Source organism: Rickettsia endosymbiont of Lasioglossum villosulum, assembly GCF_964026455.1.
Taxonomy (GTDB): Bacteria; Pseudomonadota; Alphaproteobacteria; order Rickettsiales; family Rickettsiaceae; genus Rickettsia.
Window position 1 is genome coordinate 1268772 of the sequence record NZ_OZ032152.1, and the last position, 57671, is coordinate 1326442.

A 57671-nucleotide genomic window follows, 5' to 3' on the forward strand; every position below is an offset into this window, starting at 1 on the left:
ACACCTATAATAAGAAGCTTGCTGATGAAATTTATGAACATATCAAAAATTATACTCCTGAATTTAAGAAGTTGCTAAGTATTATTGATTCAGTGACTTTATAATACCTTGTAAAGTTTGGACTTCAGGGGTGGAAAGGTTATTGATACGCATAAATATATTGGTAATATTTTGCTGCATGGAGTGTTTCTTGTCAGGGGCTTTAAAGAATCCGGCTTTGTCTAATTTTCCGAATAAATTTGTTAGGAAATGATCTATTTCTTCTTTAGTAGCAAGTTTTTGAATATTATAAATATCTTCTCTTGATGCAGAATTACGAAATAATTCATAACATACAATAATAACTGCTTGTGCGATGTTTAGCGAGCTAAATTCTGTAGTATTAATAGTGATAATCTTATTGGCAAGCGATATTTCTTCATTACTAAGCCCATTATTTTCCCGCCCAAACATTATCCCGACTTTTGCAGAATTCGGATAATCGGTAGTCAAATTTTGTGAAAATACATAATCTTTATTCATCGCTCGCTTGATGCAAGTAGTCGCATATAAATATTCGAGGTCTTTAATACATTCCTCTAAGCTATTATAAATTTTTGCATCATCTATAATATTTACTGCTCCAACTGCATTATTGCGGGCTTGTTCGTTTGGCCAACCATCTCTTGGGGTTATTATTCTAAGCTCATCTAAGCCAAAATTCTTCATGGCTCTTGCGGTAGCACCGATATTCTCACCCATTTGCGGTGCGACTAATATTATTATAGGCTTCATTTCAGTAATTTTTCGTAACTAAACAGGTATAAGCGATTGCTACAGCATCAGCTTCATCTGAGTTAGTAATTTGGGAAGTGCCAGGCAGAAGTAACTTAATCATATGCAAAATCTGATCCTTTTCGGCATGACCATATCCTGTGACAGTTTTTTTTATCGTGTTAGGTTTGAATTCTCGCATATCTAAACCATATCTACCAATCAGCGACATTATAGCACCTCTAGCATAGCCAAGCTTTAACGAAGTTACGCTATTAGTATTAACAAACGTTTCTTCAATCGCTGCCATATTCGGCTTATATTCTAATATCACTTTTTCTAATATACTATTGATATAGCTAAGCCTATGATGTATTTCATCTTTACTAGTTGTTTTTATCGTACCGCTAGCTAAGTATTTCAGTTTTGCCGACTCTTTTGCAACCACCGCCCATCCCAAACTCCCAAGTGCTGGATCAATCCCAAGTACTATCATTGTTGTTTTTAGTTTATTATTATTTTTCTCAAAATGTCATTGCGAGCGACTAAAGGCTTTGTTGCATGGCTCGATTTTTCCTCTGTCATCCCGTGATTTATTCACGGGATCCAGTTAAAAATATCAATAACATTGATATTTTTAGTTGTTTTTCTGGATCTAGTTCCCAAGTCACGGTATGACACCGAGGGCGTTTTTCGAGCCATGTAACAACGTCGCGACTAAAAAGAGCGTGGCACTCTTATGAGAAAAACAAGATTCCAGAGATTGCCGCGTCGATGCATTGCCTCTCCTCGCAATGACGTTTGAATTCCTCATATTTTCATATGTTGATAATAATCAGAATTATCTTCCCATAACTCACGCACTTTGACGAATAAAAACAAATGCACGGGGAAGCCAAAAAACTGTTCCATCTGTTTGCAAGATTTCATTCCGAGTTCTTTGATTTTTGAGCCATTTTTACCGAGTATTATAGTTTTGTAGCTTTCTCTTGAAACTACTATAACCTGATTAATCTTTACGGATTTATCTTCAAGCTCTTCCCATTTTTCGGTTTGCACAGTTAGCTTATAAGGCAGTTCTTGCTGCAACCCTAAAAATAACTGTTCTCTCGTAATTTCTGCGGCGATAAAACGCATCGGCAAATCGGTTATGTCATCCTCTTCATAAAGCCAAGGAGCGATTTTTGCTTTACTTGTTATATATTCAATTAGCTTATTAACATTCTCACCCGATATAGCAGAAATAGGAAAAAGTAAGCTGTCAGGATATTGCTCTGTTAAGAAAGTTTTAATGTCGTTTAGATATTTTGACTCAATATCTATTTTGTTTAATAAAATTACTGGGACAATATTAAGTGAGCAAAGCTTATTTAAAATATCATGCGTTATGCTATCTAATGGCTTTAAGCTATCAATAATTAACATGACAATATCGGCACTATGCAGGCTAGACCAAGCACATCTAACCATTGCCTTTTCTAAAGTCCCTTTCGGCTCAAATATCCCTGGCGTATCATATAAGATCACTTGCGTATCTTTTAGGGTAATAATGCCGGTAATAATTGACCTAGTTGTTTGAACTTTGGGGGTAACTATCGAAAGCTTTTCGCCAATTATTCTATTTAGCAAAGTGGACTTGCCACTATTTGGTCTGCCGATAATACAAACTGAGACTGTTTTTTGTTTAATCATTTTTAAGCCTATGCAATAAACTTCTTGCGGCGTTTTTTTCAGCTTCTTTTATAGAGTGTCCCTTACCTGTTTGCTCGTAGCCGTTTATTTTTACTGATACTGTAAAGGTTGATAAGTGAGCTACGCCCTCTCTTTTAATAAGTCGATATATCGGGATATGATGATCTTTGCTTTGTGCCCATTCTTGTAAGGCGGTTTTAGGGTCATAATCTGTTAAATCTTTGACTTTTATAAATTCAGCCCATAATTTCCCTATAATATTATGAATTGTAGTAATATCACTATCGAGATATATAGCTGCGATTAAAGCTTCCGTAACATTTTCAATATTATTAGGATTATCACGCCCGCCGGCTATTTCTTCGCCATGAGTCATAATAATATAATTTTTTAAACCAAGCTTAGCTCCTACTACACAAATTGTTTCCTTACAAACTAAATATGATCTAATTTTAGCTAAGTTTCCTTCGTTATATTCTTTAAAATTATTAAATAAAATTTCTGTGATAATTAAATTTAATACTGCATCACCTAGAAATTCCAACCGCTCATAATCTTTATTAGCCTTATATTCATGATGCTGTCTTAAAGAGGGATGACTTAAGGCTTCTGTTAAAAGTGCCTTATTCTTAAAACTATAATCTAGTAATTTTTCTAACTCCTTAAATGACTCCATCAATCCTCTATGCTGTATAGATTTCTAAATATCCTATTAAACCTAATAGACTCTACCCAAGGTTTTAACTTTAATATCAGATTAACAACCCCTATATCACTATCCCACCATGTTATTTTTGTTGAAAACCAAATAAATTGTGCTTTGGCAATAAAATTCTCAAACGGCACAAAACCTAAATCAATCCTACTATCATTTGACTGATCTCTATTATCACCTATAAAGAAATATTCCCCTTCCGGTACATAAAAAGCATCTGTATTACCATATTTATCGTTAGACATAATTCCTAAAACAGGAGCAAGCTTATAAGAAAAATATGTTTTGCCATTTGGCAATGTTTCTTTAAATTTTAAATATTTTCTTCCCTCTTCACTAACATAAGTTCCTGACTCTATACGCTCTATTTTTTCATCGTTAATGTATATTACATCATCAATTAATTGCACTTTATCCCCGGGAAGCCCTATCAAACGCTTTATATATCTAGTATTCATTTCGTGAGGAGGACGAAAAATTATGATATCGCCATGCTCTGGCGTGCGAGCAAATATTCGCCCCTTAAATAAATGAATAAAGTCAAAAAAAGATAAAGAATAATTACTATATCCATAACTATATTTTGTACCAAAAATCCGATCATTTTCAAGTATAGTAGCTTTCATTGACCCAGTTGGAACCACAAAAGATTCTATTATTAATATTCTAATCATTAGTGCAACAACTACTACTAAAATAAAAGATTTCCATTCTTGAGCAGTTGTTTTATTATTGTTTGATTCAGTATTTGTTTGCATAAAGTTTTTTTTAGTTATATTTATTTGCTGTGTTATTAATGCTCGTATGTCATCCTTAGGGCATCAACTTAAGTACCGGTGTCATCCCGTGGCTTGACCACGGGATCCAGCATAAAGCGAGATAAAATCGAGCTTTTAGCTTTAAAAACTTGTTGTATTTAGGCTTCTTTTTCTGGATCCCGTGGTCAAGCCACGGGATGACACCGAACGCGTTTTTCGACCCATGCAACAATAATACTCTTTAAGTTAACACCTATGCCCCTACACATGACATAAAGGCTATTGCATTCTTTCTTCAATCTCGCTTCTGAAATGACGTATAAGCCCCTGAATTGGCCAAGCGGCAGCATCACCTAAAGCACAAATAGTATGCCCCTCTATTTCCTTTGTAACTTCAAGAAGCTGATCTATCTCGGATTTTTTGGCATCACCTTTAACGAGCCGCATCATAACACGCCACATCCAGCTTGTACCCTCACGACACGGCGTACACTGACCGCAAGACTCGTGCATATAGAACTTACTAAGACGTGCTATTGCATAAATAATATCAGTTGATTTATCCATAACAATAATCCCGCCAGTACCTAAACTAGAACCTGCTGCCTTTAAGCTATCAAAATCCATATCGGCAGTTTCGCATAGAGACTTAGGAAGCAGAGGAACAGAAGAGCCACCTGGTATTATGGCTTTAAGGTTATCCCAACCACCACGAACACCGCCCGCATATTTCTCAATGATTTCTTTTAAAGGAATCCCCATTGCCTCTTCAACATTACAAGGCTTATTAACATGACCTGATATACAAAAAATCTTAGTACCGGTATTATTTGGCTTACCGATCGATGCAAACCAACTAGCCCCTCGCCTTAAAATAGTTGGTACTACCGCAATAGATTCAACATTATTTATAGTGGTTGGACAGCCATATAATCCGAAGCCTGCCGGAAAAGGCGGCTTTAGCCTCGGCATACCTTTTTTACCTTCTAAGCTTTCAAACAGGGCTGTTTCTTCGCCGCAAATATAAGCTCCAGCTCCACGATGCAAATAAATATCACAATTAAAGCCTGAACCGCAAGCATTTTTTCCTATCAAACCATCTTTATATGCTTCATCTAACGCACGCTGAATATTGGAAGCTTCGTTGTAAAACTCCCCTCTAATATAAATATAACAGCTATTTGCTCCTATGGCAAAACTGGCGAGCAAACACCCCTCTATTAACTTATGTGGTTCATATCTTAATATATCTCGATCTTTGCAAGTGCCGGGTTCAGATTCATCAGCATTAACTACTAGATAAGATGGCTTTTTTGATTCTTTAGGCATAAACGACCATTTAGTGCCGGTAGAAAATCCTGCACCTCCTCGTCCTCTAAGTCCCGATTTCTTAACTTCTTCAATAATCCATTCTTTGCCTTTATTAAGCAAAGCTTTAGTATTATCCCAATCACCACGCTTCTTGCTAGATTTCAAATCATGGCTTTGCTCACCATGTAAATTAGTAAAAATTCTATCTTCTTTTTTCAGCATAAATTACTCTTGTTGTGTCATTGCGAGGAGCGGAGCGACGCGGCAATCTTAGGAATCATGTACTATCTCATGAGATTGCCACGCTCCTTACAGTCGCTCGCAATGACGCTTTTTTACTTTTTCTCAAATTTTCTATTGGCAAATATCGTAAGTATCGGAGCGGAAATAAAAATAGACGAATAAGTCCCTGCTATTATTCCAAAAAATACAAGTACGCTAAAACTACGAATCGCTTCACCACCAAAAAGAACAAGTGCCAAATTAGCAAGTAGAGTAGTCACTACTGTTAAAATTGTTCTAGATAGAGTTTCATTAATACTTAAATTTATGATTTCTGTGATGCCTTTTTTATGATATTTACGTAAATTTTCCCTGATCCTATCATATATCACTACCGAATCATTAACAGAATATCCTATGATAGTTAACACTGCCGCAATGGTGCTTAAGTTAAAATCAAGTTTTGTTATACTCATAAATCCAAGTGCTAATATAACATCATGCACTAAAGCAATAAGTATACCAAGCCCAAAATACCATTCAAAACGCACCCAAATATAAACCATAATCGCCGCAAACGAAAATAGCATTGCCATAGTACCTGCCTCAATTAGCTGCCTACCGACCTGCGGACCAACAAAATCCACCTTACGATATTCAAAATTATAAGGAAAATTATTTTGTAAAGCTGTCTTTATTAGCTCAATATTTTTCATTAAATTATCTTCGCTACTACTACCAAATCTAATCGATAAGTCACGCTCACTACCAAAGTTTTGCAGCACTACTTCACCAATTCCAAGCTCACCTAAAACTTGACGCATTTTTGGTAAATCTGGCGTTTGGTCAAGCCTTACTTCTATAACTATACCTCCGGCAAAATCAATACCGAAATTAAATTTGTACATACCAATCCAAATAAAGCTAATGAGTGATAAAATAATTGAGAAAGTGTAACTGACTTTTTTAAAATTCATAAAATCAAAATCGATTTTATTAGGCAAAAGCCTCAAAGGATAAATTTGCATTATTAATATTTTATTGAATAAGAATGATATTTGTATTATATAGTAAATTTAAAAAGGTTAAATAATTTTTTATGTCTGAAGTAGTAGTAAAAGAACAATTAGAGCAATATTTAAGCAAAATAGAGCGGTTAGAGCAAGAAAAAGCTGATCTATCTGAAGAAATTAAGGATATTTTTCAAGATGCTTCTTCACACGGATTTGATGTTAAAGCGATGAAAACTGTTTTAAAGCTAAAAAAACTTGATAAAGATAAGCTAGCTGAACAGGACGCTATGCTTGAGTTATATAGAGATACTTTAGGGATTTAAAATTCTACTACTTATTTTAAATCCCTAGCTTTATTTTTGTTAATTCATCCTTATAATATCTATAATTTAAATTATAAAATTATTGACATAAGTTAACTATTAATATATTTTTGTCGCTACAAAAGTTAATTTAAATTAAGATTTTTAAGATGACAGATATAAGTATTGAATTAGAAGCAGTTAATTTTAGAGATAGCGTTATCCAAATTATTGCAGAATCTATACAGCAAAAATTTTTATTTGACTACCAAACACAAAAAGAAGTTTTTAAATATATTAAATTTAATATTAATTCAAAAAGCTATATATTACCCAAAACTATTTCTAATTCTAAAATATATAGATGAATTTATAGACATTAAGGCAAATTTCAGAGAATATATTAAATGGAAATTATCCAATAAAGTGGAATCAGTAAATTTAGAAAAAACTACCGCTGAACTTTTAAATCAAATATATTTTCTTAATATTAAATTTATTGATGAAACTATTTCAGAAATTACTGATAAAATAGACCGAATTAAAAATTGTAAGTCTGAAAATGAGGAGGAAGAAATTGCTCTTAAATGGTTTAATAGCTCAGAAGTAGAAAAAAATAAAATCGTTGAAAATTATCAAAAAAAGCTTGAGCAAAAATTAAGTGACACTATAAAAAGTCAAAAAGAGATTATTGATAGTCAAAAAAGCGAAACAAATCCTGGGGTAATTAGTTATCAAATCGAGCATATTTTAGATTTTGATCAAGACTTTAACAGCAAGTTTATATCAAATTCTATCAAACCTTTAATGAAACAGGATCTGGAAATTTAGATATTTCTATACTTCATTTGAGCGATGCACTTGAACAAAATACTACTATTACAAACCTTTATCTTAATTCGCATAATACAAATCAACCAAACAATAATATCATTTTTTCAGAAAGAGCAAGTACATTAGAGCTAAGTTTAGGCAAAATAGACTTTAATAATCCATATAATCTAATAAACTTTTCTAAAACATCTATAGAGATAATAGGTGAATTAGAAAATAATCTTGATTTAGAATAATAAATAAGACTAGATTTTTATTGTTTAAAGAAAAAAGGCTTAACAATTCTTTTGTTAAGCTTTTTTGTATTAATAGACTTACTATATTAAAGAGCATAGTAATGACAAAAATATTTAAAAAGTGCTAATTTTAGGATTTTTTAATTGGGTTGCTTCGTCAAATTACTTTGTAGCTCTCCTCGTAATGACATTGTTTTTTCAAAAGAACAAAATGATCTGTTACTACCCTGCTCAAGGAAATCGATAATTTGCATTACTATAGAATTGTTTTTATATTTCTCTTGAGCTTGCTTGATTCGATCAGCGAAATTACCCTCACCTAAAAAGATTTCCTGAACTATTTTTAAAGCATTTAAAGACTCTGCTTTATCAAACTCTTTCCTATTCATGCCGATTAAGTTTAGCCCCTCAAGTACTGCACGTTTGCCGCTTGCAAGACCAAAAGGGATTACATCAGCTCCAACTGGTGATAAACCGCCAATCATTGCGTATTTCCCGATTCTTGCATATTGATGAACAGCAGATAAGCCGCCAATTATGACATAGTCTTCCACTTCTATATGCCCAGCTAGGCTTACATAATTAGCAAACACTACATTATTACCGATTTTGCAATCATGACCGATATGAACGCCAACCATAAATAAATTGTTATTTCCTATGCTTGTAATCATTCCGCCGCCTTGGCTTCCTGCCTGCACTGTAACATATTCTCTAATAATATTGTTAGAACCGATTATCGTATTTGACAGCTCATTATTATATTTTAAGATTTGCGGAGGTTGACCAATAGACGCAAACGGATAAATTACTGTACTTTCCCCGATTTCAGTAATCCCCTCAATAACTACGTGAGACTTTAGTTCTACATTATCATGCAGTATTACTTCTGGACCAATAATACAATATGGACCAACTTTTACGTTCTTACCAAGTTTTGCACCTTCAGCAATTATACTAGTTGGATGGATTACCGGTTGTGTATTAGAACTTGACACTATTTATACTCCAAATATATAAGGGGTAGACGAGAATCAACTTGGAAAAGAGCAAGAAGCCTCGGAATTTTTGACCGCAGCGTACACGCGAGTAACGTGAGGATCAAAAATGAGAAGCGACGTAGCCAATTTTTCAAGTTGATCGAGTATACCCTTAAGATTTATCTTTGATCATTGCGGTAAATTTACTCTCCGCTGCCATTTCACCATCAACTTTAACCGTACTTGAAAACTTCCATACATTAGCTCTTTGCTGATCAATAGTAGCATGAATATGCATTGTATCCCCTGGCTGGACAACTTTGCGAAATTTTGAGTTCTCGATAGCCATTAAAAATACTTCTTTATTTTTAGTAGAGCCGAGAGATTTAGCAACTAATATAGCTGCAAGCTGTGCCATAGCTTCAACCATTAAAACTCCAGGCATGACAGGTCTTGCCGGAAAATGTCCTGTAAATTGCGGCTCATTAACAGTAACATTTTTAATGCCAGTTATTGATTTATTAGGATCAATTTCAACTACTTTGTCCACTAATAAAAACGGATAACGATGAGGTATCAAATCCATAATTTCGGTAATATCGATAGTCATTTATTTAGATCTCTTATTTATTAATTGTTTCATAATAATAGATTGCCTATGCCAATCCATAACAGGTACAGCTGGACTACCGCCAACAATTTTACCCGCTTCTATATTTTGTGCTACACCGCCTTGTGCTGCTACCTGAGCTCCATCACCTATATTTAAATGTCCGGCGACTCCCACTTGCCCTCCAAGAGCACAATATTTACCGATTACACTACTTCCAGCTATGCCTGCTTGTGCTACAATAATAGAGCCTTTACCTATTTTGACGCTATGCCCGATCTGCACTAAATTATCTATACGGCATAAATCTTCTATAATAGTATCTTGCAGCGATCCCCTATCGATAGTAGTGTTAGCACCGATTTCAACATTATTACCGATTTTAACAATTCCAGTATGAAATATTTTATGATGCATACCTTTTTCAGTAGAAAAGCCGAACCCGTCTTGTCCGATTTTTGCTCCTGAAAGTATTACAACATCATCCCCTATAACAGAATAATTTATTGATACATTAGATTCGATTCTAGCATTTCTGCCAATAACCACTCCTGTCCCTATAAAGCTGCCTGCTTCTATTATGCTATTATCGCCTATAACAACATTATCCTCAATAACTGCATTATGACCTATATAACAATTTTTACCTATAGTTGCTGATTCTGCAACATAAGCTGATTTCATTATTTTAGCAGTATACGATTTTACCGGAGCATAGAAAAAATCTATTAGCTTGCCGTAAGCAAAATATGAATTTTCAGCACGCAATAAAACAGTATTGGGATTTACTTCTCCAGTAAAGTCTTTTGGCACGATACAAGCTGCAGCTTTAGTATTTTTTAAAAATTGAGAATATTTAATATTGCTCAAAAAGCTAATATCATTAGAAGAGGCTTCTTGTAAAATTTTAATATCATGAATAGCTACATCTTCATGAATTTTAGGAGCTTCTATAAAATCTTGTAGGAAATCTGCAATTGCCGTTAGCTTTCTTGGTCCCAGATTTCTATAAAAATTACTATTTACCATGCAGAATTTTAACGGATTTAATTTATCCCGTAAAGTATATAAGCGATAGCTTTATTATGCAACAACATTTGCAAGAAGTTTTGTATTGTCATCCCGTGGCGGCATTGTTGCGTGGATACCAAATCGTCATTGCGAGCGGACTAAAAGGAGCGTGGCAATCCAGAAAAAATAATAAAAAATGCTATAAGTTAGCATTTTTTTACTTCCTTGCTTCGTCAATTACTTCGTAATTTCCTCGCAATGACGAGAAAATGATCCACGCAACAATGCCTCCCGTGGCTTGGGAACTAGATCCAGAAAAAAGCAAGAGTAATCGAGCTTTTAATTTGAGAAATTTAATATGTTCATGCTTTTTATTGACTGGATCCCATGAACAAGCCACGGGATAACATCGAGGGTGCTTTTGATCTACGCAGGCAATGACTTAAGCAGGAATGACATATAGGGCATTTTCCAAGCCATGCAACAAAGCAGAAATTGACCAAAACTATTTAGCAACGCTCTGACTTTCGCTATTTTCGATAGTAACCAAATGAGATAAATCTGAAGCTAATGCATTTGCATCCTCAGAATCTACAAAAGTTTCCCTTAACTTACGCATATTTTCTTTATACTTACTCCAGTTACTTCGCATATCATTAAAAGCATCTTGTATTGCTTGCTTAGAAATATTTTCTGATTGCAGAATATAACCTAATTGCAATTCCTTAGCTCTACGAGCATTAAGATTTTGTTCATCAGCTTGAGGAATCATTATTATTGGAACAGTAGCATTTATTGATTCATATAAACTATTAGCACCTACATGTGTGAAAAATATAGCTGCCTCTGATAAAATTTTTGTTTGATCAACAAATTTATGAATCTCTATATTTCTAGATTTTTTTGAAGATAATTCTTTATACATTTCTTCATTATTACCTACAGAAATTATAACTTTATAAGATGTATTTTTAAAAAATTCTATTAATTGATTAAATAAATCAAAATTAGTATTTACTGTACCTAAAGAGATATAAATTAAAGAGTTATCTTTTAACACTGCTTCACTTATAGGCTTATCAATAAATCTTTTACCGAAAAAAATTATATTTTCTTGATTACTAAATTCAGGTTGTAATTCAGAAGAAGTATAAGCTATAATCTCATCAGCATTACTACAGCTAAGATTACTTATCATATAATTAAATGGGAAATTTTTATTATCACTAGGGATAACATTAGGTGACTTTGTCCATTCTTCAGGCTTAGCTAGTAACATGGGGTTAGAACACACAGCAGGAATATGATATTTTTCTGCTATAACTTTCCCCCATACCGCAAATTGATCATATATCACTATATTAATTTCATTTTTATTAAAAAATTCTATGATGGCAGGTTCTACCTCTGTAAGAATATTATCAAGTTGTGTATATAATATATTCAATTCAATAGTTTTAGAACTTACATCTTTTACAAAATTTGAAGCCGCAGTTCCTTGATATGGTATAAAAACTGCTCCTGAATTCTCTATTTGTTTTTGATAAGCTGGAACATTGAAGTAAGTAACTTTATGTCCTGACTTAATTAAGGCTTGCACAATTTCAAGGGTAGGATTTACATAGCCAAATAGAGGAGTCGTTATAAAAGCATAATGTAGGCTTTTTTGTCCCAATGCTGTAAAATTATGTATGCTAATAAATATGATAATAAAAAATCTTAATATAAAGCTTTTTATATTCATTTTTATAATTTAGTTAAAGTTAATAAAAACATGAGTGAATTATAACGATGGGTTTTAAAAAAACAATAGATATTTAATTTAAAATAAATAATAATTTTTGAAGATTAATCAATAATCAGATTGACTTATTTGAAGTTTTGCTTAGAATCTTTTTGGAACAGCTAGGGCTGTTTCAGGGCTTGACATCCCTTAACTAACAAGTGGCTTCATCTACCATTAATTGATGTAACCCTCAATCATAGGATCGGGGGGATGGTAACGCATGTTCAGAGCTTAGAATTAAATATTATTTTAAGCTTAAAGGTTATCATGGCTGTTCTTGTTAGCGGTTTGTCAATCCCCTGATCACCATTGAGATATTTAGTTTCTTGGTGATCAACTTGAATAATTTAAGTTTAAAGGAGATTAAACCGCCATGAATAATAGTGTAGAAAAAAGAATAACCCTTATCGAGCCATATTTAGATTTTATTATTAAAAGCGAAGAATTATTGCGAGAAATCTATCCAGATGGGATAGATAGGGATTTAATGATAGAATTTATTCTAGCTAAAAAACCTTATAAATCCTATGCTTATTATACTTTAATTCGTAGTTTATTTAAATCGCCATGCAATAAAATTATACTTATAATTGATAAACAATTGCTAAAATCTTTCTTAGGTTTATTCCGCTCTATTATCCTCGGTACTTTATCATATCTCAAGTTAATTAAAATTTTTATCTATGATGAAAATGATTTTGCTTTAGATATAAAAGCCTTAAAAAGTAATGAAAATTATTTCTGGTCATATAAAATCAATTACTTTAAAAAATTGATTAATTGGGAGTGATTGAAGAGTATAACTTAAATGGTGGAAGCAAATAAATATGATTTGCTAACCGCCATAAATAAAAAGTGTAAGACTTATAAAGATTTTATTTTCAGAAAATATTTTTTAATAACTTATACACTTCAGAGTCATTACGTTTGCCAACTAATATGACGTAAATCGTACTTTCATTAAAGCTGTAAATTATTCTATATTCTCCGATATCGCATCTATGAAAATGAGAATAACTTACTAATAATTTACTATCATTCGGTATTGGATTTTCCATTAAAGACAGAATTTTATTTTTTATTTGACGCTGATGCTTTTCAGGGTAACGCTCTAACGTTTTTATTACTCTTTTTTCTAAAACTATTTCTCTCATGGATTAGCTTCTAAGAAATTTTTCTGATTCTTTTGCTGATAGCCACTCCGGTTGTTCTGTAATATTTTTTGCTGCCTTTCCCCAATAATCATCTTCAAGTTTAGTAAAATATTCATAATCTACTAAAACAACAGTAGGTCTACCTTGTTTGTTAATGACTATTGGCTCTCTTAATGCTTGATCAATAATTTTTCCAGGATTCTTATTTAATTCAGTTGCAGATATATTCATATAGTTTTACGTATTATACTTAATATACCTATAATACTATATATATTAACTAATAACAAATAAATTATTTTGATCTTTAGATTTATTTAATTTTTCTTGCAATGACATTTTGCAAATTATCATACAAAGTTTACAAATCAGATTGACTTATTTAAAGTTTTGTATTGTTATCCCGTGGTGGCATTGTTGCGTGGATAAAAAAACGCCCTCGGTGTCATACCGTGGCTTGTCCACGGTATCCAGAAAATAATAAAAAATACTAATTTTATTAGTATTTTTAACTGGATCCCGTGAATAAATCACGGGATGACAGGGGTAAATGATCCACACAACAAAAAACTCCATAATATAAATTAGTCAGAATTTAATAACTCTGAGTCATTCTGTGCAGCACCCAAAGTTTCAACATTAACACTTGGATCATTATCTGGTTTTAATGGCTTTAAGATTAGAAGAATGTTTTTAGAATTTTAGAGGTTGTATTATTGATTTTATAATCATATTTGGAATCGATAGGTGGGTGTAATTCCATGAATAATCTTTAGATTATGTTAATATTAATTAGTTATAAATAACATTAATAAGTTAGTAAACAATTTTTTCATTAACAAAATAAATAATAATTTAATTGAATAATTCTTTTCCTTACTTTATTATGTTAAGTAAGAATTTATATTTAAAGTAAGGTAATTATGAAAAATTATTATTCTACACTTACCAGTAAGGGGCAGTTAACTATACCCAATTTTATAAGAGAACAGCTAAATTTAACCTCAGGTATTAAACTTGAGTTTATTATCCAAGATAATTACATAGCTCTTGTCCCAATTAATAATTCAGTACACAAGTTAAAAGGTATTCTGCCTAAGCCTAAAAAAGCTATAAATTGTGATGAAATGAATGAAATTATTAGAGGTCGATATGATAGGAGTTGATACTAATATTTTAGTTAGATATTTAACGCAAGATGATGAAAAGCAGGCAAATATAGTGAATAGATTCATAGCCCAATATGAGCATCAAACAGGATCAATATTTATTAATAATATAGTAATCTGTGAACTTATTTGGGTTTTAGAAAGAGGCTATAAATACTCTAAAAAAGAAATTATTTCAGTAGTAAGAATTATATTATCTACTGCGGAATTTACATTTGAGCAAGCTGAAATATTATGGCTCTCTCTCAATGATTATGAAAAATATAACACTGACTTTTCAGATATTTTATTGGGTAAAATTAATAAAATATCTGGATGTGATTCTACTATAAGCTTTGATAGTAAAGCTTTAAATTTAAAAGAGTTTGATGACCCTATTAATATCTTAGAAAAAGATAAATAGCAATATGTTTACCCATGCTGCCTATGCTTAGGTGGAGCATATTTATTTTGAACCTTTATTGCATTGCTTTTATTTTTAGTTATAAACGATTCTAAATCATCTTTAGTAAATTTGAACTTAGCAATATTTTCATCATAAGTTTTAGTTTTATTAAATCTTGTATCTTTACTTTTATCTATAGAAAACACCTCTATAAAACTTTCTTTTACTTCATTAGAAGTACTCGGATCATTCAATACATGGAATAAAGCTTTTACTGAATTTGTATTGTCTTTTAATGTACCATTACGGCTAGTTGCAGCTGCTATTACATATTCTGTAAGAAGTGGTTGTAAATTTTCTTTAGTTAAAGCATTAACATTACAAAATGATAATAGTATTTTTGCTTTATCATCATGGTTTTCAACGACTCCTTGTTGCCATTTGGAATCATTATTTTCCTTTGACGGAATAAACATTTCTAATAATTTGGTTCCAAAGGTTTTATTTAAATTCTTGTTGTCATAAACTTCATAAACATTTAATAGAAATTTCTGATGTTCAAGCGTTTTATCTTTTTCTTTAGCAAGCCCATGATTATTAGTATATTCTATAGTTTGGCAATATCCTTTAATATGTAGATAGTTAGCATATTTTTGGGCATCTTTAAAATCAAGAGTATCAATTCCTTGGGTATCTAAAACAACAGTATTTAAAGCATTTTCACGTAGCTGCTCATTTGTTTCTTTTAGAGTGTCGGTATATTTAAATTTTCCACCTATTTTTGCAATCATTTTAAATAATACGTCAGCTAAAAATTTTACAATTTCACCTGGACTTTTAAATTCTCTAGCACTATATATCGCAATATTTGCATCCGCTTCCATGCCAACACCAAAAGCCATAGAAAGAGTTCTACCTTGCTTTTTAGCTAATATAATCTCATCTGTATCATTCGTTATTTCTTTTACATCAAATTCTGGCTCATTATCTTTAAAATATTTTGTCGGTACGTTATCCAAATAACCACCATCAACATATTTTTTGCCATTAATTTCTACTGGTTCAAAAACAAGTGGGATAGAAGCAGAAGCACGGCATGCTAAAGCAACTTCAACATCAGGCGTATCAAGGCTGCTAAAAATAGTTAGCACACCTGCATCTTTCTCAACAGCCGTAACCACTAAATCTTTATAGTTAACAGGATCATATTTTCGAAGTAATGCTAAATCTCTAAAATATATTTTACCACCGCTTTTATGTCTTTCTCTTAACTCATCTAAATCTTTATCATCTTTGACATTTAGAATATCTGGTCTTTGTAAAAAATCACCTACATTATCTTTTATAGTTTTATCAAGCAAATTATATAAAGGTTTACCATCTTTATTTAACTGTAGAACACCAGCAGAAAACCCTTTTTGTCCTAGTAAATCCTGTAAATTAGTAGTTTTAGATATTTCTTCAAATCGCTCAGCTGGTGTACCAAATGCCACTATTGCTGCAGTTATAGCACCGGCTGATGAGCCTGCAACAGCTTTTACATTATCTAAAAGATCAGCTTTTTTTAGTGCAGCATAAGCACCTGAATATATAGCCCCTTTAGCCCCACCACCACTAAAAGCTACATATTCTATAAGAGCTTCTTTAGAATCTTCTATATTTCTAATTGGAGTTTCTTGAACTTCTTTTAGATCATCTATATATTTGACTTGCTCTTCTTGAACTTCCTTTAAATCAACAATAGGTTTAATAAAATTTCGATTTTTTTTAAAGTTTTCTATTTCTGCCATAATTTATATTCATTTAGTTAAATTATTTTCTACAAATTCCCAATTGATCATATGCTTAATAAAAATGTCAACGTAATCAGGACGTTTGTTACGATAATCAATATAATAAGCATGCTCCCAAACATCACATGCAAGAAGCGGTTGCATACCATTTGCTATAGGCGTACCAGCATTTGCAGTTTTTACAATCTGTAATCTGTTATTATGATATACAAGCCAAGCCCAGCCACTACCGAACTGCCCCGTTGCTTCTGCTTTAAACTGTTCACAAAACTCTTCAAAACTACCAAAATCGTCATTAATTTGCTTTAATATTTTACCACTTGGCTTTCCTCCACCATTCGGCTTTATTGAATGCCAAAAAAATGTATGATTCCAAACCTGTGCAGCATTATTAAAAATTGCAATATTTTGATTTTGCGATGACCAGTCTATAATTTCTTCTAAATTCTTTTTTTGTAGTTCTTCTTTATCTTTTAGCAAATTATTTAAATTCTGCACGTAAGCATTATGGTGTTTACCATGATGGTACTCAAAAGTTTCAGCAGTAAAATGTGGTTTAAAACTTTCTTTGTCATAAGGTAAATTAGGTAGCACAAAAGGATAGGAAGTTTGATTAGATTTATCACAATAAGTCATGTTATTTTTCTCCTGTTTTATTATTAGTCTCTAGAAAAAATATATAGAGAATAGCTTTTTGTACGAACAACCAAAAAAACTTATATCATATATAAGCATACTGTATTTGGCAGAATATTAAAACTAATAAAATTACTTTCAAGTGTTTTTAGCATTAAATTATTTTAACTTTTTCTTGACTTACATATTAATATCCTTTAGTAAAGGACCGTATTTTATGGTTTTTAACTTAAATTGGAGAATAAATTATGTATATACCTAAAGTTTTTAAATGTGTTATGCCTGTAGGTTTAACCGAAATTACCAGTAATTTAGGTAATAATATGAAATATGCAATTTCTCAAATAGCCAGCAAAACATTTCTGTCTGTTTATACAACAAATGATGATGGAGAATTCAGAGAAGGTTATTCCGCTAATATTTTATCATGTGATTTACCGCAGATTTATAAGGATAGTAAGCAAGAAGGAGCAAGTTTAACAACAGTATTTAAGAATTGTGGTAATAGAAATGCAATACATGAAATAGCGGGTCTTATTAATGAAGATGGTCAAAATCATGTTATTTTAAATCAAGCTGCAACTGTTTCTCAAAATGATACAGCTACTGTTTTAGACGAACTTTATGAGGTAATGGATACTAGATTATCTTCAAATGGTACTATTTCTTATTTAGGTTTAGAAGATTGTAGCCCTGAAACAGCTAATAATGCACTTCAACAATTTAAAGATTATTTAATAAGCTTGATACCTACCACCACCACAACTACAACAACAACGACTACAGAGTCACCTATTGATAAGGGTTGGGATATTAAAAATCATCTTAATATTACTTCAAATGATGCATATGAAGCGGGAAAAAAGTTTCTACATATGTTAGGTGTTTCCGTTCCAGACACTACAACTCCTCCTACAACTGCAGGAACTCCTAACGATGATACAAATGATGGTGGCTATACAGCTGCTTATATTATTACTACCTTAGCAGGAGGAATAGTATTAGGGGGATTACTAGGATATGGGATTAAGCGTGGAATAGATTGGTATAAAGGGAAAAATAAGATAAATCATGATGAAGAAAATCTATTATTAGAAACAAGCAATAATACTTACCAAATAAAAAAATTCATACCAACACTGATACAAAGCCTTAAGGAATTATCAAAAAGTGAAGAGAGATATGAAGAAATAGAAGACAATACGAATTCAGAATTAAACTACGATCTACTTGTTAAGTTATTAGAGAAATTTAATAATACTTTAAAAAATACTCCAGACATATTGCAAATATTAAACGAATTAAAGGGAATTATAAATCAACAACACGAATTAAGTTCAAATATTAGTCAACAAATTTTACATACGTTACAAGATACATTACAACATGATTCAAAGTCTCCAATTATTACTTCTTCTGATTCCCCTATGCATACATCAGGAGATCATGGATTAAATAATTTTTCTAACTCCGATCATGATACTCATACTTCAGATGAAATGGTATCATTAGGAAACGTAGCAGACAGCCACTAATAGCTATTTGTGGAATGAAAAATACCCTAAGGTAGTCCTGCCGTAGCTTGGGAATTAAATCCAAAAAAACAACTAAAAATATCAATATTTATTGATATTTTTAACTGGATCTAGTTCCCAAGCAACTAGATGACACCGTGGGCGTTTTTCGATCCACGCGGGCAATACCGCCACGGCATGACACCGAACATGCTTTCTGACCCATGTGGACAACGCTAATCTTTTTAGTTCGCCAAGAGAAATGCCTTTTCAAGAGGTAATAATTTGAGACCTGGTAACATTGGCATAATTAATTTTATTCCGGCTTTTTCGTTGCTGTTACCATGCACTAAGATAAAAGAACCATCTTGAACTTTTTCACCTTTTGCAAGCCAAGCATCGCTTCCGAGCGGAATAAATCCAAAATCTTTTAGCTTTTCTATTAATGTTTGATCTGAAACTAAACCGGGAAAACGAAAGAAAGGTGACGGAGCAATATTATGGCCAACTAATACTTTCCCTGCTTCAAGAACCTCTATTTCAAAATTTTCTTTATTAGAGAGAAGAAAATTATTCTCAAGAGGTTTATCCTTGAAATACGGGTGGCTAAATGAATGATTAACCCAAGTAATTTGTAAATGACCTTTTTCTTGCTGCTGCACTAACCATAAAAATTCTTTCTCATGTTTGTTAATCCATAAACCTGAAACGCATATAGCAATTGGAATAGGTTTATTTAACTTAACAGATAGCTCAACAAGTTTGTTAAAAAATTCTTCCTCAAAGCTTTTAGAAGAAGGACACATATCAATTGTAAGAAATTGTCCTTTCACCTCATACATTGAATGAGTAGCACCATAATTTTGCTGCACATAAGGTGGCTTTGTATATTTATTTAAAGCTTTGATATAAGGAGTATTACCTAATTTTTTTAGCAGATTTTGTTTTTCTGCTTCATTTCTAGGTAACTCCACTTGGTCTTGCGGAATTAGAGCAGTTTTAAAGGAATTTGGATCGACTAAAACAAAATATTTTTTAGAATTAGTTAAGTACGAACGTATAGCAATTTTTGTTTCTTTATCGCTAGTGATTACAGGCAAAAAGACCGATTTATAGTCAACTATCCTTTCATTTGCATAGCTCGAATTAAAAAACAATATTATAAAAATAAAACTTAAAACTTTTCTCATTACTCTCTATTTATAACGCTTGTATAAAACTCCACAATCTTATCTTTTACTGCTATTGGATCATTCATTAAATTAACAGCTCCCCTAAATTCTGCCGAGTTAGGCAGCCCGCTACTATACCAACCCATATGTTTACGAGCGATAGGTACACCTGCAGATTCGCCATAATAATCAACGATAGTCTGATAATGCTCAAGCACTATATCTAGCTGACTCTCTATAGATGGTGCCGGTTTTTCCTCGCCTGTTTTAAGGTAGTGGTCAATTTGTGAAATAAGCCAAGGTTTGCCATATGCCCCTCTACCGACCATAACCCCGTCCGCACCGGATTTCTCTAATGCTTCTTTAGCTTTGGCAAAATTAGTGATATCGCCGTTAGCTATAACCGGAATTTTTACTGCCTCTTTAACGTTTTTGATAAACTCCCAATCGGCTTTACCTGAATAAAATTGGCATCTGGTTCTACCGTGAACTGTCACCATTTGAATTCCTGATCTTTCTGCAATTTTAGCTAGAGTTGGAGCGTTTTTTGTCTGATCGTCCCAGCCCATACGCATTTTGACAGTTACAGGAATTTTTACTGCTTTAACCGCTGCTTCAAAAATTTTAGCTGCAAGCCCCTCATCCCTCATCAAAGCCGAACCTGAATAGCCGTTTACAACTTTTTTCGCCGGACAGCCAAAATTCAGATCAATAATCTTTGCTCCCATATCCTCGTTCATCTTAGCAGCTTCAGCTATAACGTTCGGCTCACAACCGGCAAGCTGCACGCAGGCACTTGTTGCATCGTCTTGCATAATAGAACATTTTTGCAGTGATTGCCTAGATTCTACAATCATTGCTCTGCTTGCAATCATTTCCGACACCACAAGCCCTGCTCCGAATCTTTTCACTAATCTTCTAAATTCTAAATCCGTTACACCAGACATCGGAGCAAGGATTACGTTTGAAGAAAGTTCAATATTACCAATTTTTATCATAGAAAATGCTATATAAATAATTACGCATTATACTATAATTTCTTATTTTTGTCTAATACTAGTAAATTAAGAATAGACAAAAGCCAATTAATCTATTATAAGGATTAGATTACTTTTCTAGATAAAACGAGTACATACTCAAATGATTTGGAGAATTGGAATGTAAAACAAGGGGCGAACACGCGGAGCCTATACTTAATAGGTGAGCATGTGAGTTCCTAGAGCTTTGCAGAGCCAATTTTTCAAATAAAACGAGTATATTTGGCCATGTAGCTCAGTTGGTAGAGCAAAGGACTGAAAATCCTTGTGTCGTTGGTTCGATTCCGACCATGGCCACCACTTCTTAATCACTCCCCATTAATTAGCTTTTTAAAGTAATTGATTTTATAAGACCAGAAATAATTTTCATTACTTTTTAAGACTTTTATATCTAGAGCAAAATCATTCTAATCATAGATGAAAATTAGCTTTACAAAACTACTGCCAAGTTGTAAATATAGACAATTTATATAAACTTAAGGATGAAAATAAAGTAGAATTTATAGCTAATAGGCGAATAACATGTAATAACTTTTTTGGTTTATAAGGTAGTAATTAATGCATATATTATTTATTGACGAGTCAGGTGATCACAATCTTACAAAGATTGACCCTTCGTATCCTATTTTTGTACTTGGAGGTGTAATTATAGAAAAAAATTATGCTGATAATGAATTAATATATGAAATGAATAAATTTAAGCAAAAAGTTTTTGGTACTACAGATATTATATTGCATACTGCAGAAATATGCCGTAATAAAAACAAATTTTTATGTCTCAAAGATAAAGATTTTAGAGAGTTTTTTTATCAAGAATTGAATAACTTAATGAATAGGCTGCAATATAAAGTAGTTGCTTGTGTAATTCATAAAAATAAGCATTTAGATAGTTATGGCTTTGCTGCACTTGATCCATATATTTTGAGCTTGAATATATTATTAGAACGTTTTGGTTATGAATTATCAAAAGGGAATCAAGGCGTAGTAGTTGCTGAAAGTCGTAATATTGTTTTAGATAATCAATTAAAAATAGCTTGGGAAAATTTAAAAATACAGGGTACAAGACATTTTAAAGCAAAATATTTAAAAAAACGTATTTGTGACTTCAAGTTAGAGAATAAAAAAAATAATATTGCAGGATTACAATTGGCAGATTTAGTAGTATCGCCTATAGGGCGTTATATAATCGGTAAAAAGGTTCAGGAAGATTTTCAAATTATTAAACAAAAATTCAGAAAAAATGATAAGGGAATTTATGATGGGTATGGATTAGTAGTTTTACCTAAATAACCAGCGTTGATAGCGGTCGTTACCCGCTACGCAGTTAACGACCTTGAGCTAATAGTAACATAAATTAATGCTATGTGCAATAATCATTTTATTTTCCTACATTGATCAGCTTTTTTAAATAATTGATTTTATAAGACCAGAAATAATTTTCATTACTTTTTAAGGCTTTTATATCTAGAGCAAAATCATTCTCATCATAGATGAAAATTTTAATTAATTTGAGGTAGGATAAAGTACCAAAAATAATAGAGCGAAATAAACCCAAATAGGATTTTGGTAATTGTTTATCAACAAAACTTCAAATAAGTCAATCTGATTTTGTAAGTCTTATTTAATGGATTGGTGTAGAGAAATACCAAAATGATAAGTACAGCTATGTATAAATAATAGATCAATGAGTAGATAGCAGTTTATAAAAATCAGCCGCTAAGAAAAGCGATCCGGTTATTATGATATTTGCTTTATTATCGCCATTTATTTTTTTTATGTCCATAATTGCTTCTTCAAGACTTTCACTAGCAGCAAAATCAATACCGGTTTTGCTTGCCTCTAAGGCTATTATCTCAGCATTATAGCTTAATGTTTCAGATAAAACTTTAATACCATAACCTTTAGTTATCAAACCTTTGAAGTAAGCACAAAACTCTTCTATATTGCGGTTTTTAGTCATACCGAGTATTAAATATATCGGTGATTTTAAATTATCACGAATCCACGCTGTTAAGGCTTGGGCTCCACTATTATTATGAGCTCCATCCACCCAAATTTGTACGTTATCACCTATTAATCTGGAATATTTTTGCGGATCAATTTTCTCGATTCTAGCAGACCAAATAGTATTTTGTAGACCCTTAGCAATAGCCTCATTATTAATATTAAATTGTTTATTAATAAGACTTATTAGTGCAATAACACTGGCTGCATTGATCAACTGATGATCACCAACTAAAGAGGGAGTAGGAAATTCATGTGTAAAATTTCGTGATGAGTAAATAAATCCGTTATCCGTTTTTTGTATACCGAAATCATATTCATAACAAAAGGTGGGGGCTGCTAAATTTTCTGCTTTTGCAAATAATATTTCATGAACTTCGGGAACTTGTACGCTTATAACACAAGGCGTGCCCTGCTTCATAATGCCAGCTTTTTCAAAAGCTATTAGCTGCAAGGTTGACCCTAGCACATGCATATGATCATATGAAATGGGGGTAATTAACGTAATTAACGGCTGATCTATTACATTTGTTGCATCAAATCTACCGCCGAGTCCTGTTTCTAAAATTAATATATCAGCTTTATTATTCGCAAATGCTAGAAAAGCGGCAGCTGTCGTTCCTTCAAAAAAACTAGGTTCAATATTAAATTTCTCACTTACTACCCTTACATGTTCACAAACTTGCCATAATTCATTATCTGAGATTTTCTCACCTGCTACTACAATTCGCTCGTTAAACTCTAATAAATGCGGGGAAGTATAGCAATGTACTTTATAGCCGGCGGTCGCAAAAATGCTTTTTAGCATAGCACTGCTTGAGCCTTTACCATTCGTACCTGCTATATGTATTACAGGAGGGAGCTTTAAATGAGGATTACCTAAAGCTTTTAAAAGGCTATTTATATTTTCAAGGTCATATTTAATTTGGTTTTTCCAGTTTGGTTTTGGTACTGGAAAATGCGGCATGAACATTTTTTTGATTTTTTTATGAATAATAGAGTTATATAAGACTTTAAAAGCTCAAGATAGAAAAAGATTTAAAAAATCTTATTATTGCATGGATTGGTTTTTCCGTCATTGCGAGGAAATTACCAAGTAATTGTACGTACGCAATCTAGTTAAAAAATGCTATAAATTAGCATTTTTTGTTATTTTTTCTGGATTGCCATGTCGCTACGCTCCTCGCAATGACGATTTGGTATCCATGCAGCAACGCCAGACAAGCCACGGGATGACAGGGAGAGAATGATCCACGCAAGCAAGCCTTAAGCGGGAATGACATATAATAGCTAATTTTTCAAGTTCAACTAGTATATTTGACTTTTGGTTTTACCACGTTAATAAGCCCAATTAATAAAGCTGATTTAATTATACCAGGTATTATAAAGGGTAATACACCGCCGTAAAATGCACCGCTTGCTCCTATCATTTTAGCAAGCCACATCCAGCCTAAACTCATAATGATAATATTACCGATCAAACATAAGGTAATTTGATTTAATAGCTTATTATTAATAAAAATTTTATCTTTTAAGCTTGCCATAACGTATACAGCAATTATAAAGCCTGCTAGATATCCAGCGGTAGGACCGAATAATATTCGTAAGCCACTGGAAAATTCTCCAAATATAGGCATTCCTACTACTCCAAGAGTTATATAAGATAATATCGTTAAAGGGGCAGTGGTCTTATTATATGTAAGCCCGATAAACATAACTGCAACGGTTTGCAATGAAATAAATATCGGCTTCATAGGTATTATTATTTGCGAACAAATCGCAAGCAATGCTATCCCTAACGCTATTTCTATTGTTTGCCTTTTTAATAATGGAAAAGAGATCGAACTAAGTTGCATAAGCTATCTCATATTTTATTTTTAAGTAAGTAACTAAATATAATGATATAGGCTCGTTGTCAACAAATGAAAATAATTATTTTAGTTTTCTTCCACAGAATCTAAATCAAGCTTTTTATACATTTCTTGATAAGAAGAATATTCATTTATGTTTAAGCCATTAACTGATTCTTCTAATATTTTGATGGATTCTGCATTCAGTTCCTTTTCTTGTTTTTTCTTATTATCCATAATACTGTATATTTATAGCTGGTATGAGCTTTTAGAAATCTAAATCTGTATAATAGCTTGGTGGAGTAAAGCCTGGGATTCTATCTTGCAATAATAATCTAAAAGCGGGTCTTGATTTAATTAGCGAATACCAATGTTTAATAACAATCCATTTATCCCAATAAATTTCACTAAAATAATCAAGTACGGATAAATGACAAGCTGCTGCAATATCGGCAATAGTTAGGGAGTCTGAAACTATATAACTTCTTTTCTTAAGTAAGCTAGTCATATATTCTAGGTGATAATTTAGGTTATTTTTTGCAGCACGTAAAAATTCAGTTCTCGGGCTACTCATTTTAGCGATTGATCTTATAACTTTTTCATCGATAATAACTTTTGTAACTTCACGATAAAATTTATCATTAAACCAAAAGAATAATCGCCTGATTTCACAACAAACATCTACATCCTCATCTAAAAAATTAAAATTTGGATATTTGCTATGAAGATATTCTACCAAAGGATAAATACCAACTACAGATAAGCCATATTGTTCCTCTAAAACAGGCAATGTTCCGGCAGGGTTTATTTTCAGAAATTCTTTATTAAACTGCCAATAATCTTCTTTAATTGTAGTAAATTGTATATCTAATTCTTTTAAAAAGACACGAGCTTGTCTTGAGATGGGACAAATAGGATAATGATATAATTTTTTCATTAGGGGTTTAACATATATATTTATGTTCTTAGTGTCATCCCGTGGCTTGACCACGGGATCCAGCATAAAGCGAGATAAATTGAGCTTTTAATATAGCGAAAAAATTATTTCATAATTTTTAACTGGATCCCGTGGACAAGCCACAGGATGACAGAATAAGGTCTATAAGCCGGATTCTGTACGAACTATAAATAGCTCGTTGTAGTTATTTATCTAGGATAAACGTTATCGTTTACCTCAAGCAATCTACCCGCATTACAAACCGGTTAGAGATACCCGGGAGCTTATAAAAGCTCTGTAACGCCTATTTGATTTTGCTCTTGGTGGGGTTTACCATGCGTAACTTGTTACCAACTTACCGGTGTGCTCTTACCACACCTTTTCACCCTTACCGTAATATAGAATATATTACGGCGGTTTATTTTCTGCGGCACTTTCCCTAAAGTAATATTACTCCGCCGGGCGTTACCCGGCACCATACCTCTATAGAGTCCGGACTTTCCTCGTAATTTTTTAAAAATCACGCAACTACACGACCTATTTAGATTATGCTAAATTTTCACAAATTAGTCAATATTTACTATTAACAATAATTTAACGTTGCCACTATTATTAGCATAATGTATAAATAGGGTTTAAGTTCCAAATACCATCAATAATTATTAGCAAATTTTATATATATATGAAAAAATTAATTTACTATTTTGGTAGTAACGGTAGCGATGGAAACGCTAGTATGAAAGATATACTTGGTAATAAAGGAGCTGGGCTTGCTGAAATGTCTAACTTAAAATTACCTATACCTGACGGCTTTACTATCACTACTGAACTTTGTAACTATTTTTATACTCATGATAATAGCTTTCCTAAAAATTTTAGAAATGAACTAAGAACAGCTGTAGAAAAACTTGAAGCCACCACCGGCAAAGTTTTTGGAAGCACCAAAAATCCTTTATTATTATCGGTAAGATCAGGCTCTATTGTTTCAATGCCTGGTATGATGGACACCATACTTAACCTTGGAATGAACGATGAAGTTTGTGCAGCTCTTGGAGAAGTATGCAAGGACAAAAGATTTGCCTTTGATAGCTATAAAAGATTTCTAGAAATGTATGGAGCAACTGTTTTATCCATACCAAGTGATTTATTTGAACAAATTTATGAAAGACATAAGATTCAAGCCGATATTTATAGAGATAGCGATGTTACGCCAGAATTATTAGAAAAAATCATTGAAGACTTTAAAAAATTACATGTAAAATATGCAGAAAAGTTAATAATCGATCCTTACGAACAGTTAGAATCGGCAATTAAAGCGGTACTTAATTCTTGGATGAGTAACAGAGCAGTTATATATAGAAAAATCAACAATATTTCCGAAAGCTTTGGCACTGCTATCAATATACAATCTATGGTTTTTGGTAATTTAAGCAAAACTTCAGCAACAGGAGTTATTTTTACTAGATCACCCTCTACAGGTGAAAAAAAGCTTTTTGGTGAATTTTTGATAAATGCTCAAGGGGAAGATATAGTATCAGGCACTAGAACACCTTTGCCTATTATTTCTGATGACTCAAATTCCATGAAAGCAACAATGCCGAAAGTTTTTGATGAATTATCAAAAATTTCTGAAACTTTAGAGAAGCATTATCTAGATATGCAAGATATAGAGTTTACTATAGAAAACAGCAAGCTTTATATATTACAAACTCGTACAGCTAAAAGAACTGCCATTGCTGCTATAAAAATTGCTGTACAAATGGTGGAAGAAAAGCTGATCTCTAAAGAACAAGCTTTAATGCGAATCGATCCTGAGTCGTTAAACCAATTATTGCATACTCGTATAGATTATAGCAAAGGTCTTACATCTATTGCAGATGGATTACCTGCCTCCCCAGGTGCCGCAACTGGTATTATCGTATTTTCACCTTATGATGCTGAAAAACTATCACATCACCATAAAGTGATTTTAGTAAGGCACGATACTAGTCCTGAAGACATTAACGGCATGCATGTTTCCTCAGGTATTTTAACAATACGAGGTGGTATGACTTCACATGCTGCGGTTGTAGCAAGAGGTATGGGCAAGCCATGCGTTTGTGGAACTAATAATTTAGTAATAGATGAGAAAAAACAAACATTAACAGCTGGCGATCTGGTACTTAAACAAGGCGACATTATCACAATTGACGGCGGTACAGGTAAAGTTTTTTTAGGAGCAGTGCCATTAATTCAACCTACTTTTAGTGAAGAATCAAAACTAATTTTAGAATGGGCAGATGAGACAAGTGAACTAAAAATTCGCACCAATGCCGAAACAGTAAGTGATGCTTTAGTATCAGTAAAATTTGGTGCTAAAGGCATTGGTTTATGTCGTAGTGAACATATGTTCTTTGATAAAAACAAAATTCCTCTAGTACGGGAAATGATTATTGCCCCTGATATAGATAGAAGAAAGCTTGCTGTGCAGAAATTACTACCTCTTCAAACACAGGATTTTAAAGCTTTATTTAGAGTGATGGGCGATAAACCGGTAAATATTAGATTACTTGATCCACCATTGCATGAGTTTTTACCTACAACTGAGGAAGATAAGAAAAATCTAGCAAGTAGTTTAAATTTGCCATTATCGATGATTAATCAACGTCTGCACGCTATGCATGAGGTAAACCCTATGCTTGGTCATCGTGGTTGTAGACTTGGTATCTGCTCACCAGAAATTTATCAGATGCAAGTGGAAGCAATCTTTACAGCTATTTTTGAGCTCCATAAAGAAGAAAATATTGAGTGTAAATTAGAATTAATGATTCCTTTAATTAGTAATGTTAATGAAATCAAGAAGCTTAAAGGTGATATTTATGAAATGATTCATGAGCTAGAAGAGCGTTATGAGCATAAATTTTCTTTTAGTTTAGGTACTATGATTGAGTTACCAAGAGCAGCACTTAACAGTAAAAAGATAGCTGAAGAAGTTGATTATTTTAGCTTCGGTACTAATGATTTAACCCAAACTACATATGGAATTTCCAGAGATGATATAGCCTCTTTCTTACCTTATTACTTAGAAGAAAGAATCTTCGAGTCCGATCCATTTACTACGCTAGATGAAGAAGGAGTAGGAGAATTAATTGAGATTGCTATAAAACAAGGAAAAAGCAGCAACCCTAGCTTAAAGCTGGGTGCTTGTGGCGAGCATGCTGGACACCCTGCTTCTATAGAATTTTTTCACAGAATGAATTTAGATTATGTTTCCTGCTCCCCTTATCGTATTCCAATCGCACGAATCGCCGCCGCACAAGCTAAAATTAAACATGGATAGTCTTTTTGTCATTGCGAGGAGATGCGAAGCAGAGGGCGGAGGCAATCTCACCAAATATCCTGAGATTGCACACGTACAAAACTTACAGTTTCTCCTCACAATGACGAAAAACTGGATTACTATATCTAATGTATTTCCATCCAATTATTACCAGCTCTAATTTCGGTAATAATTGGTACATCCATATTGGTAGAATTCTCCATAATTTGTTTGATAATCGGCATTATCGTTTCTACTTCATCTATTGGTGCTTCAAATAATAGCTCATCGTGAATTTGCAACACTAATCTAGTTTTAAGTTTACGCTTCTCTATTTCTCTATCAAGTAGGGTCATCGCTATTTTGATTATATCGGCATTAGTCCCTTGAATTGGGGCATTAATAGCGGCACGCTCGGCAAATTGCTTGAGTCTTTTATCATTAATTAGCGGCACAAAACATTTACGTCCGAAGAAATCAGTAACATATCCATTTGCTTGAGCAAAGCTTTTAGTCGCTTCCATATATTCCTGCACGCCTTTATATTCAGCAAAATATTTTTTGATATATTCAGCAGCTTCACTATTACTAACATTTAGCTGCTTTGCAAGCCCAAACGCACTTATCCCGTAAATAATACCAAAATTTATAGCTTTTGCTTTACGTCTATGTTCGCTAGTTAACTCCTCTTTTTGTAAATTGAAGATCTGACAAGCAGTTTGAGTATGTATATCATCTTTATTAATAAATGCTTGTTTTAAAGCCTTTATATCTGCGATATGGCTTAATATTCTAAGTTCTATTTGCGAGTAATCCGCTGATATTAATTTATAGCCTTGCTCTGCAATAAAAGCTTGCCTGATTTTATTCCCCTCCCCCGACCTAATAGGTACATTTTGCAAATTAGGCTCTTGTGAGCTAAGCCGTCCTGTAGTAGTGGAAGTTTGCAAAAAAGTGGTATGAATCCGGCGGGTTATATTATCTATTTGCTTTGGCAGACTATCAGTATAAGTATTTTTTAGCTTGGTAAGCTGACGCCATCTTAGCAATAAATCAGCGATAGGATAACCTTGCTCGCTAAGCTTTTCGAGTATATCAGCCCCTGTTGAATAGGAATTTGCTTTAGCAGAAGTTTTACCGAATGGTAATTGCATCTTTTCAAATAAAATTTCACCTAATTGTTTTGGTGAACCAATATTAAACTTCGTACCACTTAAAGCAAAAATTTCTTCCTCAAGCTTTAATATTTCTGTTCCAAATTCACTAGATAATTGATTCAAATAATTTGCATCCACCTTTATGCCGGCTTTTTCCATTTTATCTATCACAAAACAAACAGGTAAATCGATTTCTTTATAAATTCTAAAAGCCTTGTTATCTTTTTTAAGCTCTAAAATAGTTTGCTGATAAAGATCGGTAAAATTAGCTACTATTTTTGCTGCCTCTTCTATTTCTAACGCTTCAAATAAATTCTTTTGCGGCAGACCTGCGGATAGTGCATAATTCATTAGCTCTAAATCTTCAATTGCTTTAATTTGCTCTGCCCTACTAGCATAAAATTTCAGCAGAGATTTTAGTGAATAAGTGATTTTCTTTATTGACTGGTCAGTTAGTAAATTAAAAATAATATCTGTAAACCATTCATTATCAGCCTTAGAATTGTAAGAAAAAAGATCATTGGTCCCATTTGAGATTTTAATAATATAAGCTTGATTTTTTAGGGATAAAATAAATGCAATATTAGCTCCTTTATTCTGCAACAAATATATGCCAAATATCCCTGCTTTTTTAGCCTTTTCAGCGAAAGCTTCAAGCTCAGCTTTATTACTGATTTCTTTTATCTCTACGGCTTTTTCTTCTATTACTTCTTTATGTTCACTAATTTTAATGTCAAATAAATTCTCTGCTCTTTTATATAAAGATTTAAAGCCATATTCGTGTAGAAACTCTGTTAATTTATTATGATCAGGTGGCGACCATTCCAAAGCATCTAGCTTGAAATCCATGTCAACATTATAATCCAGCCCAATTAACTGCCATGAAATTAGAGCAGCTTCCTTTGAGTTTTGTAGCGTCTCACGTTGTTTTATGCTTGAAACTTGCTCTAGGGAATTAAAGATATTCTCAACTGTACCAAACCGGGTAATAAGGCTGCTTGCGGTTTTTGGTCCTATTGACGGCACACCAGGGATATTATCAGATTTATCACCGATTAAAGCCATCACCTCACGTAACTTATCAGAAGTAACGCCGAATTTTTCAACAACATTATCTTCTGTAATATATTTGGCTTTTAGCGGATCATATATTTTTACATTGTCATTCATTAACTGCAATAGATCTTTATCGGAAGATATGACCACTACTTCTTCTCCAATAGAAGCGGTTTTAGCTGCAAAAGTTGCTATAATATCATCAGCTTCAAAGCCATTTTTTTCTAAAATTGGGAAGTTTAAATTTCTTGCAACATCACGCACTAATGGCAATTGTGCGATCAAATCCTCAGGCGGTGGTGGACGATTAGCTTTATATTCAGGATAAATTTCATGACGGAAATTTTTACCGCCGCTGTCAAACACTACTGCTGCATGTTTCGGCTTAAAGTCGTTAAGTAGCTTTAGCAGCATTGAGGTGAAGCCATAAAGAGCTCCTACAGGCTCACCTTTTGGGGAAGTTAAAGGCTGTTGTGCATAATATGCTCTGAAAACAAATCCGTATCCGTCTATAAGCAGTAAAGTATTTTTCTTGGTCATTTTGTATGAGAATTAAAGATAAATGATAATATAATAATGAATTAAGCTCCTGATTTCAATTTAAGAATTTTACTCCTCTTTTTTTTAATCTCTGCTATATTCTATAAATGCCTTAGTGTCATCTAGTTGCTTGATTGGGTGGATCAGTCTTCTGTCATTGCGAGGAGAAACACAGTTTCGACGCGGCAATCTCATGAAGCCCTGTGCTATTTTACGAGATTGCCACGCTCCTTACAGTCGCTCGCAATGACGACTTTTGACCCGCACGGCGGGGTGGCAAGGGCGGAGTTAACCCAAATAAATTACTTTTTAGCAGAAATGCATTATGTTTAAATTACTAAACCCTCATTATTTTGATAAATTGTCAAAAATAGTAATTCCTATATTGGCAATATTGACTTTTCTAACATCGGCTATTGGTCTTTACTTAGGGCTAGTAGTTTCCCCGCCTGACTATCAACAAGGCGAATTCGTACGTATTATGTATGTTCATGTGCCTGCCTCTTGGATGGCACTCGCTATTTATGTCTTTATGGCAGCCTGTAGCTTCAGCTATTTAGTATGGAAAACTACTATGTCATATTTGCTTGCGGTAGCTGCTAGCTATATCGGGGCTACTTTCACCTTAATTAGCTTAGTAACAGGCAGCATATGGGGAAAGCCTATATGGGGAGTATGGTGGGTATGGGATGCTCGGCTTACTTCAATGTTAATATTATTCCTACTATATTTAAGTTACATTATAATAGTTAATAGTGCAGAAGATATAAGAAAAGCCCAGAACCCTGCTTCTATTATTGCCCTTATTGGGCTTATTAACATACCAATAATAAAATTTTCGGTAAATCTCTGGTATAGCCTGCACCAGCCAGCTAGTGTTTTAAGATTAGGCTCACCAACTATTCACTCATCAATGCTAAAACCTTTAATGATAATGTTTGTAAGTTTTATATTATATTTTTTGTTAATATTATTTTTAAGAACCTCTATATTAATCAACAAAATTAAAAACCGATAAAAAAATGACCTACGTTGTAACTGATGAATGCGTGAAATGTAAATATACTGATTGTGTTGAAGTATGTCCGGTAGATTGTTTTTATGAGGGTGAATTTATGTTAGTCATCAATCCGGATGAATGTATAGATTGCGGGGTATGCGTGCCTGACTGCCCAATAGATGCAATAAAACCTGAAACACCAGAATTGATTGAATGGGTAGAGCGAGCAAAACACTTTATAGAACATGAGAAATGGCAAGTCATTACTAAGAAAAAGCCCGCACTACCAGATGCTGATAAATTCAAAGATGAAAAAGATAAATTTAATAAATATATTGGTGTATAAAAGGACTAATTATCTATTTGTGTCTATTTTGTCACAAACTTATCTAAAGTTTTTGCTTTAATCTATTAAATTTATATATTAATGTAGCACTATTAATAATAGTATGTTATACCAGCCCTAAAGATAGCTTTTTATTAATTAATTCAAATTATTGAGGTACTAAAAATGAAAAAATTACTTTTAATAGCTGCTACAAGTGCAACAGTTTTATCTTCAGCCCTTTCATTCGCTGATTGCGGGAATGATATCTGGTATTTAAGAGTAGATGCTGGTGCGGCAATGTTCAATAAAGAAAAGGATAGCCAAACTGGTCTTAAATTAAAATCTAATACAGCTTTTACTGGTGATATTGGTGTTGGTAACTATATTGCAGAAAATTTCAGAGCTGACTTAACTTTAGGTACTACATTCAGTGGTAAATTAAAGAAGTCTGGCAATGTCAATGGAACTAATCGTTCATCAAGCCACAAGCCTAATATCACACGTTTACTTATTAATGGTTACGTAGATCTATCTAATTTTGAGATGTTTGATGTTTTTGCTGGTGCTGGTATCGGTGCTACAATGCTGAAAGAAAAAGTTTCATATTCTCAAAATATTAATAATGTTACTGTTTCTAATTCTTATTCAAGCAAAAACACAACTAACCTTGCTTACAAACTAACTTTAGGTGCTTCTTCACAAATTTCTGATGGAGTTAAAGCAGAGTTAGCTTATAGCTGGATAAGTGATGGTAAGGCAAAAGGCGGGACTGTAAAAAATCCAGCAGGACAAAATGTGCAAGTTAAAGGAACACGTTATCAAAGCCATAACCTAACTGCAGGTTTAAGATTTGATATATAATCAAATAATAAGCGATATTTAATAGTTTCAAGTAATTAAAATAACTTTTCTATTACTTGGAACTATTTTTCATTAGATTTAGGTAATAATCTTATCTAAAATTTAATTTTAATAACTAACAAATAATTTAAGGAATATTAATAATATGAAAAAATTACTTTTAATAACAGCTGCAAGTACAGCTATTTTATCTTCAGCTGCAATATTTGCTGCTACTGATCCTTGCGAAGGAGTTGTGATGAATGCCCCTATGACTGATTCAGCTATGAATTCATCAATGCCAGCATCAGCTATGGAAAATCTATGGTATCTAAAAGTAAATGCTGGTGCTGTGATTTTTGATAGCCAAAAAGATAAGCCTACAGGAATAAAAATGAAGTCTAACACTGGCTTTACTGGCGAAATCGGTGCAGGTTACTATATCATGGATAATCTAAGAACTGATTTTACAGTTGGTTTAGTAACAAGTAATCATTTAAAAAAATCAGCAAATGATAAAAAGGGTGATAGAGTTTCAGTAAAACACAGACCTAATATTGTAAGCTTCTTATTAAATGGTTATGTTGATGTAGTTGATTTAAATATGTTTAAAGTTTTTGCTGGTGCTGGTATTGGTGCTGCAATGGTGAAAGAAAAAATTTCATATGCATACGCTGATCCTGCTATCGCTGCTACTAAAAGTGGTAAAGTAAATGTTAAAAATAAAACAAATTTTGCTTATCAACTATCTTTAGGTACTTCATTTGAAGTTGCTCAAGGCGTAAAAGCTGAGCTAGTTTATAGCTGGAGAGATTACGGTAAAACAAAAACTAAAGCTGTTACTAAGAATGGTGAGTCAGCAAGATTTGGTGGAACACGCTATAGAGGTAGTAACTTAATGGCTGGTCTAAGATTTGATATGTAATTTTTTACATCTTTAAATCCCTAAATCCAAGAAAAGAGAGTCTTTAGTTTCCTAAAGGCTCTTTTTTTATACACTCACGTCATTGCGAGGAAAAACTGTAAGTTTTGACGAAGCAATCCAGTAAAATGCATAGCATTTTTATTATCTTTTCTAGATTGCCACGCTCATTCATTCGCTCGCAATGACGACTTAGTATCCAGGCAACAAAGCCTCCCGTGGCTTTTACATTAATTGTCATGCCGTGGCGGCATTGCCAGCGTGGATTGAAAAACGCCCTAAGGTAGTCATCCCGTGGCTTGTCCTATAGTACCGGACAGTTATTAAAAAAGCCCAGTCATTGCGAGGAAAAACTATAAGTTTTGACGAAGCAATCTCATCATTATTTCCTGAGATTGCAACAAAGCTTCGCTCCTCGCAATGACGATTTGGAAGACATTTAATATCCTTATAATAATAAAACTGTCCGGTACTATTGGCTTGACCACGGGATCCAGTTAAAAATACTAATAAAATTAGTATTTTTTATTATTTTCTGGATACCGAGTATATTGATATTTCTAGTTGTTTTTCTGGATCATCCATAAATAAATCATGAGATAACATTAAATATTACTGGATCTAGTTAGCAAGCCACGGGATGACAGGTGGGAGAATGATCCACGCTGGCAATGCCAGAAGTAGTAGAAAATATAAAGAGCTTGAGTATAATGTTTGCAAATATGAAAATATTTAATGTAATAAAAAAGAATTATAATATAGAATTTACAAGAATACTAAGTGATAATGGAGCGGAATTTACGTTCCCTAAGAACCATCCATTTGAGAGGATATTATTAGACGCACAGTTATACAAGATCATATAAACCTTAAACTAATGAAAAAATGGCAAGGTTTTGGCAAACAATAAAGGATGACTTATTTTAGTATTTAATTTATTATAATGAAATACGTAATCATCAATCTTTAGATGGACAAACTCCTTTTTGCTTTCTTAAATTCTTGTCAACGATTTACGTAACCTTTATGCAGGATGACATCGAGGATGTTTTTGGGTCTACGCAACAATACTATTTCGCAATAACGGATTGGAAGTTACAAAATTAAATTTATTAACATGTTTAAAATAAAACAAGAAATAATAAACAACACTGTACAAATAGTATTTAGATTGCTGTTTGCGTTATTATGTTTTTTTATAATATTATTTCCTGAATTTGCTTACAAAATTGGTATTAAGAGCAGAATTTTTCCTGCAATAGAAATCATATTTATTTATTATTTTATGACTTTATATTCCTTAAATATGCTCGGAATATTTTTGATAGGATTACTGCTTGATCAAATAAATTCTATGCCTATTGGGACAAATTCCTTAGTTTTTTTATCAGCCTATATAATTTTGAAATTATCTTCAAAATTTTTTGCGGTAAAAAATTATTTAGTAAATTTCATCGTATTTTGTGTTTACTGTTTATTTATCTTGAACTTTAAATATTTACTTGTAACAATGAAAAAGTTAGAAATAGATGGATATTTAGCAATTTTATTTCAATATTTAACAACTATATTTTCTTATAATTTAATTCGTCTTATATTTGACTCTCCTCTAAGTTATTTTAAAAAGCATGCTAAACAAAAAAATATTACATAATGAGCTAATCTCACGTCGTGCTTTTATAATTGGAGCAAGTAAACTTGGGCTTTTATCTTTACTTGGAATGCGGATGTTTTATCTGCAACTTATCAAAAGCGAGGAATATAAGACGTTATCAGATAAAAACCGTATTAATTTTGTTGTGCTACCGCCCAGCAGAGGTAGAATTTACGATTTGGAAAATAATATTCTAGCCACTAATAAGCCATGCTATCAGCTATTAATAGATCGAAGCGTTAATAATAATTATAAAGATGAGCTAGAAATAGTTAGTAAAGTTTTAAACTTATCCGAAGAAAAATATAATTATATCCAGCAAAAAATTAAGAAATCTAGCCGTCACGTGCCTTTGATGATACTCGATCAACTTGATTGGCAACAAGTATCTTTAATTGAAGAGCAGAAACATAAATTAACTAATATATTTATCGATATAGGATATTTAAGATCCTATCCTTTTTCAAATGTGACTTCTCACCTAATCGGTTATCTTGGGCAGATAAATGAACAAGAAAAACAAGGATTGAACGTATATAATTTAAGTGATTTTAATATAGGTAAATCTGGGATCGAAAAATATTATGATGATAAATTGCGAGGGGAGTTCGGTTATAAAAAAGTTGAAGTTAATGCTTATGGTAAACAAATAAGAGAGATTTCTGGCGTTTCTAGTAAATCAGGCAATGATATTCATTTAAATATCGATGTAAATCTTCAACAAAAAATACAAGAATACCTAAATCCACAAGGCTCTTCTGCAATAGTTATGGATACTGAAAACGGCAATGTATTAATTTGTACTTCCTCACCTGCGTTTGAATCAAATAATTTTAGCAAATTATCCGAGAGTTATTGGCAAAGTCTAACTAACGATCCTTATAAGCCTCTAATCAATAAAGTAGTGCAGAATTCTTATCCGCCTGGTTCTGTTTTTAAAATAATTACCATACTTGCAGCATTAGAAGCGGGCATTAAGCCAAACAAGACTTTTTTTTGCAGCGGTACTTCTGTACTTGGTACTAATAGCTTTAGATGCTGGAAACATACTGGTCACGGCACTCTTGATATGTCATCTGCCCTTAAGCATTCCTGTAATACTTACATGTATGAGATCTCTAGGATAGTAGGACCTGACAAAATTCTTGAGGTTGCTAGAAAATTTGGACTAGGCTCAAAAACCGGTATTGATTTAGCCCCTGAAAGTTCAGGCTTCGTACCATCAAAGGAATGGAAAAAGAAAAAACTAAAGCTTCCTTGGTCAATAGGTGATACTTTTAATTTAGCAATCGGACAAGGTTATTTAGGTGTTACCCCCATCCAGCTTGCAAGGTTTATTACAGCTATTGCAAGTACGGGTAAATTATATACACCAAGAATAGCGAAAAATGATCTAGAATATCATAATATTGATATTAACCCTGAAAATATTAAAATAGTGCAGGAAAGCTTGTATAATGCAGTGAATGTTGCGGGTGGTACTGCTTATTATAATAGGATACTCGGGGAAGATAGACAACTTGCCGGTAAAACAGGCACTTCTCAAGTGCAAGGAAAAGCAAATGCTAACGATGATCTTAGCCGTGATTCGATTGCTTGGGAGCGACGTAATCATGCTTTATTTATAGGCTTTGCTCCTTATCATAACCCTCGCTACTCCATTACTGTTTTTGTCGATCATGGAGGTGGCGGAAGTAAAGCTGCTGCTCCCATCGCCCACAAAATCATGTCTGACGTGCTGGATAAGTATACTTGCTGAATTTGAAAAATTGGCGTCGTTGTCTTTTGCTGATAATCCTCACGTATGTTAAATACGCTGCGGTTATCAGCTTCAAGACGCCTTGCTCTTTTCCAAATTGAGCTTCGTCTACCTAATATATTATGACTAAATATGCTTTAGAAATATTTTTAACAAACGAAAAATTTACTTTTAACGAGCTTATTACAAGAGCAGATAATTTTGTAAATAATAATTTCTTCAAACTAGCAAGAATAGCGGATAGTCTAGAGGGGAGTAATTTTGAGTTATTAGGTAAAACTAATAACCCAATCGAAGATAGTAGTGTTAAAATAGCTGGTAGCAACATTGATCATCATTAAAATCTGACATATACCCTTAATACCAAAAATTATATTGAGTTCTACTAATAATTTTATATGTATAGGAATTGACTACATTATATATAATATGCTAGTATGTCAGAGACATTAAAATTTATTAGGTAATTTATGGCTTCATTTGATATATCAGATCTAGAATCAAGATTAAGAAAATTACAAGATAGAGATAATATTCCATCATTGGAAGAATTAGAAGCAAGACTTGCTAAGTTGCAAGATAAGCCTTACGTGCCATCCAAAAAGCCTAGCAGTGAAGCAGAGAAGTTAATAGAGCAAATAGAATCTGAAATTAAATTAGAGAAGAAAAGTAAAGAGCTTAATGATAGACCTAATCAAGAATTGGGTGATAGGCTGAAAAGATTAAAAGAAGACAGACCTAAGAAGCCTGTAATAAATAAACCAAAAAATTTAACTTTTCGTCAGACTAAATCAATTATTGCTGATAGTTTAGATACGCAAGCTAAAATGGCTAGTAAAGCAGTTAAACAAATAAATGAAAAGGAAGCAAAAATACCTTTAATGGATTTTACTACTAAACTATACGATATGAGAGATATAATAGCAAATACACCTGATATATCTAAAGAACAAGAACCAAAATTATTAGACATTATTGCTAATACTTTAAGTAAAATTTATGATGGAATAAAGAAAATAACAACACCCGCTATTAATACTCTTAAAAAGATAGGTAATATTTTTACCGATTCTATCAAATCGCTTTCTAAAAAATCCTCTGATAAGCAAATGGCAGAATCTAAAGCACAATTGAAAGAATTATATAAATCATATGTTGATTTAAAGGGTGTTGATGAAAAGGTAAAAAAAGAATTTCTTAAAAATCATTATAGTCAAATTGATCAGTTACAAACTCCACAACAAATCTTCTTAGAAACTGCTAAAGTTACTAGATCAATAGCAGCTGCCGGAGCAAAAAAAGTACAACAGCATAGCCAAGCTATCAATAGACTTGGCAATTTGCAACCGTCTAACACCCCTAATAATAGAACAAAAACATCAAAGAACAGACAAAGGTAATCAAGCAATTTTATTGCAAAATTCTTGATTAATAATTAGTACCGTACAATTTAAAAAAACACATCATGGGTTATGCGGTTGAAGAGAGCTTGGCAATCCAGAAAAAATAATAAAAAATGCTATAAATTAGCATTTTTTAGCTGGAACTAGACCCCAAGCCACGGCGTGTTGTTGTTAATAGTACCGGACAGTTATTAAAAAAATGTTATATTTTATTCAGGGGTAGGTGACCTTATATGTCATTCTTAGCTAGAAGCGGGAATCCAGAAAAATAAACATAAAAGCAGCAAGTTTTTAAAATTAAAAGCTTAGGTATCTCGCTTTATACTGGATTCTCGCTTCCGCGGGAAAGCATTGTTGCGTAGATCGAAAAACATGATCGGTGTCATCTAGTTGCTTGGGAACTAGATCCAGAAAATAATAAGAAATACTAATTTTATTAGTATTTTTAACTAGCTCTAGTTCATAAATCACGGGATTACAAGGGAAAATGATCCACGCGGGCAAAGCCTTCACGGGAATGACCTCTAAGTCATCAATAAAGCCTCAGGCAGGAATGACTATTAAGATTAAACAGCCTCAGCTACTTTAGCTTTAGGCTTTTTAGCAATATGCATATGTCTTTCTTTGATTCTTGCCGATTTACCGCTTCTTTCTCTTAAATAGTAAAGTTTAGCACGACGAACTACACCATATTTTACTACATCAATAGCATGTACTACTGGTGAATAAGTCATGAAGCGTCTCTCAACACCTTCACCATGGCTAATTTTACGCACTAAAAACGAAGAGGTAATGCCACGATTTCTTTTAGCAATAACCACACCTTCATAAGCTTGGAATCTTTCAGTCAGCTTTTCTTTACCATCTTTCTCAACTGATCTATCAACTATTTTTACGGTAACTTTAACTGTATCACCAGCTTTAAAATCAGGAATTTTTTTATTTTCAATAAGCTTTGAAATGTTTTCCTGTTCAAAGCGATCAATAATATTCATTTGTTAACTCCTTTCCTTGTCTCTTAAATCTTTTAATAATTCCGGACGACGTAATTTTGTAATCATAAGCGACTGTTCTTTTTTCCATTCATTAATCAATTTATGATTACCGGATAATAAAACACTCGGTACTTTTCGGTTACGCCAAACTTCAGGTCTTGTATATAAGCCGCATTCAAGCCCTCCCTCAAATTCTCCATCTTTCTCAAAAGACTCAGAAGAAAGGGTATTCTGGTTCATTAAAACCCCAGGCAGTAGCCTAATTAAGCAATCAAGAATGGTGAGAGTGGGTATTTCCCCGCCGGATAAAATGTAGTCGCCTACACTAATTTCGGTTATATTATACTCTTCAATTACACGTTCGTCAATCCCTTCGTAACGTCCACACAAGAATATAATATTTGTATCCTGTAACATCTTTTTAGCAAAGCCTTGTGTAAAGACTTTACCGCGAGGTGAGGGGTAATAAATTTTAGCTCCTGGATTTAAAGATAAGGCATGATCTATGGCATCACCCAGCACATCAGGACGCATTATTAGCCCATCGCCGCCGCCATAAGCTTCATCATCAACATTTTTATGCTTGGTTAAACCGAAATCACGGATATTGATAACGTCATACGACCAAATATTTTTTTGCAGAGCTTGCCCAGCCAAAGAATGCCCTAAAGTACCAGGAAACATTTCAGGAAAAACAGTTAAGATAGTAGAGTGTAATATAGACATTGGTAATTAGTTTAGTCTATAGTGCTAACAAATGCAAATGAATTATGCTTTATCTTCCACGATAATCGTCTCTTCTCTGCTTTTGAGCAGCTGCTGTTTTTCCACTAACAAAATCCTTATGGGCTTGCTGATTTTTTGCATAAGCTTGATCGCTTTGATGCTTATTAAAATTATCTTTTTTGGTAGCTTGTGTATATCGATCTTTTATTTTATTTAAGCGTCTCATTGCATCTTTGTCTAGTTTAACACCAGCGTCTTTTGCCTTTGCTTCTATTTTTAATGCTTGTTCATAACCTTTTTTTGCTTTGTTCTTAAGTGCATTTGGTATTGTAGATTTTTGTTCTGAAGATGTGTATGTTTTACTACCTGTTGTTTTATTAAAAAATGGATTTACCTTTTCATTTTTAATATTTTTTATTATTTTTCCGGCTTTTTTTGCATCAAATTTTTCTACCATAACTTCCTCCAAAAATATAAGTTGAAATATACCTATAGTTGCATATCTTAGATTTTAAAGAAAGTTAATAGTTATGATATATTACAAAAAAGTTAAAAAATTTATATAATGTACTATAAAAATCTCATTACTTCTTCTGCGATGATCAATTCTTCATTTGTAGGTAAGGCGAAAACTTTAACCTTACTGTTTTCTGTACTTATTATATACTCGTTTTTTTGATTTTTTGCATCATCTATTTTAATACCGAGCCATAAAAGTTTATCGCTAATCATGTCACGTATTATAGCGGAATTCTGACCGACACCGGCAGTAAAGATTAAGCAATCAAGCCCCTCTAGAGCAGCCGCAAACTTAGCATCAGGATTATTACTTGCAAGCAAAGTACGCATATCGGAACTTTCGCCCGATATGCCGAGCAATCCAGATTTTTTATATAGTAAATCGGTTATTTCTGCGGTGGTCATTTTTTCATGATCCAAAAGATATAGCACAACTCCAGGATCAAGGCTACCTGTTCTAGTTCCCATCATCACTCCATCAAGTACGCTAAAACCCATAGAACTAGCTAGACTTATACCATTTTTGATTGCACATAAACTACTACCGCTTCCTAAATGAGCTATGATAGTTTTTTCAGGTAAATCTTTTTGGGTCATTTCTTTAAAATGGCTGCTAACATATTTATATGATAAGCCGTGGAAGCCATAACGAATAACCCCTTTATCATAATATTTTTTTGGTAAGCCGAAAGCTTTTGCGATTGGTGGGTTGGTAAAGTGAAATGATGTATCAAAACAAGCTATATGATGGACTGCTTTGTATTTTTGGAGGAATAAATCTAATACTTTTAAATTATATGGTTGATGCAAAGGGCTTAAAGGGATTAACGCTTTTAAATCTTCACTAATTTTATGATCAATAAGAACGGGTTTATTGAAATTTTTTCCTCCATGGACAATTCTATGACCGGTAGCAATCAAATGTAAATCTTTCTGATTTCTCCACCAACTTTCAAAAAGCTCAATCATCGCTGAAATAGCATCGCCATTAATTTCAGTAATAGATTCCTGCTTCTTATTTATATGAAATACTATTTTAGTATCATTTTTTTCTAAAAAAATATTATAAATTTTATCTTTTATTTTCGTATCTTTAGTTTCAAAAACGGAAATTTTTAGACTAGACGAACCGGCATTAGCTATTAAAATAACATCTTTCATGCTAACTACCTTTCATTTGTACATGCAACTTAGCTTTAGAATGGTTATAAATAAACGAAGCAAGTACACAAGAAATCACACGCATATCCATAGGGTCGGATCTGCTGGTTAAAATAATCGGCACTTTAGCTCCAAGTACGATACCAGCCATAACTGCTTGACCTAAATATTTAAGCTGCTTTGCAAGCATATTACACGACTCAAGATCCGGCACCACTAATATATCAGCATTCCCTGAAACAGATGAGCTAATACCTTTCGCCTCTGCTGCAAATAAAGATATAGCATTGTCAAAAGCAAGAGGACCATCCACTATAGCATTGGTGATTTGTCCACGATCTGCCATCTTAGATAGGCTAGCTGCATCAAGAGTAGTGGGGATTGCGGAAGTAACAGTCTCAACAGCCGATAATACTGCAACTCTAACCTGCTTATCTTCTTTTAGGATATGCATTAAATCTATAGCATTCTGCACTATATCACGCTTGTCCTCTAAGGTAGGGCGGATATTAATAGCAGCATCGGTAATGATAAAAGGTTTAGGGAAAGTTGCCACTGCCATTAAGAAAGCATGGCTTATTCGGCGTTCGGTACGTAAGCCGTTTTCTTTATGAACTACCGCTGACATAAGCTCGTCAGTATGTAGCGATCCTTTCATAATGGCAGCAACTTCTCTTTTCTTTGCAAGCTCTACAGCTTTTTTTGCTGCATCGTGACTATGCTCAACATTAATAACCTGATAATTAGCAAGGTCGACATTATTAACTTTTGCCACTGCCTCAATTTTATGCTGCGGTCCAATCAAAACAGGCGTTATTACACCAAATTGTGCCGCTCTAACTGCCCCAAGTAATGACTCTTTGTCAATAGGACGAACTACTGCTGTTTTGACAGGCTTGAAACCATCCGCTCTAACTAGCAAATTAATAAAATGTTTGGCTGCTTCATCAAAATCAGGGTCGTTAATTTCTTTCGGAGGGGTATAGGAAGTACCTAATTTTTTGGCTAAGATTGCGTCTAAAAACGTCTTATTTATTATGTGTTGCTTCTTCATACAAAACCCTTAATAATTAGTAACTAATTTAATTAAATAATATATAGACCAATTAATAAAGAGAAAATTGAAGAAGTTTTTTAATGGGGTATTTATAAGTAGTATTCAAGCCACAGTAGATATAAGATGTTGGGATACGGCGGGGATGGTGCGTGTGGCAACTTTTCGTCATTGTGAGGATGGGCGAAGCCTGCTCTGTCATCCCGTGGCTTGACCACGGGATCCAGAAAAACAACTAGAAATATCAATATCCTCGGTATCCAGAAAATAATAAAAAATACTAATTTTATTAGTATTTTTAACTGGATCCCGTGAATAAATCACGGGATGACAGGGGGAGAATGATCCACGCAACAATGTCCTCCGTGATCCCGCCATGAAATCTAATAATCTTTACACAGAAAACCTACTTAATGACATTACTTAAAGAAGAGACAATCGGCATATCCAAACCATATCTCTCTATCAACTCCAAAACGAACTTTATCGCCTCTCTTCCCTCTACTAGCTCTGTATATTCTTGTAAAAATTTCTGTTTGTCTTTACTTATGCCAAACTCATAACCAAATTTTGTATTACGTGAGTCCATCGAGTAGCAAGTTAGCACTAAATCACCAACTACACCAGCTTCTAGCAAAATATTTACATCATTTTTCAAGCCACCTAAAGCTTTGGACAATATCGCTATTTCTTTTAAGGCAGATACGATTAGGGTTGCTCTTGCATTTTCGCCCTGCTCTTTTGCCATATCAATCCCGCTTTTAATGGCAAAAATATTTTTTAAAGCTCCTGCTACTTGTAATGTTATAACGTCATTAGTAGTACTAGTAATGAAAGCTTCTGAAGATAGATTATAAGATATTTTATTTGCCAAATCTATATCTAAGCTTGCAATAGTTACAGAAGCAAGTAACCCCTTTGCTAGCTCTTTTGCTAAATTCGGACCAGATAAAAATGCTATAGGGTTATTTGGTAATAAAGTTTTAAGCCTATCAGAAAACAATTCAGTAGGATTACGTGCAAAACCTTTTGTGGTAATTAAAAGAATATTATCGTTTGAGATATGAGTTTTTAATAATTTTATTGCCTCATCAAAAGCGTAAGACGGCACTGCAATAATAATTAGCTCAAAATCTTTAATTTTATCTAGATTAGTGGTAGCTTGTAGATTAGAAAGTAGTTTGATATTACCTAAATATTTCGTGTTAGTTTTCTTATCTATTATTTCCTTTGCTATTTCTTCATTACGCAAAAATAAGGTAACATCCTCGCAAACCCTAGCTGCAATGGCTGCAAGGCTTGTGCCGAAACTCCCCCCTCCATATACCGCAATATTTTTAAACCTGTTCATGATTTTTATTTTTTTATTTGGAGGGGGCTAATATCTGTCATCCCGTGGCGGAGTTATTGCATGGATCGAAAAACGCTCTCGGTGTCATACCGTGGCTTGGGAACTAGATCCAGAAAAAATACAAATAAAAAGCTCGATTTATCTCGATTTATGCTGGATCCCGTGGTCAAGCCACGGGATGACTACCTTAGGACGTTTTTCGATCCACGCAACAATACCCCTACGAGGCGACACTAAAGTTACTGGATTCCTGCCGCAGCTAGGAATGACATAAGAGCTGACGATAACGCCTAACCATTCAGTAAATCCAGCATAGTTTTGCCGATATCCGCAGGTGATCTTGTAATAGTTACGCCGGCACTTTGTAGAGCTTCGAGCTTATCTTCAGCACTACCTTTTCCGCCAGCAATAATAGCACCAGCATGTCCCATTCTTTTACCTGGAGGGGCAGTAATACCTGCTATAAAGCTTACTATAGGTTTTTTGATTTTTGAATGCTTGATAAAATCAGCTGCATTTTCTTCTGCGTCACCACCAATTTCACCAATCATAATAATTGCTTTTGTTTCGTCATCTTGTAAAAACATATCAATGCAATCTACAAAATTAGTGCCATTAACGGGATCGCCCCCAATACCGACACATGTAGATTGACCAAGCCCTACAGCTGTTGTTTGTGCTACTGCTTCATAAGTTAAAGTACCTGATCTTGAAACAATACCTATAGAACCTTTTCTATGAATATGTCCTGGCATGATACCTATTTTACATTCATCAGGTGTTATAATGCCTGGGCAGTTAGGACCGATTAATCTTGTTTTAGAACCGACTAAAGCACGTTTTACTCTGACCATATCAAGCACTGGAATTCCTTCCGTAATACATACGACTATTTCAATTCCAGCATCAATTGCTTCTAATATTGAATCGGCTGCAAAGGGAGGTGGTACATAAATAACGCTAGCATTAGCGCCGGTTTTGGCTTTTGCTTCATGCACAGTGTTATATATTGGTAAGTCTAGGTGAGTTTTACCGCCTTTACCTGGTGTCACCCCACCGACCATTTTAGTACCATAAGCTATTGCTTGCTCGGAGTGGAAAGTACCTTGTGAACCCGTAAAACCCTGACAGATTACTTTGGTTTTTTTATTAACTAATATTGCCATCTTTGATAACTACTTATTATTTTTAAATTTATTTTTGTACAATCGTCATTGCGAGGAGCGAAGCGACGTGGCAATCTTATGAAACAGAAAATAACTCCTGAGATTGCCACGTTCCTTTTAGTCGCTCGCAATGACCGCAAAAATTGACCTTTTTGTATTTTTTATTACTGGATCCCGTGGACAAGCCACGGGATGACATTATTACCTGATAGCCTCAACTATCTTACTAGCCGCATCAGCCAAATCATGAGCCGGTATTATTTCTAAACCTGAATTAGATAAAATCTCTTTACCTTTTTCAACATTTGTACCAGCTAAGCGGACTACTAGCGGCACTTTTATACCTATATCTTTTGCGGCTGCGATAATTCCTTCTGCTATAATATCGCAACGCATGATACCACCGAAAATATTAACTAAAATACCTTTTACTTCTTTATCAGATAAAATTATTTTTAAGGCCTCTTTCACACGTTCACGATCAGCTCCGCCGCCAACGTCCAAGAAGTTTGCAGGTGTTGCACCATAAAGCTTAATAATATCCATTGTTGCCATAGCAAGCCCTGCACCATTTACCATACAGCCGATACTGCCATCCATTTTCACATAGCTAAGACCAGCATCAGCTGCTCTTGTTTCTAGCGGATCTTCTTCATCTTGATCACGCAGTGCCATAATTTCAGGATGCTTAAATAGACCATTATCATCAAAGGTAAATTTTGCATCTAACGCTAATAAATTGCCCTCTTTATTCACAATTAACGGATTAATCTCAATTTGTGCTGCATCTGTTTCAATAAAAGCTTTGTAAGTTGCTTTTACTATTTCTTTCATTTGCTTTACTTGATGGTCTTTAAAACCTAATTCATATGCTATTCCTTGAGCATGGAAATTTTGCAAGCCGGTAGCTGGATCAACTGAAAATTTGATGATTTTTTCAGGAGTTTTTTCTGCAACTTCTTCAATATCAACACCGCCTTCCGTAGAAGCTATAAAGGTAATGCAGCTAGCTGATCTATCAAATATGACACTAAAATAATATTCCTTTAAAATATCACAACCTGATTCAATATAAAGACGATTTACTTTCTGACCTTGTGGTCCTGTTTGGTGTGTGACTAAATTAATACCGAACATATCATGAGCAACTTTTTTTGCTTCCTCTTTACTCTTAACAACCTTAACACCGCCGGCTTTACCTCTACCACCAGCATGTATTTGTGCCTTAACTACATAAACCTTTGTATTTAGCTCATCAATCGCTGCATTAATACTTTCGGTTTTCGTAATCACTACCCCAGTTGAAGTAGGCACACCGTATTTTCTTAAAATCTCTTTTGCTTGATATTCGTGAATATTCATAAATAATTTATTTTATTATTGTTATTAATTTAAATTTCTACTTAAGGATAAGATGCACTTTTAATTTCTTGTACTATCTCTTTATCAAAACTAACAAAGTTATTAACGCTATTTGTCTCTCCTTCGGAAATAATCATATAATCAGCAAAATCTGCTTTACCTTTTATATATTTTTCAGCTGCCGATATTATTATATCTTGATGTCCGATAATAAAACCAGAATTATCAATAAGATTTATAATTGCATCATAAATTTCTTGGCGTGTAAACTTTTTTACTTTTAACACCCATGCAAATTCAAGTATTGCATATGAGGAAATAAAGATTTTATGATTAACATGATTTTTCAGAAAATTTTGAGCAGTCTTAGCCTGTACTTCATCATCTTCAAGGAAAGTACGAGTTAAAATATTAGTGTCAATCCCTATCATTTTCGATAACCGCAATACTAATAGCTTCATCTACGTCAGTTGGACCATTTTTAGCTTTGTGTTTACCTTTACCAAAAAAACTAAAAATATCCTTTTTTATAGGAAGCAATTCTAATGTTTCGTTTTTCTTGTAATTAATAATTACTTCAGAACCTGAATGCAAACCAAGCTTATTTCTTATATATTTAGGTATAACTACTTGCCCTTTTGAAGAAACTATTACTCTAGCACTTTTGCTCATAATACTAATATAGTAAGTTATGTAATCTTACTTATATAAAACATAGTTTTGTATATATGTCAATAAATTTATGATTAAATTAACTATTCCACATCCTCTTAAGTACATTATCCTTTCTAATAAAATGATGATAAAACGCAGCTAGTATATGAAGAATAATCAGAGCAGTAAATAATAAAGCTGCTTTTTGGTGGATTTTTTTGCAGATTTTGGCGAATTGTAAATCTTGGGTAAAAGATTGTATAGTAAACAAGCCGTAAAAATCTATATGATGATTTGACAAAATGGTCATAAGAAAGCCGCTTATCGGCATTAATATCATTAAAAGATATAAGAGATTTATGTTAATGGTGGCAACTTTCTTTTGCCAGTTTGGTAAATCAGCAGGTAGTAAGACAGTAGTATTATAAAATCTCCATAAAAGCCTTAATATAACTAGAGTTAAAATTAGCACTCCGGTTGCTTCATGTAAGCCAAATATTTGCCATTTTAAAGGCGGCTCTATGTAATCATCCATTAAAAAACCAGCAATAAGCATTAATATAACCATAATACTCATAATCCAGTGAAAAAGTTTAGCAATCAACCCATAAGAATTTTCAGTATTCGTAAGTAGCATAATGGTACTCTATTTATGTTATAAGGTCATTGCATGGCTTGGGGAGAGTCATTGCGAGGAGCGAAGCGACGTGGCAATCTTGTGAAGCAAAACTCCTGAGATTGCTTCGTCAAAACTTACAGTTTTTCCTCGCAATGATGTAGCCGTATTACTCTCCAACTGCCTTACCTATTATCTTCTCTGCTTCCGCTCCGTTTAGATTCTCTTGATCATTCAAAATTAAATTAGCATTTTTTAGATCATCGCCAATTTCTTCAGCACGTCCTTTTAAGATTTTAGCTAAAAATTGTTCGGCAAGAGCGTAATATGATATTCTATTACCAGGTTTTGCAAAGCTGTGGCCTTCATCTTTATAGAGTGCATAAACTACCGGTATGTGCTTTGCTTTCATAGCATTTACGATTTGATCGGATTCTGCTTGCACGACTCTCACATCATGAGCTCCTTGGGCTATGAATAAAGGCTTTTTGATATTATCAACAAAATTAATCGGTGATCTTTGTCTTAAAAACTCTTTTTCCTCTTCAGTATCCCAAGGACCTATACGTGTTTTATATATACTTAATAATGGAGTCAAATATGGGGCTTTAGTTTGTACATGAGTTAATAAATTAGACATACCAACAACATCAACTCCGCAAGCAAACACATCAGGTGTCATAGTAAGACCAACTAGCGTTGCATAACCGCCGTAACTTCCACCCATAATCCCTATTTTATCAGCTTCTGCTATATTATTATTAATAGCCCAATTTACACCATCAATTAAATCAGTATGCATTTTACCGGCATATTCTAAATTTCCAGCATTAAGAAAATCTTTACCAAAGCCAGTAGAACCACGATAATTAATACTTAAAACTGCATAGCCACGATTAGCAAGCCATTGATGCTCCGGATCGTACCCCCAACTATCACGTGCCCATGGACCACCGTGAACATTAATTATTAGCGGAACTTTTTTATCAGGAATATTATTTTCATCAAGTTTCATATCATTTGGGAAAGTAATATAACTAACCAAATCAAAACCATCACGTGACTTAATAATTACCGGTATCATTTTAGCAAGTTTATATTGCTCTAATTCTTTACGGTTAGTAAATAAAAACTCAGCTTTTTTATTAGTGCGATCATATTTATAATATTTCACTGGTGAATTATCACTATTATAAGCTATGATCCAAGTTTTATCATCAAGTGTTCGACTATTAATAATCAAATCACCACGATCAAGATTTTGCAAATATTTGATATCATCTTCAATATCTTTATCTAATATTTTGTATGATACCATATCGTAATTTATTGATACTGCTTGCGGTGTTTGTTTGGTAGGATGTACAGCAAATAAACCAATATCAGCTTTTGAATCTTCTGCTAATATTTCTGAACTATTGGTAGCTAAATTTATAGCTTTAAGGGCTGAAGTATTACGATCACGCCCCTCTAGCATATATAAAGTTTCACCACTAGTATCAAAACCAAGTATAGCGGTATTAAACGAATCTTCCATTGATATTTTGGTAAATAGCTGAGGCTTGCCGTCTTTTAATTCGTAATATTCAACAGCACCATCTTTATCTAATAAACTACCAAATCTTAAATTTAAATTTTCATCTGTTACAAAATTGGTAAATTTATCATTTTGATAAATCAGTTCTTTTTCTAAAGTATCTAGATTTAATTTATAAATATCAAAATATTCAGGATTACGCTCATTTGAATCTATTAATATTTCATTTGGCTTTTTGTAGCTTAGTCCAACTAGCCCAGCCTTTACTCCCTTTTCCGGAGTAAGTAACTTTGTCTCTTTTGTTTCTATATTATAACTATAAATTCGGTCATTTTCATCGCCGTTAAAATCTTGAGTGTATAAAATATTTTTATTGTTATAAGCTTTAGCATAAGACCATATACCACGACCTTTATCATGCGTTATTGCCTCTGCCTTACTAATATCATCACTTGGGGCTAACCAAATATTTAGCACGCCGTCTTTTGGTGCAATATATAAGATATATTTACCGTCATGGGTTAATGACACTCTTGCCTTGTCAGGATTACCGAACAGAACTTTACGAGGGATTATTTGGTTATCATCACCTATTATTGTAGATTTATTTTGAAACATAAAAAAGACACCTATTATTAGTATAGTGCCTATAATATAGAATAATTTGTTCATTACTAATAGTTTATTATTGTTATTTATATGTTGCGTGGATACCAAATCGTCATTGCGAGCGAATGAAATGAGCATGGCAATCTTATGAAGCAGGACTCCTGAGATTGCCACGTCGATGCGTTGCATCTCCTCGCAATGACGGCAAAAACTACACTTTTTCAATATTGCTTAAAAACCAATCTACTTCCTTGGTATTAGCATTACGGGTAAATGTCCATTCTTCTTTTAGTTCCTCTATTTTGTCAACTACGTTTTTACCTTGGAATAGTAATTTAATAAATATGTTGTTGCCAAATGTATAAATTTCAGAATATTTAGCGTTTAAAGCCGTTGAGTCGAAAAAATTACCATAAGAAGCAGATATTTTTTCAAATTCTTCTAAAAATCTTTTATCAACTAATTCAGCAAGTTCTTCTGTTTGGTTTTTATAAGCAGCTTCTATAATCATTTGGAAAGCGATTTTAGCGTTGTTTATAAATTTAATAGGTTGAAATGTATTAAGACGTTTATGCACTGTTTCCATACCATCTACAACTGCCGTTATATTCTGTTCTACTATCAAATTTTTAAAAGTTTTAATATCTTGTGCGGTTGGTAGATCTTTTTCTTCTTCATATGATTTATTAGAACTGTTTGTTACATCTTTAATAACTGGTTCACCAAAATAAGATTTTTGTTTTGCTGGATCATCATCCGAAGTAGCACCAAGCGTCGTAATTAGCTTATTAATAATAAAAAAAGCAATACCAGCAAAAATTAATAGCTCGATTATTTGAGGAGACATTCTACTTACTCTAAAAGATTATCTTTTCATTTTAATACAAAAAAACAATCTTTGAAAGTTATTTATGGAAATAAGGCTTTATTTTTTATAAAAATTAATAGATTTTTATACTAAAAATGTAAAAACATTAAGAAATAATATGGGTATACTTATAGTTTAAAAAAATACTAAAAAGTAACTAAAAGCACTTGATTATTTTAATTACTGTTGATAGTATGTAAAACGTGAATGATGTTTAAACTCCATTATTGCAAAACAGCTTATTAAGCCTTTAGTGCATACTTTATGCTAGGGGACTGCTGCACTAAGTATTTTTACTTAATGCAGTGGATAATTATTGTTTTCAATGATTGAGTTTATCCCCTAGCACCTGTGCCTATCTAAAATATATCCCATTTTTAACAATTATATATTATTAGTATCCTTTAGTAGTTGCTCTACCTTTAAGGCATTGTCAAATCCGTGATCGTAATGAAATCTTATATCGGGTGAGTATTTCATATTTATCTTGCCTGTTACAAAATTTCTGATAGCATTTTTGGAATTATTTAGGCTTTCGGTAATTTCTTGAGGCGTTAGTTTAGTGTTAAAAGGTAGAAAATAGCAATTGGCTATTTTTAAATCGGCAGTAACTATAATTTTTGTTATCGTAAGAGGACAATCGTAAAGTCTAGGATCAAGCATTTTACCACGATGTAAAATCTCAATTAATGCTTCATTTATTATACTTGCTACTTTTTGCTGTCTATGAGAATTTTCTGAAGTTAATTTTTTCATGGCTATTTTATAATATATATAGTTCTGCAATATAATAGCAGGCTTTTGCTAAACAACCAAGCCCCAAAAATTTTGAAAATTTTGTTTTAAAAAAACCAGAAAATAAGGAAATAAAGCTTCCCCAAAAAGGAAACGCCATCAGAAGAAGTATAAATATCTCATATTTATAAAAAAGTTGTGCTAAATTTTTATGCCTTAAGATATTTTGTTCATTTTTAGAAGAGTAGAAAATATTTAAAGCACATTTACCAAAAATATAATTAACTATATTACCACCAAGAGAAGCACAAGTAGCTACTATAAACATTATAGGGTAACTATAGTTACCAAACATTTTCATAGAATGAAAAATTAATTCACGCTGAAAACCGATGAATAAGTTTGAGACAAAACTATCAACAAATAATAAACTAAATGCTTCAAATTGTTCCATAAATACTGTAATGTTTTTAAATTATTTATAATTAAACATCAAAAAATAGTAATCAGCAATGAAAAAACAAATTATATACCCAGATTTTATAGCACGTATTTTTTCTACGGCACTTGATTTATCGTTATTTGCTTTCATAGCAATCCCAATTTTACAATTTTGTTTCTTTTATCTAATGGTTTTTTTCTACCGTGATTATTTCCAGAGCTATAATATTGACTTGCATAATCAAAGCGAGGTGCTTAAATCTGTTATGAGTCAAGAATTTTATGAATATCTTAAAGCAGGAAATTTTAATAAATACATTTTATTTAATGTTTCAATTTTACTAATTAATTTAACAGTGATAGGTTCATATTTTATAGGTTTTTGGTATTATAAAGGAGCAACCATTGGCAAAATATTTATGCGTATGAAAATAGTAGATGCAAACGACTTTAACCGTCCGACCCTTAAACAGTTAATTAAAAGATTCCTTGGATATATGACATTTCCGATCGGTATTTTCTTTATACTTTTCTCTTCTCAAAAACAAGCATTACATGATAAAATAGCTGGAACTGTCGTAATAAAGGCTTAATATGAACGATAATAATAACGAGATAGACCAGCTAATTTACCTATTTTCTAAGCTTCCTGGACTTGGTAGCAGATCAGCAAGACGTATAGTATTATATTTACTGCAAGACAAGGATGTAAGGCTAAAAACTCTTATCAATAATCTTACAGAAATAGATAAGAAAATAGTAAAATGTCAGGTCTGTGGTAATATGGATACTGAAAATATTTGCGGTATCTGCACATCTGAATATCGAGATAAATCAGTTATTGCAATAGTTGAAACTGTTGCTGAATTATGGGCAATGGAGCGTAGTGGTAATTTCAAAGGATTATATCACGTGCTTGGTCATAATTTATCAGCAGCTAGCAGACAGAACCCTAGTATCTTGAGGTTACCGGAACTACTTGACAGATGCTTTAAGGAAAATATTAAAGAAGTCATTATCGCAACTAACTCTACTTTAGAGGGGCAAACTACTGCTTATTTTATTACAGAATATCTAAAAGACCATCCCGCAAAAATCTCTCGCCTCGCTAGCGGCATACCTATCGGTGGTGAACTTGATTATCTAGACGAGGGAACTTTATCTGCTGCTATCAACCTAAGGCAACCTTTTGAGTAAGTTCAAAAGCTTCATGAAATTCTAAATTATGCTCTCCAACAAACTTTATTACATCTTTATGATTACCAAAGTGATCAAAATTTATTAATAACTCACCTTGGGGATTAGTATTTAATATATTTGTATATAAACGATTACCACCATTAATTTTGATTTCAACAGCATTTTCCTTGAGAAATTTAACTCCATTATTTCCCTGCTGTTTGTAAATTATGCCTTTTTCTAACGCATTGATAAATTCATTATATTGAGTACTATCGCATTTTATATCTGTGCTAATTCTTCCATAACAATCAAGTCCTTTATATTTACCTAAAGAAATAGCATCGTTTTTATTAATCTCTCCTTCTTTAATTAGCCAATTACTAACATTACTATTTGTATTATTAATAGCATGACGTAAATTAAGCTCTTTTATTGATCGATAATATTTATGAGTATTTTGTATATCATTAATGAAGTCTTTTTCATATTTTTCATGTAATAATACACTATATTCTTGGATTTTTTCTTGATTGTTAATTAATTCAGCAGCACTAAGACCAATCTCTATAGCACTATAGTTTTGAGGTTCAAGCAGTAATATTTCTTCAATTTTTTCTAAGGCTAATTTATATTGTTCATCTGCGACTAAACAGCTACTGACCTGAATCACTAAATCTATAGCATCTTCTTGTGATAAATCAAACTTACTTCTTAGTTCTTCTATATGAACTTCGCTTATATATTCGACAGGAGTTAATAAAAACCTAGTTTTTTCTATATATGGAGTTATTATATTTTTAGGTATTTTTTTGGCAAATTGTGCTGCTAATTCATATTGTTTGGTATAAATAGCAGTTGTAAACGATAATACTGCGTAATCAATAACCTTATCAATCTCAATTAATTCTTCTTTCAAGTTTTCATAATTTGAGTCTCTTTCAGAATCATTATAGCTATTAAATTTAGCAATATATTCAAAACAACGAAATTGACTTTTGCTTGTCGCAGGTAATTCATCCTGATTAATTGAATTTAGTTTTATAGCACTAATCTCAGCTAAATCTAAACTCATCTCCATTAAAATTTTTAAATCTTTTGGGGAATTTTTTGTTAAATCCTTAGCCTTGTCTAATTTTTGTTGTGTTAAATAAATATTAAATAAGTTATAGAGAGCATCTTTATCGTCAGGTTCGGTTTTTAAAAAATGTAAAAGTTGTTTTTCAGCTAATGACAAATTTCCTACATTAAAATATGCTAATGATAAATTAAAACGGCAAAAAATAATGCCCTCCTCTTCCGGTATCACATTATTTTTTATAGTTAATAATTTAGGTTCAAGTAATGTTATTATCTCTTCATCTTTTTCAAACTCAAGTAATACGTTAGTAAGAGTGGCTAGAACATTAAAATCTTCTGCTATTGTATCTGCTAATTGTTTAATAATATCAAATTGAAATTCAGGTTTTATAAAATGTACAATTTCTATAATAAAATGAAACGCTGTTTTATATTTCTCTTGATCTATAGTATTTAATAAATTTAAAACTATATGTCCCGTCTTGAATATATCTACAGATACTGCTTCCATTAATTGAATATTTTGTTCTATAGCGGCTAAATAAAAACTGCTTTTTTTAGCAAGAAAGTTGTTAAAAATTTTATCTTGTAAGCAAGAAGAATTAGAAAAAGATTTATATTCAAAAAATATAACTGATTTAGAAAATTTATGTTCTAAATATGAACCATCTTCACTAATTTCATAATCTATAAACAATTTATGGTTTTTAAGTTTTTCATAAGGGTAATTTTCTAATAAACATTTTAGAAGATTATTTTTTTTATTAGCTATTCTTGTAATAGCTAAATTAGCAAATTCTAAAGCTAATTCTGGAGCATTTAAGTTTTGGATTATTCTCAAATAATCTTTAAAATCAATTTCTTTTAACATACATTTATATAATTCTATAAATTTATTTTGCAAATTGCTTTTGAATATTTGAGCTTTATTATCTTGATTAGGTAAACATAAAAAATCTTTTTCTTGAATAAGTCTAAAAGAATTTATTTTTCCTTCCATATTTTTTTACATTAAAATTTTTTGAACGCATATTATATAGTAATTTATTTTTTTGTAAAGATTTTATTAATATTTTTTAATAAGCTCTAAAGTAACTTGACTGAAAAGTTAAAGAATGTTAATAATTTATACAGTTCAAGTTTGGACTTTTATTAAAAAAATATGAGGGACATTATGCTAAATAACAATGGTATAAGCAATTCAAATAAAAGTAAATTTATGGCTCCACGACCAGAAGGAGTAAAACCTACAACCGTAGTAATTACTTATTCTGTCTGCAATAATTTAGAGCAAACTATTAACGCACTACAAAAAAACGGCACAAGCGTACATTATATTATCGATCAAGATGGAAAACAGTATCAATATCATAATGATTTAACTGATAAAACTTTTTTTGCAGGTAAAAGTAGCTGGAAAGGAACAGATAGTGTCAATGATTTTGGCATTGGTATAATGCTTATTAACGATGCAAAAAGTGAATTTTCCACTATACAAATTTCTCAATTAAAAAATCTTCTTACTGATATACAAGAAAGATATCCAGAAATAGATCTAAAAGCAAATTTAGTTGGTTTGGGTGAAATAACTGTAAATAGAGAGGTTAATAATCATATAGCTCCAGGCAAATTTTTCCCTTGGAAAGATTTGGCAGATTCTGATTTTGGAAAATATTTTGAAACTACAGATGAACAAAAAAGTAAAAAATTATTAACATCTGGTGACTCAGGAGCAGAGGTTGAAGCTTTACAAGGAAATTTACAAGCATATGGTTATGGAGTACAGT

The 57671-nt window shown here is 32.7% G+C and carries 60 protein-coding genes, 1 tRNA gene and 1 other RNA gene (2 of these 62 cut by a window edge); 23 read left to right on the top strand and 39 right to left on the bottom strand.

The annotated features are described in order from the left end of the window. Positions 1-104: the final stretch of an HI0074 family nucleotidyltransferase substrate-binding subunit gene (locus tag AAGD49_RS06310; RefSeq protein WP_341788395.1), read on the top strand. The gene continues 298 nt to the left of window position 1, outside the view; only the last 104 of its 402 coding nucleotides appear in the window; its start codon lies beyond the left edge, outside the window; it ends in the stop codon at positions 102-104. Here the strand turns inward: AAGD49_RS06310 and AAGD49_RS06315 are convergent. The 7 genes from AAGD49_RS06315 to secF form a co-directional block, all read right to left on the bottom strand. Then, positions 82-774: an RNA methyltransferase gene (locus AAGD49_RS06315; protein WP_341788396.1), complete on the bottom strand. Its 693-nt coding sequence runs from the start codon at positions 772-774 to the stop codon at positions 82-84. The genes AAGD49_RS06310 and AAGD49_RS06315 overlap by 23 nt on opposite strands. A 1-nt stretch (position 775) precedes the next feature. Further along, complete coding sequence (gene ruvC / locus AAGD49_RS06320) at positions 776-1249, bottom strand: crossover junction endodeoxyribonuclease RuvC (protein ID WP_341788397.1); 474 nt, start codon at positions 1247-1249, stop codon at positions 776-778. Positions 1250-1563: 314 nt separating this feature from the next. Next, positions 1564-2445, bottom strand: a complete 882-nt coding sequence (gene era / locus AAGD49_RS06325; protein WP_341788398.1) for a GTPase Era — start codon at positions 2443-2445, stop codon at positions 1564-1566. Beyond that, positions 2438-3121 (bottom strand): ribonuclease III, encoded by a 684-nt coding sequence (gene rnc, locus AAGD49_RS06330; RefSeq protein ID WP_341788399.1) that lies wholly within the window; start codon positions 3119-3121, stop codon positions 2438-2440. Before rnc ends, era begins: the two co-directional genes overlap by 8 nt. Next, on the bottom strand, positions 3121-3918 hold the full coding sequence (gene lepB / locus AAGD49_RS06335) for a signal peptidase I (RefSeq protein WP_341788400.1): 798 nt from the start codon (positions 3916-3918) through the stop codon (positions 3121-3123). The genes rnc and lepB overlap by 1 nt, the downstream gene beginning before the upstream one ends. Before the next feature lie 279 nt (positions 3919-4197). After that, positions 4198-5451: an NADH-quinone oxidoreductase subunit NuoF gene (nuoF, locus tag AAGD49_RS06340; protein ID WP_341788401.1), complete on the bottom strand. Its 1254-nt coding sequence runs from the start codon at positions 5449-5451 to the stop codon at positions 4198-4200. Positions 5452-5564: 113 nt separating this feature from the next. Further along, positions 5565-6479 (bottom strand): protein translocase subunit SecF, encoded by a 915-nt coding sequence (gene secF / locus AAGD49_RS06345; RefSeq protein ID WP_341788402.1) that lies wholly within the window; start codon positions 6477-6479, stop codon positions 5565-5567. A 71-nt stretch (positions 6480-6550) separates the two neighbouring features. Between secF and AAGD49_RS06350 the strand changes: the two genes are divergently transcribed. From AAGD49_RS06350 to AAGD49_RS06365, 4 genes are all read left to right on the top strand, one after another. Beyond that, the gene (locus tag AAGD49_RS06350) at positions 6551-6787 is read left to right on the top strand and encodes a DUF2312 domain-containing protein (RefSeq protein ID WP_011477844.1); all 237 of its coding nucleotides are present in this window, start codon (positions 6551-6553) and stop codon (positions 6785-6787) included. 149 nt (positions 6788-6936) lie between these two features. Further along, positions 6937-7134 carry a hypothetical protein gene (locus tag AAGD49_RS06355; RefSeq protein WP_341788403.1) on the top strand — a complete coding sequence of 66 codons (198 nt, stop codon included), beginning with the start codon at positions 6937-6939 and terminating at the stop codon, positions 7132-7134. Between the two features lie 58 nt (positions 7135-7192). Continuing rightward, a complete protein-coding gene (locus tag AAGD49_RS06360; protein ID WP_341788404.1) occupies positions 7193-7597 on the top strand; it encodes a hypothetical protein in 405 nt (134 codons plus the stop codon). Between the two features lie 17 nt (positions 7598-7614). Continuing rightward, positions 7615-7836 (top strand): hypothetical protein, encoded by a 222-nt coding sequence (locus AAGD49_RS06365; RefSeq protein WP_341788405.1) that lies wholly within the window; start codon positions 7615-7617, stop codon positions 7834-7836. Between the two features lie 140 nt (positions 7837-7976). Here AAGD49_RS06365 and lpxA read toward each other — a convergent pair whose 3' ends face one another. The 4 genes from lpxA to AAGD49_RS06385 all read right to left on the bottom strand — a co-directional run bounded on the left by lpxA (position 7977) and on the right by AAGD49_RS06385 (position 12181). Beyond that, entirely contained in the window at positions 7977-8807 is an 831-nt protein-coding gene (gene lpxA, locus AAGD49_RS06370) for an acyl-ACP--UDP-N-acetylglucosamine O-acyltransferase (RefSeq protein ID WP_410525920.1), read from the bottom strand. Between the two features lie 181 nt (positions 8808-8988). Continuing rightward, on the bottom strand, positions 8989-9426 hold the full coding sequence (gene fabZ / locus AAGD49_RS06375) for a 3-hydroxyacyl-ACP dehydratase FabZ (protein WP_011477847.1): 438 nt from the start codon (positions 9424-9426) through the stop codon (positions 8989-8991). Continuing rightward, positions 9427-10455, bottom strand: a complete 1029-nt coding sequence (gene lpxD / locus AAGD49_RS06380) for a UDP-3-O-(3-hydroxymyristoyl)glucosamine N-acyltransferase (protein WP_341788407.1) — start codon at positions 10453-10455, stop codon at positions 9427-9429. 487 nt (positions 10456-10942) lie between these two features. After that, on the bottom strand, positions 10943-12181 hold the full coding sequence (locus tag AAGD49_RS06385; protein ID WP_341788408.1) for a glycosyltransferase: 1239 nt from the start codon (positions 12179-12181) through the stop codon (positions 10943-10945). Between the two features lie 415 nt (positions 12182-12596). On the opposite strand from AAGD49_RS06385, the gene AAGD49_RS06390 reads away from it, so the two are divergent. Beyond that, positions 12597-13013 carry a hypothetical protein gene (locus AAGD49_RS06390; protein ID WP_341788409.1) on the top strand — a complete coding sequence of 139 codons (417 nt, stop codon included), beginning with the start codon at positions 12597-12599 and terminating at the stop codon, positions 13011-13013. A 91-nt stretch (positions 13014-13104) separates the two neighbouring features. Here AAGD49_RS06390 and AAGD49_RS06395 read toward each other — a convergent pair whose 3' ends face one another. Together AAGD49_RS06395 and AAGD49_RS06400 are read right to left on the bottom strand one after the other, a co-directional pair. Next, positions 13105-13377 (bottom strand): type II toxin-antitoxin system RelE/ParE family toxin, encoded by a 273-nt coding sequence (locus tag AAGD49_RS06395; RefSeq protein WP_341788410.1) that lies wholly within the window; start codon positions 13375-13377, stop codon positions 13105-13107. A 3-nt stretch (positions 13378-13380) separates the two neighbouring features. Beyond that, a complete protein-coding gene (locus tag AAGD49_RS06400; protein WP_341788411.1) occupies positions 13381-13608 on the bottom strand; it encodes a type II toxin-antitoxin system Phd/YefM family antitoxin in 228 nt (75 codons plus the stop codon). Positions 13609-14300: 692 nt separating this feature from the next. Here AAGD49_RS06400 and AAGD49_RS06410 point away from each other — a divergent pair. Together AAGD49_RS06410 and AAGD49_RS06415 are read left to right on the top strand one after the other, a co-directional pair. Then, positions 14301-14543 carry an AbrB/MazE/SpoVT family DNA-binding domain-containing protein gene (locus AAGD49_RS06410; RefSeq protein WP_341788412.1) on the top strand — a complete coding sequence of 81 codons (243 nt, stop codon included), beginning with the start codon at positions 14301-14303 and terminating at the stop codon, positions 14541-14543. Next, the gene (locus AAGD49_RS06415) at positions 14509-14949 is read left to right on the top strand and encodes a type II toxin-antitoxin system VapC family toxin (RefSeq protein ID WP_341788413.1); all 441 of its coding nucleotides are present in this window, start codon (positions 14509-14511) and stop codon (positions 14947-14949) included. Before AAGD49_RS06410 ends, AAGD49_RS06415 begins: the two co-directional genes overlap by 35 nt. Positions 14950-14957: 8 nt before the next feature. Here the strand turns inward: AAGD49_RS06415 and AAGD49_RS06420 are convergent, their stop codons facing one another. Together AAGD49_RS06420 and AAGD49_RS06425 are read right to left on the bottom strand one after the other, a co-directional pair. Then, positions 14958-16721: a patatin-like phospholipase family protein gene (locus AAGD49_RS06420; protein WP_341788414.1), complete on the bottom strand. Its 1764-nt coding sequence runs from the start codon at positions 16719-16721 to the stop codon at positions 14958-14960. A gap of 9 nt (positions 16722-16730) precedes the next feature. Further along, complete coding sequence (locus AAGD49_RS06425) at positions 16731-17360, bottom strand: superoxide dismutase (protein WP_341788415.1); 630 nt, start codon at positions 17358-17360, stop codon at positions 16731-16733. A gap of 248 nt (positions 17361-17608) precedes the next feature. Between AAGD49_RS06425 and AAGD49_RS06430 the strand changes: the two genes are divergently transcribed. Next, positions 17609-18895 (top strand): DUF5460 family protein, encoded by a 1287-nt coding sequence (locus tag AAGD49_RS06430; protein ID WP_341788416.1) that lies wholly within the window; start codon positions 17609-17611, stop codon positions 18893-18895. Positions 18896-19119: 224 nt separating this feature from the next. Here AAGD49_RS06430 and AAGD49_RS06435 read toward each other — a convergent pair whose 3' ends face one another. Together AAGD49_RS06435 and dusB are read right to left on the bottom strand one after the other, a co-directional pair. Then, positions 19120-20064 carry a hypothetical protein gene (locus AAGD49_RS06435; protein ID WP_341788417.1) on the bottom strand — a complete coding sequence of 315 codons (945 nt, stop codon included), beginning with the start codon at positions 20062-20064 and terminating at the stop codon, positions 19120-19122. Further along, on the bottom strand, positions 20064-21044 hold the full coding sequence (dusB, locus tag AAGD49_RS06440) for a tRNA dihydrouridine synthase DusB (RefSeq protein WP_341788418.1): 981 nt from the start codon (positions 21042-21044) through the stop codon (positions 20064-20066). The genes AAGD49_RS06435 and dusB overlap by 1 nt, the downstream gene beginning before the upstream one ends. Positions 21045-21307: 263 nt before the next feature. Here dusB and AAGD49_RS06445 point away from each other — a divergent pair. Together AAGD49_RS06445 and AAGD49_RS06450 are read left to right on the top strand one after the other, a co-directional pair. After that, positions 21308-21383, top strand: a tRNA-Phe gene (locus tag AAGD49_RS06445). Between the two features lie 258 nt (positions 21384-21641). Further along, the gene (locus AAGD49_RS06450; protein WP_341788419.1) at positions 21642-22373 is read left to right on the top strand and encodes a DUF3800 domain-containing protein; all 732 of its coding nucleotides are present in this window, start codon (positions 21642-21644) and stop codon (positions 22371-22373) included. A gap of 391 nt (positions 22374-22764) precedes the next feature. Here AAGD49_RS06450 and AAGD49_RS06455 read toward each other — a convergent pair whose 3' ends face one another. From AAGD49_RS06455 to rnpB, 5 genes are all read right to left on the bottom strand, one after another. Further along, positions 22765-24060, bottom strand: coding sequence for a folylpolyglutamate synthase/dihydrofolate synthase family protein (locus AAGD49_RS06455; protein ID WP_341788420.1), 1296 nt, complete (start codon positions 24058-24060; stop codon positions 22765-22767). A gap of 331 nt (positions 24061-24391) precedes the next feature. Beyond that, positions 24392-24943, bottom strand: a complete 552-nt coding sequence (locus AAGD49_RS06460; RefSeq protein WP_341788421.1) for a biotin transporter BioY — start codon at positions 24941-24943, stop codon at positions 24392-24394. 81 nt (positions 24944-25024) lie between these two features. Then, positions 25025-25174 carry a hypothetical protein gene (locus AAGD49_RS06465; RefSeq protein ID WP_341788422.1) on the bottom strand — a complete coding sequence of 50 codons (150 nt, stop codon included), beginning with the start codon at positions 25172-25174 and terminating at the stop codon, positions 25025-25027. A gap of 31 nt (positions 25175-25205) precedes the next feature. Further along, a complete protein-coding gene (locus AAGD49_RS06470; protein ID WP_341788423.1) occupies positions 25206-25874 on the bottom strand; it encodes a glutathione S-transferase family protein in 669 nt (222 codons plus the stop codon). A 149-nt stretch (positions 25875-26023) separates the two neighbouring features. Then, positions 26024-26418, bottom strand: an RNA gene (gene rnpB, locus AAGD49_RS06475) — RNase P RNA component class A. A 138-nt stretch (positions 26419-26556) separates the two neighbouring features. Between rnpB and ppdK the strand changes: the two genes are divergently transcribed. Continuing rightward, positions 26557-29193 (top strand): pyruvate, phosphate dikinase, encoded by a 2637-nt coding sequence (ppdK, locus tag AAGD49_RS06480; RefSeq protein WP_341788424.1) that lies wholly within the window; start codon positions 26557-26559, stop codon positions 29191-29193. Positions 29194-29318: 125 nt separating this feature from the next. On the opposite strand, the gene polA is transcribed toward ppdK, so the two are convergent. After that, positions 29319-31925 (bottom strand): DNA polymerase I, encoded by a 2607-nt coding sequence (gene polA / locus AAGD49_RS06485; protein ID WP_341788425.1) that lies wholly within the window; start codon positions 31923-31925, stop codon positions 29319-29321. A gap of 325 nt (positions 31926-32250) precedes the next feature. Here polA and AAGD49_RS06490 point away from each other — a divergent pair, with 325 nt between their 5' ends. The 8 genes from AAGD49_RS06490 to AAGD49_RS06525 all read left to right on the top strand — a co-directional run bounded on the left by AAGD49_RS06490 (position 32251) and on the right by AAGD49_RS06525 (position 39828). Further along, positions 32251-32943 (top strand): heme ABC transporter permease, encoded by a 693-nt coding sequence (locus tag AAGD49_RS06490; protein ID WP_341788426.1) that lies wholly within the window; start codon positions 32251-32253, stop codon positions 32941-32943. 4 nt (positions 32944-32947) lie between these two features. Beyond that, positions 32948-33271: a ferredoxin FdxA gene (fdxA, locus tag AAGD49_RS06495; protein WP_011477924.1), complete on the top strand. Its 324-nt coding sequence runs from the start codon at positions 32948-32950 to the stop codon at positions 33269-33271. A gap of 165 nt (positions 33272-33436) precedes the next feature. Continuing rightward, positions 33437-34114: an outer membrane protein gene (locus AAGD49_RS06500; protein WP_341788427.1), complete on the top strand. Its 678-nt coding sequence runs from the start codon at positions 33437-33439 to the stop codon at positions 34112-34114. Between the two features lie 145 nt (positions 34115-34259). Then, entirely contained in the window at positions 34260-35018 is a 759-nt protein-coding gene (locus AAGD49_RS06505; RefSeq protein WP_341788428.1) for an outer membrane protein, read from the top strand. Between the two features lie 1114 nt (positions 35019-36132). Beyond that, positions 36133-36669, top strand: a complete 537-nt coding sequence (locus AAGD49_RS06510; protein ID WP_341788429.1) for a hypothetical protein — start codon at positions 36133-36135, stop codon at positions 36667-36669. Next, complete coding sequence (mrdA, locus tag AAGD49_RS06515; RefSeq protein WP_341788430.1) at positions 36644-38428, top strand: penicillin-binding protein 2; 1785 nt, start codon at positions 36644-36646, stop codon at positions 38426-38428. The genes AAGD49_RS06510 and mrdA overlap by 26 nt, the downstream gene beginning before the upstream one ends. A 122-nt stretch (positions 38429-38550) precedes the next feature. Further along, positions 38551-38769, top strand: coding sequence for a hypothetical protein (locus AAGD49_RS06520; protein WP_341788431.1), 219 nt, complete (start codon positions 38551-38553; stop codon positions 38767-38769). A 129-nt stretch (positions 38770-38898) separates the two neighbouring features. Further along, positions 38899-39828 (top strand): hypothetical protein, encoded by a 930-nt coding sequence (locus AAGD49_RS06525; RefSeq protein ID WP_341788432.1) that lies wholly within the window; start codon positions 38899-38901, stop codon positions 39826-39828. Positions 39829-40397: 569 nt separating this feature from the next. Here the strand turns inward: AAGD49_RS06525 and rplS are convergent. The 15 genes from rplS to AAGD49_RS06605 form a co-directional block, all read right to left on the bottom strand. Further along, complete coding sequence (gene rplS, locus AAGD49_RS06530) at positions 40398-40826, bottom strand: 50S ribosomal protein L19 (protein ID WP_011477875.1); 429 nt, start codon at positions 40824-40826, stop codon at positions 40398-40400. A 3-nt stretch (positions 40827-40829) separates the two neighbouring features. Next, positions 40830-41552, bottom strand: coding sequence for a tRNA (guanosine(37)-N1)-methyltransferase TrmD (gene trmD, locus AAGD49_RS06535; RefSeq protein WP_341788433.1), 723 nt, complete (start codon positions 41550-41552; stop codon positions 40830-40832). Between the two features lie 49 nt (positions 41553-41601). Further along, positions 41602-42009, bottom strand: a complete 408-nt coding sequence (locus AAGD49_RS06540; RefSeq protein WP_341788434.1) for a hypothetical protein — start codon at positions 42007-42009, stop codon at positions 41602-41604. Positions 42010-42122: 113 nt separating this feature from the next. Continuing rightward, positions 42123-43232, bottom strand: a complete 1110-nt coding sequence (locus AAGD49_RS06545; protein WP_341788435.1) for an acetate/propionate family kinase — start codon at positions 43230-43232, stop codon at positions 42123-42125. 1 nt (position 43233) lies between these two features. Further along, positions 43234-44286 (bottom strand): phosphate acetyltransferase, encoded by a 1053-nt coding sequence (locus AAGD49_RS06550; RefSeq protein WP_341788436.1) that lies wholly within the window; start codon positions 44284-44286, stop codon positions 43234-43236. Positions 44287-44692: 406 nt separating this feature from the next. Continuing rightward, positions 44693-45637, bottom strand: a complete 945-nt coding sequence (locus tag AAGD49_RS06555) for an NAD(P)H-dependent glycerol-3-phosphate dehydrogenase (protein ID WP_341788437.1) — start codon at positions 45635-45637, stop codon at positions 44693-44695. A 290-nt stretch (positions 45638-45927) separates the two neighbouring features. After that, complete coding sequence (gene sucD, locus AAGD49_RS06565) at positions 45928-46803, bottom strand: succinate--CoA ligase subunit alpha (RefSeq protein ID WP_341788439.1); 876 nt, start codon at positions 46801-46803, stop codon at positions 45928-45930. Positions 46804-47004: 201 nt separating this feature from the next. Next, a complete protein-coding gene (gene sucC / locus AAGD49_RS06570) occupies positions 47005-48165 on the bottom strand; it encodes an ADP-forming succinate--CoA ligase subunit beta (RefSeq protein WP_341788440.1) in 1161 nt (386 codons plus the stop codon). Between the two features lie 41 nt (positions 48166-48206). Continuing rightward, complete coding sequence (locus tag AAGD49_RS06575; RefSeq protein ID WP_341788441.1) at positions 48207-48596, bottom strand: type II toxin-antitoxin system VapC family toxin; 390 nt, start codon at positions 48594-48596, stop codon at positions 48207-48209. Further along, positions 48583-48837, bottom strand: coding sequence for an AbrB/MazE/SpoVT family DNA-binding domain-containing protein (locus AAGD49_RS06580; protein WP_341788442.1), 255 nt, complete (start codon positions 48835-48837; stop codon positions 48583-48585). Before AAGD49_RS06580 ends, AAGD49_RS06575 begins: the two co-directional genes overlap by 14 nt. Before the next feature lie 79 nt (positions 48838-48916). Then, on the bottom strand, positions 48917-49456 hold the full coding sequence (locus AAGD49_RS06585) for a cytochrome b (RefSeq protein ID WP_341788443.1): 540 nt from the start codon (positions 49454-49456) through the stop codon (positions 48917-48919). A gap of 148 nt (positions 49457-49604) precedes the next feature. Beyond that, entirely contained in the window at positions 49605-51644 is a 2040-nt protein-coding gene (locus tag AAGD49_RS06590; protein WP_341788444.1) for a S9 family peptidase, read from the bottom strand. Between the two features lie 148 nt (positions 51645-51792). Next, positions 51793-52428, bottom strand: a complete 636-nt coding sequence (locus AAGD49_RS06595; RefSeq protein ID WP_341788445.1) for a Tim44 domain-containing protein — start codon at positions 52426-52428, stop codon at positions 51793-51795. 405 nt (positions 52429-52833) lie between these two features. Continuing rightward, entirely contained in the window at positions 52834-53205 is a 372-nt protein-coding gene (gene rbfA / locus AAGD49_RS06600) for a 30S ribosome-binding factor RbfA (RefSeq protein ID WP_011477891.1), read from the bottom strand. A 7-nt stretch (positions 53206-53212) separates the two neighbouring features. Further along, complete coding sequence (locus AAGD49_RS06605) at positions 53213-53638, bottom strand: YqaA family protein (protein WP_341788446.1); 426 nt, start codon at positions 53636-53638, stop codon at positions 53213-53215. Positions 53639-53696: 58 nt separating this feature from the next. Between AAGD49_RS06605 and AAGD49_RS06610 the strand changes: the two genes are divergently transcribed. Further along, positions 53697-54218, top strand: coding sequence for an RDD family protein (locus AAGD49_RS06610; protein ID WP_011477893.1), 522 nt, complete (start codon positions 53697-53699; stop codon positions 54216-54218). 1 nt (position 54219) lies between these two features. Further along, a complete protein-coding gene (recR, locus tag AAGD49_RS06615) occupies positions 54220-54822 on the top strand; it encodes a recombination mediator RecR (protein WP_011477894.1) in 603 nt (200 codons plus the stop codon). On the opposite strand, the gene AAGD49_RS06620 is transcribed toward recR, so the two are convergent. Beyond that, positions 54797-56884 carry a hypothetical protein gene (locus tag AAGD49_RS06620; protein WP_341788447.1) on the bottom strand — a complete coding sequence of 696 codons (2088 nt, stop codon included), beginning with the start codon at positions 56882-56884 and terminating at the stop codon, positions 54797-54799. The genes recR and AAGD49_RS06620 overlap by 26 nt on opposite strands. A gap of 174 nt (positions 56885-57058) precedes the next feature. Here AAGD49_RS06620 and AAGD49_RS06625 point away from each other — a divergent pair, with 174 nt between their 5' ends. Beyond that, a protein-coding gene (locus AAGD49_RS06625) for an N-acetylmuramoyl-L-alanine amidase (RefSeq protein WP_341788448.1) crosses the window boundary here: on the top strand, positions 57059-57671 show its 5' portion. It continues 140 nt past the right edge of the window; only the first 613 of its 753 coding nucleotides appear in the window; it begins with the start codon at positions 57059-57061; its stop codon lies off the right edge, out of view.

Excerpts from the sequence above, each read along its gene's own strand:
- rplS (WP_011477875.1), bottom strand. The coding sequence starts at position 40,826 with ATGAATATTATTGATCGCTTTGAACAGGAAAACATTTCAAAGCTTATT.
- AAGD49_RS06395 (WP_341788410.1), bottom strand. The coding sequence starts at position 13,377 with ATGAGAGAAATAGTTTTAGAAAAAAGAGTAATAAAAACGTTAGAGCGT.
- sucD (WP_341788439.1), bottom strand. The coding sequence starts at position 46,803 with ATGGCAATATTAGTTAATAAAAAAACCAAAGTAATCTGTCAGGGTTTT.
- AAGD49_RS06585 (WP_341788443.1), bottom strand. The coding sequence starts at position 49,456 with ATGCTACTTACGAATACTGAAAATTCTTATGGGTTGATTGCTAAACTT.
- AAGD49_RS06545 (WP_341788435.1), bottom strand. The coding sequence starts at position 43,232 with ATGAAAGATGTTATTTTAATAGCTAATGCCGGTTCGTCTAGTCTAAAA.
- AAGD49_RS06400 (WP_341788411.1), bottom strand. The coding sequence starts at position 13,608 with ATGAATATATCTGCAACTGAATTAAATAAGAATCCTGGAAAAATTATT.
- fabZ (WP_011477847.1), bottom strand. The coding sequence starts at position 9,426 with ATGACTATCGATATTACCGAAATTATGGATTTGATACCTCATCGTTAT.
- lepB (WP_341788400.1), bottom strand. The coding sequence starts at position 3,918 with ATGCAAACAAATACTGAATCAAACAATAATAAAACAACTGCTCAAGAA.
- AAGD49_RS06450 (WP_341788419.1), top strand. The coding sequence starts at position 21,642 with ATGCATATATTATTTATTGACGAGTCAGGTGATCACAATCTTACAAAG.
- AAGD49_RS06620 (WP_341788447.1), bottom strand. The coding sequence starts at position 56,884 with ATGGAAGGAAAAATAAATTCTTTTAGACTTATTCAAGAAAAAGATTTT.
- recR (WP_011477894.1), top strand. The coding sequence starts at position 54,220 with ATGAACGATAATAATAACGAGATAGACCAGCTAATTTACCTATTTTCT.
- fdxA (WP_011477924.1), top strand. The coding sequence starts at position 32,948 with ATGACCTACGTTGTAACTGATGAATGCGTGAAATGTAAATATACTGAT.
- trmD (WP_341788433.1), bottom strand. The coding sequence starts at position 41,552 with ATGTCTATATTACACTCTACTATCTTAACTGTTTTTCCTGAAATGTTT.
- AAGD49_RS06500 (WP_341788427.1), top strand. The coding sequence starts at position 33,437 with ATGAAAAAATTACTTTTAATAGCTGCTACAAGTGCAACAGTTTTATCT.
- AAGD49_RS06520 (WP_341788431.1), top strand. The coding sequence starts at position 38,551 with ATGACTAAATATGCTTTAGAAATATTTTTAACAAACGAAAAATTTACT.
- AAGD49_RS06605 (WP_341788446.1), bottom strand. The coding sequence starts at position 53,638 with ATGGAACAATTTGAAGCATTTAGTTTATTATTTGTTGATAGTTTTGTC.
- ruvC (WP_341788397.1), bottom strand. The coding sequence starts at position 1,249 with ATGATAGTACTTGGGATTGATCCAGCACTTGGGAGTTTGGGATGGGCG.
- AAGD49_RS06355 (WP_341788403.1), top strand. The coding sequence starts at position 6,937 with ATGACAGATATAAGTATTGAATTAGAAGCAGTTAATTTTAGAGATAGC.
- dusB (WP_341788418.1), bottom strand. The coding sequence starts at position 21,044 with ATGATAAAAATTGGTAATATTGAACTTTCTTCAAACGTAATCCTTGCT.
- AAGD49_RS06430 (WP_341788416.1), top strand. The coding sequence starts at position 17,609 with ATGTATATACCTAAAGTTTTTAAATGTGTTATGCCTGTAGGTTTAACC.
- mrdA (WP_341788430.1), top strand. The coding sequence starts at position 36,644 with ATGCTAAACAAAAAAATATTACATAATGAGCTAATCTCACGTCGTGCT.
- AAGD49_RS06470 (WP_341788423.1), bottom strand. The coding sequence starts at position 25,874 with ATGAAAAAATTATATCATTATCCTATTTGTCCCATCTCAAGACAAGCT.
- ppdK (WP_341788424.1), top strand. The coding sequence starts at position 26,557 with ATGAAAAAATTAATTTACTATTTTGGTAGTAACGGTAGCGATGGAAAC.
- AAGD49_RS06575 (WP_341788441.1), bottom strand. The coding sequence starts at position 48,596 with ATGATAGGGATTGACACTAATATTTTAACTCGTACTTTCCTTGAAGAT.
- nuoF (WP_341788401.1), bottom strand. The coding sequence starts at position 5,451 with ATGCTGAAAAAAGAAGATAGAATTTTTACTAATTTACATGGTGAGCAA.
- rnc (WP_341788399.1), bottom strand. The coding sequence starts at position 3,121 with ATGGAGTCATTTAAGGAGTTAGAAAAATTACTAGATTATAGTTTTAAG.
- secF (WP_341788402.1), bottom strand. The coding sequence starts at position 6,479 with ATGCAAATTTATCCTTTGAGGCTTTTGCCTAATAAAATCGATTTTGAT.
- AAGD49_RS06315 (WP_341788396.1), bottom strand. The coding sequence starts at position 774 with ATGAAGCCTATAATAATATTAGTCGCACCGCAAATGGGTGAGAATATC.
- AAGD49_RS06510 (WP_341788429.1), top strand. The coding sequence starts at position 36,133 with ATGTTTAAAATAAAACAAGAAATAATAAACAACACTGTACAAATAGTA.
- AAGD49_RS06420 (WP_341788414.1), bottom strand. The coding sequence starts at position 16,721 with ATGGCAGAAATAGAAAACTTTAAAAAAAATCGAAATTTTATTAAACCT.
- AAGD49_RS06590 (WP_341788444.1), bottom strand. The coding sequence starts at position 51,644 with ATGAACAAATTATTCTATATTATAGGCACTATACTAATAATAGGTGTC.
- polA (WP_341788425.1), bottom strand. The coding sequence starts at position 31,925 with ATGACCAAGAAAAATACTTTACTGCTTATAGACGGATACGGATTTGTT.
- lpxD (WP_341788407.1), bottom strand. The coding sequence starts at position 10,455 with ATGGTAAATAGTAATTTTTATAGAAATCTGGGACCAAGAAAGCTAACG.
- AAGD49_RS06410 (WP_341788412.1), top strand. The coding sequence starts at position 14,301 with ATGAAAAATTATTATTCTACACTTACCAGTAAGGGGCAGTTAACTATA.
- AAGD49_RS06550 (WP_341788436.1), bottom strand. The coding sequence starts at position 44,286 with ATGAAGAAGCAACACATAATAAATAAGACGTTTTTAGACGCAATCTTA.
- AAGD49_RS06610 (WP_011477893.1), top strand. The coding sequence starts at position 53,697 with ATGAAAAAACAAATTATATACCCAGATTTTATAGCACGTATTTTTTCT.
- era (WP_341788398.1), bottom strand. The coding sequence starts at position 2,445 with ATGATTAAACAAAAAACAGTCTCAGTTTGTATTATCGGCAGACCAAAT.
- AAGD49_RS06390 (WP_341788409.1), top strand. The coding sequence starts at position 12,597 with ATGAATAATAGTGTAGAAAAAAGAATAACCCTTATCGAGCCATATTTA.
- AAGD49_RS06385 (WP_341788408.1), bottom strand. The coding sequence starts at position 12,181 with ATGAATATAAAAAGCTTTATATTAAGATTTTTTATTATCATATTTATT.
- AAGD49_RS06505 (WP_341788428.1), top strand. The coding sequence starts at position 34,260 with ATGAAAAAATTACTTTTAATAACAGCTGCAAGTACAGCTATTTTATCT.
- AAGD49_RS06490 (WP_341788426.1), top strand. The coding sequence starts at position 32,251 with ATGTTTAAATTACTAAACCCTCATTATTTTGATAAATTGTCAAAAATA.
- AAGD49_RS06525 (WP_341788432.1), top strand. The coding sequence starts at position 38,899 with ATGGCTTCATTTGATATATCAGATCTAGAATCAAGATTAAGAAAATTA.
- AAGD49_RS06350 (WP_011477844.1), top strand. The coding sequence starts at position 6,551 with ATGTCTGAAGTAGTAGTAAAAGAACAATTAGAGCAATATTTAAGCAAA.
- sucC (WP_341788440.1), bottom strand. The coding sequence starts at position 48,165 with ATGAATATTCACGAATATCAAGCAAAAGAGATTTTAAGAAAATACGGT.
- AAGD49_RS06455 (WP_341788420.1), bottom strand. The coding sequence starts at position 24,060 with ATGTTCATGCCGCATTTTCCAGTACCAAAACCAAACTGGAAAAACCAA.
- rbfA (WP_011477891.1), bottom strand. The coding sequence starts at position 53,205 with ATGAAAAAATTAACTTCAGAAAATTCTCATAGACAGCAAAAAGTAGCA.
- AAGD49_RS06580 (WP_341788442.1), bottom strand. The coding sequence starts at position 48,837 with ATGAGCAAAAGTGCTAGAGTAATAGTTTCTTCAAAAGGGCAAGTAGTT.
- AAGD49_RS06460 (WP_341788421.1), bottom strand. The coding sequence starts at position 24,943 with ATGCAACTTAGTTCGATCTCTTTTCCATTATTAAAAAGGCAAACAATA.
- AAGD49_RS06540 (WP_341788434.1), bottom strand. The coding sequence starts at position 42,009 with ATGGTAGAAAAATTTGATGCAAAAAAAGCCGGAAAAATAATAAAAAAT.
- AAGD49_RS06425 (WP_341788415.1), bottom strand. The coding sequence starts at position 17,360 with ATGACTTATTGTGATAAATCTAATCAAACTTCCTATCCTTTTGTGCTA.
- AAGD49_RS06435 (WP_341788417.1), bottom strand. The coding sequence starts at position 20,064 with ATGAGAAAAGTTTTAAGTTTTATTTTTATAATATTGTTTTTTAATTCG.
- AAGD49_RS06465 (WP_341788422.1), bottom strand. The coding sequence starts at position 25,174 with ATGGATAATAAGAAAAAACAAGAAAAGGAACTGAATGCAGAATCCATC.
- AAGD49_RS06415 (WP_341788413.1), top strand. The coding sequence starts at position 14,509 with ATGAAATTATTAGAGGTCGATATGATAGGAGTTGATACTAATATTTTA.
- AAGD49_RS06555 (WP_341788437.1), bottom strand. The coding sequence starts at position 45,637 with ATGAACAGGTTTAAAAATATTGCGGTATATGGAGGGGGGAGTTTCGGC.
- AAGD49_RS06595 (WP_341788445.1), bottom strand. The coding sequence starts at position 52,428 with ATGTCTCCTCAAATAATCGAGCTATTAATTTTTGCTGGTATTGCTTTT.